Here is a 57,488-nt window from a genome sequence, read left to right as displayed (position 1 = left end):
TTTCCTTTTTGGGCCCGCCTGTCCTCCGCGGCCTCTTACCCCAGACGTCTCTGTCCGACAAAACCGCCATTTTCAGGGTGGGACTGATAAAGCCTTTTTCTATGTCCCAGTCGGTAACCACGACTCCTGGAACAGTATTGAGCCCAAGTTCCTCCCTGATCTTATTCTTCATCTTCCGGTCGCTCATGGCTACGGCCACCGAGTAACCTTGCCCAACCCACTCTTTTATCCGCCTGGCTGTTAATTCGGGGTGAGCAAAAAAGGGTTCCATTTCTTTTTGAGATATATGCTGGTAAAACTCTAAAGGTTGTATGTTTAGCTGCCCGGGGAAAAAAGCGTGGTATATCACCGGATGCCGGTTTATCAAGGCCTCGACTTCATCCCAGGTAAAAAGCGCGTCCATGTCATCTGTTTTAAAGCCCTTCTCCTTGGCCGCTGCCAGCAACTCCTCCTGCCGGCGAGCCTGTCGGTGAAAGCACCGTTCAAACTCTCGCCGTTCATCCAAAAAAACTAGGCTATCTTGGGAGACGTAATCGAGGAGATGAGCAGCCTGCCCCGAACCCGTTCCCCCCGCTGGCGAAATGGACACTGAGGTTAGCTTTTTGCCAGATCTTTGAGTCAGCGGATCGAAGCTCCGAATACTCTCGATTTCATCGGCCCACAGTTCCAAGCGAAAAGGTTCTGTTTGGTCTGGAGGGTAAACGTCCAGTACCCCCCCTCGCAAACCGAAACTACCCGGGTCGGTCACCACCTGGCATCTTTGATAACCTAGTTCCACCAGCCTCCGCATGGTTTTTTCTAAATTGATCTCCTGCTTTACCGCCAAGGTTAGGGTTTGCCTCCGAAACTCTTGTGGGGAAAGCACCTTGGTCACGAGAGAACCGGCTGTAGCGATAAGCACCTTGACCTGTTGATGCCCCGAAGCAAGACGGCTCAAGGTACTGAGCCGGGTCATGCGGCTGAACGAGTTCTCCCTCCCTTCGTGCCAGAACACGAGGTCTTGGGAGGGATAAAGGCAAACCGCATCCGGGCCGAGAAAACCACGCAGTTCCCGGTGAAGATCATAAGCCTGCTCCTCGAGAGGAACCAGGCACACCAGCGTGTCCTCAGTACGCGTAGCCAAAAGGTACAAAAAAAAGCTGCGGGCGCTGCCCGCCAGCCCCGAGATCATACCAGGCCTGCCCGGCCTTACCCGAGTGGTCAGGCTCCTGACGATGTCGACATCAACCTTTAGCTGCAAAGTTAACCCTCCATTGTTGCAATGCCGAAAAGTGGACGCCCTTTTCTAAGGGCCTCCACTACAAACCCCAGCCACAGATTAACACAGATACGACACTGATTAACACTGATTATTAGGACTATCAGACGCAGATTGACGCTGATTTAACTCTAATTGCTATTTAATAACATTACCGGAAGAGGGTGTCAATCGTTGCAGTACGGCACACGCATACAGACCCTTACGACACCAAAAAGTGTCCCTACCAGAGAATGAAAACAATAGAACAGTTCAGGAAAGACTAGCCAGCTTTGTCACCGCGCTTGCGGCTTGCAACTCATTGCTCGCATCCACTTACAATTTCGGCTAATTCAAGGTCAGTTTCCGCGTTAATCATTGAAAATCTGCGTCATTCTGCGTCTAAGAATATCTCCTAATCTGTGTCCATCTGTGGCTGTGCATCTGTGGCTCAGGCTCAGTTATAGAACCACTGACTACTGATAGAAAATAAATCGGACCCGCCGCCTATCTCCTCGAGGCATTCCGCGCATAACCCGCTTACCTGCGTATAACCTTCACCTTCGATCTCCAGCTCAGCGTAGACCTTATCACAACATTCACAAACATAGTACACCTTCACCTAACCCAACCCCTTAAGCTCGTTTGCTTATAGGTTGGCAGGCTGGGGGCAAAGGTTATTCACATCTTTCTGAAAAATTATACGTATTCATGGCCTTTTCTATGCCCTGCCCTATCCACGTCTCCACCGCGTCTGCAGCGCGAGCTATGGCCCGGGCCATTGTCTCTGTCTCGCTCGCCGTAAAGCCATCCAGCACATAGTCGATAACATCTTCTCCCGTGGGGGGTCTTCCGATACCCACTCGCAAGCGGGCGAACTCTTCGGTTCCCAAGCTGCTAATCACCGAGGCCAACCCCCGGTGGCCTCCCGAACCCCCACGGGGGCGAATACGAATTCGCCCGGTTTCCAGATCTAGGTCATCGCATATTACCAAGACATCTTCCAGATTCAGCTTTAATGCTGACACTAAAGGTTTTACCGCTTGTCCGGAACGGTTCATATATGTAAGAGGCTTGGCTACCACCACCTCTTCTCCATGGCACTCCAGCCAAGCCATAACCGAGCTGTGTTTGTATTCCTGTCTCTTAACCCCGTGGCGGCGGACCAGTTCTTCCACCACCATGAAACCCAGGTTATGGCGGGTCCCCTGATACTCCTTCCCCGGATTCCCCAACCCGACTACCAGTTTCACTGCTCCCCCTCCGAACCTCCTGAGAATACTAGAAAAACAGAAAACGGTAAGGCCCTGCCTCGATGAGCTTCAATCAAAAAGCTTGCTGACCGAAAGGTCTTCGTGAATACGTATTATGGCTTCGCCGATAAGGGGAGCCATGGAAAGAATCACCATATTGGGCAGCTTCTTCTCCGGAGGAACGGGTATGGTGTTGGTGATAACGATCTCTTTTATCGGGGCCTCCCTCATGCGTTCTATGGCTGGCCCCGAAAAGACCGGATGGGTGCAGCAAACATATACCTCTTTACTACCCATGTCAGTCATAACCTTGGCTGCACTGGCTATGGTTCCTCCGGTGTCTATGATATCGTCTATGATGATAACCTGCTTGCCGGCCACATCGCCGATAACGTTCATGATCTCCGATACGTTAGGCTCCGGTCGCCTTTTATCTATAATAGCGATGGTCGCCCCTAACCGTTCGGCCAGGTCCCGGGCTCTCCTGACCCCCCCTACATCAGGCGACAGCACCACCGCGTCCGTTCCCAACCCTTTATTCTTGAAATACTCCGCGATGGTGGGCACTCCCAGCAGGTGATCCACAGGGATATCAAAAAACCCCTGGATCTGCCCGGCGTGAAGGTCAACCGTTACTACGCGGTCAGCTCCGGCCGTGGTTATAAGATTCGACACCAACTTGGCAGTGATGGGATCCCGAGCTCTGGTTTTTCGATCTTGACGGGCATACCCGTAATAGGGAATAACGGCATTGATGCGCGCGGCCGATGCCCGGCGAAAGGCGTCGATCATTATCAAAAGCTCCATCAGATTCTCGTTAGCAGGGGGACAAGTGGGTTGGAGTACAAAAACGTCGACCCCGCGCACGCTTTCATCTATGGCTACGCTGATCTCACCGTCTATGAATCTTTTGACCTTGGCATCGCCGACGTGGATTCCTAAGTAATCGGCTACCTCTTGGGCCAGACAAACATGAGCGGTCCCCGTAAAGAGTTTCATCCTCCATCTGGAAGCATTCATGATTTTCCTCCCTCCCACCTTATCCTTCGTCGTGGGCCTGGTTTTTCCTCTTTGCCCACCCGCCAATATTTTTTTGTCTGGCCCTCTCCACCGCCAAAGTCTCAGGAGGTACTTCTTTGGTTATCGTCGAACCGGCACCGGTTGTCGCTCCCCGCCCGATCTTTACCGGCGCTACCAGATTAGTATTGCTACCGATAAAAGCGTCATCTTCGATAACCGTAACGTACTTGTTTTTTCCATCGTAGTTACAGGTGATGGTTCCGGCCCCTATGTTAACCCTTTTCCCCACCTGGGCATCTCCCACATAAGCCAGGTGTGGAACTTTGCTGCCTTCGTCGATGACCGACTTCTTTATCTCCACAAAATCTCCTACCTTGACCCCTCTCTTGAGCACCGTCCCCGGCCTTATATATCCGAACGGTCCTATATTGCAGCCTTCGCCTATTTCGCACTCCAACAGCTTGGACCTCTCTATCCTGACCCCATCCGCGATCACCGAATCGATTATGTGAGTACCCGGACCTATGACGCAGTTGCTGCCAATACGGGTGTTACCTTCGATAAACGTGAATGGGTAGATTAAGGTGTCAGGCCCCACTTCAACCTGCATGTCGATAAACGTGGAGTCCGGATCCATCATGCTTACCCCGTTTCTCATCAGTTCCTGGTTTTTTCTCCGCCTCAAAACCTTTTCGGCGTAAGCCAGCTGGATCCTGTCATTTATGCCGTGCACTTCTTCTGCATCAGAATGCAAGAAAACTTCTACCTGCAACCCGTTTTTAATCATCACCGGAAGCACATCGGTCAAGTAGTATTCTCCCTGCGCATTGTCCGGTTTTATCTCTTTCAAGGCTTCGAACACCGCTTGTGCCTGAAAACAGTAAAGTCCCGAATTGATTTCATCAATAGCCTTGATTTCGGGCGGAGCATCTTTCTCCTCGACTATCCGTTCCAGCCTCCCTTCACGGTCGCGGACAATCCTCCCGTACCCGGTGGGATCGGATAGCCTCGTGCTCAAAACCGTAGCCGTTGCCCCTTGGCCCCGATGGTGTTCGAGCAGGGCCTGGAGAGTTTCTGCCCGAAGAAGAGGAGTATCTCCGCACAGCACCATCACAGTATCGGAAGGGGCAATCAGTCTTTCCGCCTGCATCAGAGCATGTCCTGTTCCTAGCTGCTCGTCCTGGACCACGAACTCCAGACCCCTGTCGGCCAGCTCGTTCTCCAGTTGTTCACGCCCGTGTCCCACCACTAAGACCGCCCTGTTTAAACCCGCCCTGCGGGCCGCGGTTACCACATGCAGGACCATAGGCTGACCTGCAACCTTATGCATTACTTTAGGCAAGTTAGACTTCATCCTTACGCCTTTACCCGCGGCCAAAATAACCGCAATCTCTGCCAATCCCCTCACCCCGTTATCGACTTCTGTTATCCCACACCTAATATCCTTTCAGCCAGCCAGAGATCGCTGGGCTTGTCTACATCCACTCCCACTTCGGCAAACGGAGATATTACAGCCCGCCCTCGAATACCTACAACCCGATAGAATCTGGCTTCGGCATCGGGAATAGTAAGACGGCGAGTCAAATACTTCCAAGCCAGGCCTAAGCCCAAAAGGCGAGCCATCTGGAACGGGTTCTTGCGGCGGGCCACAAACTGCTTGGCCAAGGCCACACAGCTTGCGATCTTATCGCTCTTTATCACAAACAGGTTGCCCCCTGTGAAAACACCTTCTTTCAGCCTCACGTAGGTCCGCTTCACTCCTGGAAACCTTTTCTCATTCACCTCTCGGTTAACTATTGAATAAAAAAAATCAGCTTCTTCTCCCTCACACCTAGAAATGAAATCATCTATAGCTTCGGCCGTGATAAAGGGGATATCCGTAGGCAGTACCAGTACTCGGTCCGTAATCCCGGACCCCTCCAGCACTTCGATTCCATTGGCCAAGCTGTCTATAGAATCCTGCCCAGGTTCAGCAAAACGGAGGTTGTTTTCCTTCTTAAATATTTCCTGCAGAGACTGTTTCGGCCCAACTATTACTATGTTTCTTATCCGTTGCGACGCCCGGACCGCACGGTAAACGTAGTAAACCATGGGATACCTGCCGATGACGATCAACGCTTCACTGTCATAAGGGGCATACTTTCTTAATTCGGCCGAGTTAACCCCCCCTGCTAGGATTACTGCATCGTATTCCTGCATGCAATTCACCCCCAGTTTACTTGAGGTCGAAACCGTTCCTGCGCAATGCCTCCAGCATGCTGTTCTCCGCGTTCTCTATGTGTTCCTGAGCCAACTGTTGGGCCAAAGCTGTATTCCTGTCAGAAATAGCTTCCACTATCTTCTTGTGTTCTTCCAAGGCTTCTTTCATCCGTCCTGGAAAAGCCAAAGAAGTACTGCGAAAACGCTGTATCTGTTCCCGCAGGTTTTGAAGTATTTGTTCTAGTTTTAGGTTGCGGCTGGCCTTGTACAAAGCCTCATGGAAAAGGGTATCCATTTCCACCACTTCTTCCAAACGATTGGCCTCGATATGCTCACCGATTCGTACCAACAACCTTTCCATTTCCTCCAATTCTTCAGCGGTAATCCGCTCCGCCGCCAACCCGGCGGCCAGTGCTTCCATGGCTGCCCTAACCTCAAAAACATCGGCGATGTCCTTTAAAGAAATGCCCGCAACGTATGCCCCTTTGCGAGGGATCATGACCACGAACCCCTCAAGTTCCAGCTTCCTTATAGCCTCTCTCACCGGCGTGCGGGAAACACCGAGTTGTTCAGCCAATTGAATCTCCATCATTCTTTCTCCGGGCTTGAGAGTCCCGTTGATAATAGCTTCCCGGAGGGTTTCGAACACTACCTCGCGTAAAGGCTTATACGTGTCCAGTTTCACAGGAATCAGTCTGCTTTCCGGCATCCTTTCCCTCACCCTTTCTATAAGACTTCGTCAAGTATACCTCTCGGTATTCGAGCTTGAAACGGCCGAAAGCCTCCCTGGCTACTCCTTCTTCTTGAAACACCCCAAAGACGCTAGGACCGCTTCCTGACATCAGAGCCGCTATCGCCCCAAGTCCTTTCATCCGCTGTTTGATACGGGCCACCTCCGGAAACCATGCAGTCGTAACCGCTTCCAGGACGTTCCCCATTCCCCGACAAATCATTTCTACGTCTTTGCACAAGAGCCCGCGCATCACCTCGTCTGTATCGGGGCGCTCGAAAATCTGCACTTTGTCGAACCTTTCGTAAACCTCTTTGGTCGAGACCGCAAAATCCGGTTTTACCAGCACCAAAGCTAGCGTCATATCAGTGAACAGCGGTGTGACTATCTCTCCCCTCCCCCGGGCAAGAGCTGTGCCCCCCAAAATACAAAACGGAACGTCGGAGCCTATCTTCGCCCCCAGATCCAGCATCTCATCCGGTGTAAGCCTGTCCCCATACAACCGGTTAAGCCCCTTTATAACAGCAGCCGCATCGCTGCTGCCCCCGGCAAGGCCGGCTCCTACTGGGATCCTCTTGTGGATGAATACTTCGACCCCGCCGGTAGCACCAACTTGCCTAAAAAACTCTACAGCTGCCCGGAAAGCCAGGTTGTCTTCCGCGCAAGGGAGCTCAGGCGAATCGGCAGTAACCTTGATACCCTCAGAACTTACTCGCAGGGATACTCTGTCCACCAAGTCTATCTGGTGCATTACGGTTTCGATTTCATGGTACCCGTCGGGACGCCGCCCCTTAACATCAAGGGTGAGGTTTATCTTAGCCGGTGCTTCTATTGTCACTGTTTTGAGCATGGTCTTGCCTTCTTCATTCGCAGCTTTGTCTACAGCTTCAATTATATTGTACCCAAAAAAAAACGCCAGTCCACCGACCCCAGTAATGAGCCACAGACCCGGCACTCAGCATACCTCTAAATCAGCTACAAACTCGTCCTACAACCTAATAACATGTTGCAACTTAACCAAGCTGAGTGCCCGGCTGATTTACACAGATGTTCACAGATGTAGTTTAATAGGAAATCTTCGCAGTCTCCCATCGATGTCCCAAGGTGTTGCCACTAAAGCAAGGAAAATCTAATGGTCTCCCCTGGGCAACTATTAGACCAATCCTAACAATTATCTGTGTAAATCTGCAAAAATCTGTGTGCATCTGTGGCTTAATTAGTCGTGACCCGCACCTCTTTCTTCCAAATTTCCCGCAGCTTCAGTCTCACTTCATATCCAGAATATGCAGAGTCCGCATTCAGGGTTAAACCTTGATCCTGTGAAGAAACCAGGCACAAAGGCGGGAACAGCACGCACCACCAGTTATGTCCTCGTCCCTCCCCGATAATTACCCTTACAGCTTCATAACGCCCCTGGGGAAATACCATATCCCCGTAGAGCTTGGTGGGGAACTCATACTCTCCCATCAACACGCGAACGGGGTAATCGTATCCCTGGTTTTTTATCTCCGCTTGCGCCGTTTTCTGAATCAAAGGCAAGCATTGACGTGTCCGGTTTCTTGCTTCTTCAACATCCCGGACGTTGTCCAGCTCTTTTCGCATCAAAGTGACAATCCTGTCTTTGACTTTCAGCTTCAAGGCTTGGTCTTGTCGGGAATCGCTGTTGGCAATCACGTGCAGCCTGAGAACCTGGTTGTATACCTGGATTTGATTCATTTGCTCCATGTTCACCAATCCCAGAAGGGTGCCGAAAAGCAAGAGTACTATCAATGTGCGGTGCAAGTTCAAAACCCCTTTACCCTCTTTTCCTTTGAGTATTACCAGACTCCTTCGAATCTAAACCCGTTCTACAGGTTTGCGAATCAAGCCAAAAAAATTCCCCGGCCGTTTCCGGGGATACTTGGGCCTTTTTTTATACTTTAGCCTGACTTACGGTAAGAATATCCCTTCTGGGTCAACCTTAGTATACAGCAGTTCCAATTGATGGTAGGTTGGAGGTAAGGTTTCACCCTTCACCCTAGATACATTCAGGTCGAAAGAAACGTTGTTCTTAACGTCTTCCACGCTGAACCCGGGATGCACTGTATCCAAATACATTAGCCCTTCTTCATCGAAACGGAAAATAGCCATATCCGTAATGACCGCTACCGGCCCTCCGTGGAAGAATTTTCCGTAGATTTCTCTCTTATGAACAAATTCCCCACTCGGCCACCTGGGAATCCTCCAGCCGGGCGAGGTTATATAGTCGACGTGCTCGTTAAACCGGCGCTTTTCCTGAACCATGATGAATACGGTCCTTCTAGCAAAGGAGTTAATGTCCGCGTTGCCGCCGCTTCCGCTGAATCTCTTCTTAGGACGAGCGTAATCGCCAACAACCGTGGTATTGACATTGCCGTACTTATCTATCTCCGCCCCGCCTAAGAAACCGAGATCCACATAACCAGCGTGCAACTGCCCGTAGAAAGTCTCGAACAACCCAGCCGATTTCGAAGCCTGGTACGCACAACGAGCGTCTCCTACCGAAGTCGGTATGTCAATGGGTCTTCCTCCTATGCTCCCGGCTTCGTATATGCAAACCGCGTTTGGCGCATGCTCGTACTGAGCCAAGGTAATAGCCAACATCGGCAGCCCTGTACCGGCAAACACCACGTCCCCATCCTTTACTTCTCTAGCCGCCGCAGCAGCTAACAGATCTATCGGCTTGAATTCGCCTGGCTTTGCGTATTCGGTCTTAGCACTCATTTATCTCTTCCCCCTTTTCACCCGTCTAGAATAGCCCAATACTCCAGCCCTCAAGCTTTCCAAACGCTCAACGCCGAGTTTCTTCAGGTAGTCCATATGACTGTCACAGCTGAATATCCATTGCTCAGCCCACTTATCAAACTCTTCTTGAGTCCGTACCTTATTGAAATTCCTCAGAAACTCTGCATCGGTATCATAGAAATACTGGGAACCGGTGGGATGGGCTGCCCACGGACACTCGACTATATAGTCGATCTCATATCCGGAGGCAATGTTTCTTTCGGGTTCTCGGCGGAGGTATTCATCAGGCACTATTTCTTCGCAGATCACGATAACCTTGTCGGATGCTTTGATGACGTCCATGTCATTGTAACTCTGAGCCAGCACTCTTACAGTGCCTTCGGTGCCGACGTAGGGAGCATAAATCAAGGCCCAATTGGGGTTCACAGCCGGCATCAGTAAAAGCTCTCCCATGTCATAGAACGGGTCTTTCATGACATCGTACTTCTTGCGCGGTATCTTGGGATTGGAACCGTCTCTCAAACCTGCATTCCCCAGCATATCGTACTTAGGATTGAGGATGTCGGTCCCCATAGCCAAGGCAGTCGGAAAGAAGGGGAGCCCAAGAGACCCTGCCACTATGCGGGCAACGGCATGACCGTGGCTGAAGTCCTCGGTGAGGATCTCTCCCGCACACTGCTTGCGCGACAGGTTTTCTCCTACTTTTCCTAGGATTTCCTGCCCCATCCAGCTGCCTTCCCATATTTTGACACACCCGGCCCCAACTAGCATGTCGCTGTGGAAGCCACCTTGAACCTCGAACAAATGCAAATTCTTCCTGCCCTGCCTCACTAACTCGTAACACAGGGCTACCGGACGGCGCCAGATAGTAAACCCGCTAAAAGCTACCAGGTCGCCGTCTTTGATCAAACTGGCCGCCTCTTTGAGACTGATTTTTTCTGGTCTACCCATTTGATACCCTCCCTCTGCTCAATTTATCAAACAATGCAGCTCTTAAGCCGAATAATAACCCCAACTGCTCGCCATCTCTCTGTCTACCGGTCCCGGCACTGACTTTTTTGCCCTGCTGTTTCGCTTCCAGAAACCCAGTCCAGGCTCACTTGCATCTCTCTTGCAGTTACGTCTTTCCATCATTCCCAGACGCTGCAAGTCGAAACAAAAAGCCTCGCTGAGCAAAAACAAACCTTATGAAGTCTGATCGCGGGCCCTGCGCCTTCACCACAGGGGCGCTATCTTTCTTCCGCGCTGGGCAATTACGATACTACTCCGGTATCGAACAGCTTAAGGTTAAGCTCGAAGCTCATAAGATCTTCCCCCTTATTTCCCTCTTACCTGAAAGGTTTGAAGAGAAACACAGGAGCAGATCCTTCGTGAGCTGCACTTTTGACCCCAGGAAAACCCGGTCTCTCTCTTCTATAAACTGGTAACTTCTTGCGTCAAGACATGAGGCATATTCATGCATGCCTTGACAGGCCAAGGTTATATATTCGATCTCTTTCGTCAAAATCCTCCTAGTCTAGAACAAAACATAATGTATTTGGTGTCGTCACAAAACTGTAAAGAGTTTGGGATATAATGAAGCTAACCGGAAAGACCATGGTTTGTCGGAAATGATTGTTGATGATTCCCTGACAAACCAGAGTTGAAACGGAGTTGAGGAAAGGAGGCTTGTCCATGGCTTCCACCATTCTCGTCGTAGAAGATGAAGAGCTGGTTCAAGAACTACTGAGATTGTATTTAGAGAAAGAAGGGTATGCCGTCGAAGCGGCCTGGGACGGAGAAGAGGCTCTCAGCAAATTCCGGTCGAATAACCCGGACCTCGTAATTCTTGACATCATGCTGCCGAAAAAGGATGGCTGGACGGTGTGCCGGGAGATTCGCGCGATGAGCAATGCTCCCATTATCATGCTCACCGCCAAAGGAGAGGAGTCCGACCGGGTATTGGGGCTGGATTTGGGAGCCGACGACTACGTTTGCAAACCATTCAGCCCCATCGAGCTGGTCGCACGGGTCAAAGCCGTGCTGCGCCGTACCTCTTTGGCTAATCAAGATGGAAACAGGGTTTTGTTCTATCCAGGCCTGACTGTGAATTACGATAGTCACCTGGTTGAGGTTGACGGTCGCAGGGTTTCCCTTACCCCCAAAGAGTTCGAATTACTGTGGTTTCTCGCCAGCCATCCTGGGAAGGTGTATAGCAGAGAGCAACTGCTTTCCTACGTGTGGGATTACGATTACCTGGGGGACCCCCGCACAGTAGACACCCATATCAAACGGCTAAGAGAAAAGCTGGAATCAGGGGTCAAGCAGCGGTACATAAGAACAGTATGGGGACGAGGTTACAAGTTTGAGGTGGCAGAATAGATGCGTGCAAACCTCTTTACCAAGTTGATGGCTTCTTACCTCGCTATAACCCTGGTAACCTTGATAGCGGTCGGGCTCGCTACTTCTCAACTATTAGCCAACTATTTTTACACATCCAAACAGCATGAGCTCGAACGAAAAGGGCAGGAATTAGCGCTACTAGTATCCGCGTACCTCGAAGGTAACCCAGAACAACCGATAGATCCCATGCTGGTTACCCTCGGCCATTTTCTGAATGCCCGCGTGCTGTTAGTCGATAAAGAAAACCTGCAACTGGCAAGCGCCGGTGTTCCGCTTCACCCGCCCCTTTGGCTGACAGCCGGGGAGGCCGAGCGCATCCTCAACGGGGAGACCATCAGTTCTCGCGGGTACCACAAGCGTTTTCAGGAAGCCGTGCTTTCGGTTACAGTTCCGGTGTATGCGCAAGACCAAGTGGCAGGAGCCCTGGCCATAGCCGCACCGATCGCGGGTTTAACTGCTACCATCAACGCCATCCGGTCCCTCATCCTTTACGCGGCAGCAGCAGCCGTGGTGCTCTCAGCCCTGGTAGGAACGTGGCTCTCTCGCTCCATATCCCGTCCTCTTAGCCAAATGAGCCGGATAACCCGCGAAATGGCCAAAGGTAACTTTGACCAGCGAATCGAAGTTACCACCAGTGACGAAGTAGGCCAACTGGCCCAGGATTTCAATTACCTGGCAGAGTCTTTAGATGCCACCGTAACCGCTCTTTTCCGAGAAAAGAGCAAGATTGAAAGCATTCTCGCTCACATGGCAGAAGGGGTGTTGGCTGTGGACGGACAAGGTCAAGTTATCCTCGCCAATACCGCCATCTCCAGAACCTTAGCCGTGAAGCCGGAAGACATCATTAACCGCCCGCTCTCCGAACTGCCGTTTTCGGGAATACCTGAGGTTTTTGCGAGCGTGACTGATTCAGGAGAACCGCGCTCGGCTGAGTTGGATCTGAACGGCGGGAAAACTTGTGTCCTGATCCATGTTGCTCCTTTGACCAACGGCGCAGGCAAAATAAGCGGTGCCGTAGGCGTGCTCCAGGACATAACCGATATCAAAAACCTCGAGGTCTGGCGCCGTGACTTGGTAGCCAACGTCTCGCACGAACTGCGCACCCCCCTGACCTCGATCCGGGGATTTATAGAAGCCATATTAGACGGCACCATCAGCGACCCCGAGGCCCAAAGACACTACCTAAAGGTGATCCACCAAGAAACAGTTCGTTTAACCCGGTTAATCCGCGAGCTGTTAGACCTGGCCCAGATGGAAGCGGGTAAGATCGTATGGGAACTCCATCCAATCGAAGTTAGCGAGCTGGTGAGCCGCGTCCTTTTCAAGCTGGGGCCGCAACTCGAGCAACACCAGATCTCGGTAAAAGTCGATATTTCACAGAGCTTGCCGCTGATGCTGGCTAACGAAGACCGCATGGAGCAGGTGTTAACTAACCTGGTAGAGAATGCCATCCGTTACTCTCCTCCCGGCAAAACGGTGACCGTCAAGGCCGGTTCAGACAACGGATTGGTTCAAATCGAAGTTAGCGACGAAGGTCCAGGAATCCCCGAGGAAGACCTGCCATATATATGGGATAGGTTTCACCGGGTGGAGAAATCTCGTTCCCGCAGCCTGGGCGGGACCGGGCTGGGCCTGGCTATCGTCAAGCAAATAGTAGAGGCTCACGGCGGGAAAGTTGGGGTTCATAGCCAGCCCGGGCAAGGATCGACTTTCTTTTTTTCCATCCCGGCAGTACCTGCGGAGAACTGATTTCGCCCGAAGAGCCTTTTCCTTAAGTTACCGGGTGGAAAAGATAGTCTCCGCTTACTTAATAGAGCCGTTTTTTTAAGTGATGGGCAAACACCGGCTCTGGGAATTCGTGTGTAATCGGTGTTTTTAATTTTGTTAGAGTTTGTTCACAAAACAGTAACAGATATTGGTTATGGTAGAAACAGAATACCAAGTCTTTTGACAGGAGGAGTGGATGATTTTGAAGACTATTCGCAAACTACACCTCTGGACGGGGGTCATCGTAGCCGTATTCCTTTTGCTGCAGTCGATAACCGGCCTCATCCTGGCCAACTCTCACTGGTCTGGTCAAGGGCCGCCCAGAGCGGGGTTCGATGCAAGCCTCGGGTTGAATGAAAGCACCCAAGTAGGCACGCCAGGATGGGAAGGCCCAGGGTTGCAAAGAGGAAGAGCCGGCTCCGGCGGGCCGTACGCGGGCGGCCGAGATCTGGGTACTCTGGCAGTGATTAGGGCCCTGCACGAAGGACGGGCCGGCAATTATGATTTCTCGCTGCTCTTAGATGTGGTTGCCATCGGTTTCATACTGGTGACCATAACCGGGCTTATTCTCGCTTATAAGGTGCTTAAACGGCCAAAAGAAAAAGCACGATTGAAAAACGGCGATGCGCGGCACGAAATCCCCGAAGCTCCAGCCGGGGATGCCACGACACCTGACAATGGCGCGTATGCACCCGGCTCGAACGTAAATGAGGACTCCCCTGATCGTGCAAAAGGGGAATAAAGAGGTGAATGGCATGCGAAAATCCCTGGTAATCGCCTTAACCGTACTGTTCGGCATGCTGTCTATTTGTCCCCCGGCCAGGGCAGCGGACCAAACTCAATCCCTGACCCTCGAGCAGGCGGTTGAAATGGCCTTGTCCTACAGTCCTTCGCTCAAGACCAAAGAGCTTTCTTTGGAACAGGCGGAGTACGAACGGGAAGCAGCGGCCACGGCTGTCAGCTACACCCCGACCGGGCAGGCGGACGCCGAGACCGAAAAAGCCTTCAACAACCTGGTTCAGAAAGACCTCAACTGGCAGGTAGCGAAAAAGGAGTTCGCGTCCCAAAAAGATTCGGTAACCATCCAAGTATATCAGGCATATTTCAACGTGCTTCAAGCCCAGGCAGCTCTAACGGCAGCCGAAAAGAGTTACGCTTATGCCGACTACCAGAAGAGAGCTGCCGTTCTCAAGCACCAGTTCGGCAAAGCCAGCCTCTTGGAAGTGAAACAGCAAGAAAATTCGTGTCAAGCCGCGCAGGCCCAACTGGAGACCGCTAAGCAAAATTTGGAAGACGCGTATCTGAAGCTCGACCAACTGATAGGCCTGTCGTCTTCGGCCCGTCCCGTGCTCACAGACGAACCCGCATACGACCCAGTCGAAATCACCAGCATCGAGGCCGAAGTATCCCGAGCCCTGGATGAAAGCCCGACCGTAAAACGGGCCCAGCTCTCCGTCAACCAGGCCCAGATAGCCCTGGACATATACAGCTTCAGTAATGCTGAATACAATTCATACAAAGCCCAACAACTGTCGATCCCTATGGCCGAGCAGAACCTGGTCTCAGCCAAGAACCAGCTCGAGCAGCAGGTACGCTCACTCTACAGCAGCATAACCCAGCTTGAGAAGAACTACCAAAACCTGCTCAGCCAGTCCCAAACCGCCCAGCAGAACCTGGAGTGGACCCAGCTCAAACTCAAGTACGGAGCCGCCAGCCGCATGGAAGTAGCCCAGGCAGAAGCCGAAGCGGCTAAAGCCTACCAATCCCTGCTCGAGGCCAAATGCCAGCACGCGGTCCTAGCCAAAGCCTTCGCCACCCCCTGGGCGTACAGTGGGAGTTAATTGAGAATGCAGAGGCAAGAGTTAAGAATTAAGAATTAAGAATTGAGAATTAAGAGTTAAGAGTTGAAAGGGACTCGCTTCTTGGACTCAATCTACCCCTAAAATAAACCACAGATGCACACAGATTTAGACAGATTTTGCTAGATGATTATAAATTTGGCGTAATTGTTCCCGTGTTTTTTGGGAAGGTCGGTCAAATTTTCATTCTCTAGTGGTGACACCGTTAGGTGTCGTGAGGGTCTATGTTCTTTGACGAAACGTAACCCGTTACAGGTTGGAGAGAGGAGAGAAACGCATGTTGAAAAAATTAACCGGCGTTTGGTCGCGGCTATCAAAGAAAACTAAGCTGGCCGCGGTAGCGATAGCCGTATTGCTGGTCGGAATCGCGGGTTGGAAACTTATTGGGGCCGGGTCTAAAGACACCGGGTACATAACCTACCAGGCAAGTTATGCCGACATCGTTCAAACTGCAACCGCCTCAGGTCAGGTTGAACCGGTCCAGAGCGTGACCCTGACCTTCAAATCCCAGGGTTATGTTCAAGAATGTAAGGTCAAAGTCGGGGACACCGTCAAGGCCGGGCAGGTCCTGGCTGTAGAAAGGAGCGAGGACCTCGAAACCGCCCTTGAACAAGCCCAGGCCAGTCTCGACAATGCCCGGGCCAGCTACAACCGACTTGTTTCCGCCTACCCTCATAAGGTAGCCCAGGCTCAGGCCCAGGTAGACCAAAGCAAGAGCAGTCTCGATATGGCCAAGGCAGAATTCGAACGAGCCCAACCTTTGTTCGAGGCAGGGGTAATTTCTCAGTCGGATTTAGATTCGGCCCGCGCCAGCTACCAATCGGCTCTCTCCCAGTACCAGAACGCCCTCAGCAACCTGGAACTCACCAAAGACAAAGGAGACATCGAAGTAGCTGCTGCCCAGTTAAAATCAGCCGAAGCCCAGGTAGCCCAAGCCCAAAACAACCTGAAAAACTGCGTCATGACCGCCCCGTTTGACGGTTTCGTCGCCGCCATCACCGGCAATACCGGGCAGTGGACCGCGGCCGGTACCGCTTCTGAAGCCAGCTCTTCCCAGTTCAGCATCACCGTCTCCTCCACCGAACTCCAACTGGCGGCCCAGGTAAACGAAGCCGACATCAGCAAAGTCAAAGTAGGGCAGAAAGTAACGTTCACAGTCAACGCCTATCCCGATCGGGAATTTTCGGGCAAGCTGTTGTCCCTTTCCCCGCTGGCCACTACTTCCAACAACGTCCAGGTCTATGACGCGGTCATCAGCATCGACGATTACCAGGATTTGAGAGCCGGGATGCCGGCGTCCATCACCATAATCGTTGGCGAGGCCAAAAACGTCCTGGCTGTGCCCCAGTCCGCCCTCGACTATGGAGAGACCTACCTGGCATCCAACCGGTCGCTTTCAAAGACTGGGACTGACGTCAGGTCCAGCTCGTCCCAAGCCCGGTCCCAAACCAAAGAAACCTCGAACTTTTCCGGCCGGGCCACGAACCAGGCCTCGAATCGAAAACCCATAGTTGTACTGGTCGACGGCAAAGAGGCCCTCAAATGGGTGGAAACGGGCCTGTCAGATGACGTGAGTATCGAGATCAAGTCCGGGTTGAAAGAAGGCGAGGTAGTTATAACCAGCAAGGTCAACTCGACGGCTACCTCCACCAGTTCGACCAGCACCAGATCGTCCACCCGGAACAACGCTGGGCCAGCCTTCCCCGGCGGCCCGTTCATGCACTAGGGCAGAAGGGGGAGATGACGCGGTGACACAATCCGCTCCTTTGATACAGTGTCGGGGGCTGACCAAGGTCTACCCCTTGTCCGGTGTAGAAGTGATGGCTCTTCGGGGCATTGACCTGGACATAGATAGGGGCGAAATGGTAGCCATCATGGGGCCTTCCGGCTCCGGCAAGAGCACCCTGCTCAACATACTGGGGGGCATGGACCGCCAAACCAGCGGCACCTACATCTTGGAAGGGGTCGAGGTCAACCAACTGGATGACCGGGAACTCTCTATCCTGCGTAATAAACGGCTGGGCGTCGTCTTCCAGCGCTACAACCTGTTGGCCCGATCCACGGCGCTCGAAAACGTAAAGCTGCCCTTATATTATGCCGGCCACGACTCCGCCACCGCCGAGAAAATCGCCATGGAAATGCTGGACACCCTGGGCATATCCGAGTTGGCCTCCCACCGTCCCAACCAGATGTCAGGCGGGCAGCAGCAGAGGGTAGCCATAGCCAGGGCCCTGGTCAACCAACCGGCAGTTCTTTTGGCCGACGAACCCACAGGAGCCCTGGATTCGGTCACCAGCGAAGAGATAATGCGGCTTTTCCAAGAGGTAAACCGCATGCACGGAGTAACTGTCGTCGTCATAACCCACGAAGCCAACATCGCCCAGTTCTGCGATCGCCAGGTATCGATGCGGGACGGCTTGATCGTCTGCGACAGCAAATATATGTAATTCTTGTGAGGACGCAGATTTACGCTGATTAGTTTTAAAGCGGTTCTGCAGACGGCATATAAGTCTGCATTAATCGGCGTCAAAATCCCAAAATGGGGGGTCCGTACAATGAATCGGTTGTCGGTAAAGCCAGAAATATTGGCCCAGTTCTGTTTTCAGGCATTGAAAGCCAATAAACTCAGGTCGTTTCTCACCATGCTCGGGATTATAATCGGAGTGGCGGCGGTCATCGTAATGACAGCTATCGGCCACGGAACCCAGGAACAGGTCCTTTCCCGGATTAATCAACTGGGAGCTGACCGCCTGACGGTGATGCCGGGAGGAGGCGGGCAGTTCGGCCGGGGCAACCCGCAAGCGACGAAGCTCACCATGAGCGATGCCGAAGACATCGCCAAGCTGTCCTCGGTAAAGGCCGTGGCACCGGTCGTTCGCCTCGGAATCCTGGTCACCCGAGCCAACTACAGCTCGGAAACCAGCATAACCGGTACCACTCCCGACATAGCCCAGATTTCGAGCCTTGTAATCCAGGAAGGTAGGTTTATAAGCGAGCAAGACGTAAAATCCATGAGGCCGGTAGCGGTACTGGGGCAGACAGCCTACGAGAACCTATTCCCGGCCGGAGCCAATCCTATCGGAGCCGAGATCAGAATGCAGGGTGTAGCTTTTAAGGTGGTGGGGCTTCTGGCATCGGTAGGAGCCCAAGAAATGACGGATCAGGACGATGTCATCTACGTTCCTATCACCACGGCCCAGATACGCCTGCTGGGAACTCAAGACCGCATCAATAGCCTTATCATACAGGCCCAAAGCCCGCAGGCAACCGAACAGGCCCAGACCGAGATAACTGCCCTGCTACGCAAGGCCCACGGCCTTACCGACAGTGACACTGATGACTTCCGGGTCATAAACAACGCCCAGATCCAAGAACAAGCAGAGTCCGTGACCGGTATCTTGACCCTCTTCCTGGCGGCTGTAGCCGGCATTTCCCTGGTGGTAGGCGGCATCGGCATCATGAATATCATGCTGGTGTCGGTCACGGAACGGACACGCGAGATCGGGATACGCAAAGCGATAGGTGCTAGTCGGGAAGATATCCTGGCCCAGTTTCTCCTGGAAGCGGTATTGATGTGCTTCACCGGGTCTTTGGTCGGTATCATCTTGGGTGCTGGGACCACCAAGGTCTTCACCTGGATCGTGGGATGGCCGACCAGTATATCTTTATCTTCCGTTATCCTGGCAATCGTGACCGCCTGCGCTATAGGCATCTTTTTCGGCTACTATCCCGCGCGCCAGGCTTCATCCCTGGACCCGGCCCAGGCCTTGAGCTATGAGTAGATCTGTGACCGCCAAACTCAACTTGAGCCCGTAAACGATTCAGGACTTCCTAGGGCAGCAGTAACAATCAGGGGCTTAGCACACTTGCAATCAATTAAAAAGGAATCAAGCCGCTAGACACGACTTGATTCCTTTTTGCCATGCCATACTTTAAAACTCGATTACACGGGGATCAGCTGTGAATGAGTAAATTGTGGCCGTAGCATCTTTCAGATATAACACCTCTGTATTATCATCATCTGCTTTATACATTTTTTGCAGTTCTGGATATGCATTTAACATATGCTGTTTTGCTTCTATTCTGTCGTCCCTTACTACGGTCGCCGTTACACGAATCCACTCTTTGCCGTTAAAAGCGCAAATCTCGATTTTGGGATTTGCTTGCATTTGTTTGGAGACATTTTTGGACTTGCCGGTTTGGATATAGAGCTTATCTTCAAAGATCTCTATCGTGCCAAAGGGCCGTACTCTCGGCTGATCACCATCCATAGTCGCGATAAAATAAACACCGCACTTTTTCAAGAACTCGTAAACCTCTCTCATGAATTATTCCTCCGTTTCAGTTGGGGTTGATTTCCAATTCTTTTTATAACATAACCCTCGATAATGTACAACCACAAGCCTCGGAGCCAAGCTCGGTCCTCTGCTTCCACCGGTCCTGCCCCGTTCATTTCCGTCTTCCACTTGTGACAGGCGGGCACAGAGTGTGTCTCTAGGTTCCTATTTCCGGCGGGTTCTGGGGCCTCTTTCTCCTCCTCACGGCAGTCCTGGGGCGGAGCGTCCTGGTTCCCATCATTTCGATGAGCCCCGCTGCCTTCATTACGCAGTCCACGCTTATCGTTTGAGAAACGCTTCCAGGGCCTGCTGCCATTCTCCTTTATCCATCGCTTCCCTGCCCTTGAGGTACCAGGCCCTGGCCTCCGCTGCGGGCGCATTGAGAGATCTCACTGCCCACACCGCAAAAACCGCAAGACCAGCGAGCCCGGCAGGCCACCACACAAAAAGGAGCACCACGGACGCCACCACCCAAAGACACCCGAGGGCGGTCGAAGCGGATCCGGAGGCAAGCTCTGGAGGCAGGGCACCCGCGTACGTTTCAGCTTCAGTTACGGCCGACTCCGCCCGATTCCCTCCTTTCCTGGTCCCCTTCCTACTCCCTCCGAAGTATTCTATGTTGTAGAGCCCGGTCCCGAGGATGCTGGTCGAGGTGTAGGCCCCGCGCGGTCCCACTCCGACCCGGAAGCCTTTCCCTCCCACGCTCACCCCAGTCCCGCCTTTGGAGAGGTTCAGGCGAACCCCCTTGGCTATCTTGATGCTCTTGCGAAACCTCCAGGCCATTCTTCGACACCTTCGTTTTGAAGAAAGAAACGGCGGACTATCATCCTTTCGGCCAGGGTATGCGCGGCAAAACTGGTTTTTTATCCATATTTCCGGACCGGCCGCTTTGCCTGCTTCGAGCGCTCCTTCTACAAGCTCCGCCATCGAGCCGTTTACGAGAGATGTGTCGTCCAGACTCGCTTCGCGAGTCGCTAAACGACGGTCAAAAGCCAATGTGCCTGCTGTTTGCAGGCCAATCGCCGTGAGCTCGTGGCTCAATTGCTAGTGTTGATTCCCTGCTCACAGCGCCTCAAAGTAGGCCCTAATCTTCTGAGCCATTAGCCGGCGACGTTCTGTCAGAAAATCCGGGTAGTCTTTCACCGTCATGTGCTCGACGCCGTCCGGGATGCAATGCATGCGGAGGTTTTCTCGCAGGGTATCAAGGTCGGTTATGTTGCCGTAAAGTCTGGGCCCGCCCTGACACTGTTTCAGCAGCTGTTCGAAGTACACTCTCGGCTCCTTCTTGCCGATTGCTATGTTGATTTCACTTTGGGTAACGACGTAGTTGGCGATCTGGTTGTACTGCCCGCGAGTAAACCCTTGCTGCTTCAAGTATTCGCGAGGAAAAACATGATGCACATCCGACTTCACTTTGATCAGGTCCTGCACAGTTATGTCTCGCGAAAGAAAGCCAAGGTCGTTCATTTTTACCTGAGCAGCTAGGAACAAACGGAAATAAGGGCTAGATGCTGAAGAAGTATCCATGGCTTGGGGAAGTGAGACATCCCAAAAAGCGTCTGAAAGTTCTCCTCGAATCAGGTTGTCGGCGTATGACGCGATGCCTTGGGCATGGATCTGGCGAATATCGTGGTCAAACGTAGTCTCAGGGGATCCCGAATAGCGCCCAGTAAGGATAGACATAACAAACCAGCGCCGGACGTAGCGCTCGATGTCTGCTTTAGGCATTCCCATATCAAGCAGCGTCAGGTATAAGATGTAGGCAAAATTAAGGGCGTTCTGTGAGCCAATCATAGAGGCATCCACAAACCCGGCAGAGCGTATTATCATGACGAAGTTCTTAAAATTCGTCTCTTTCATAAAGCTTTTTACGCCTTTTTTTAAACGTTCGAAGGAATCCTCCACAATGCGCTCCTCATACTGCTTGGTTTCGAAATTCCGACCAGATAACAGCGCTACCAGGTCTTCCAGTCGGCCGCGCTTAAACTCGGTCGTAAAAGCCACTCGCAGCATATCGGCATACGAAGGATCATAAATATCATCGTTCTCATGGCGCAACCAAACCATCTGGGTAAAATACTCGCTGGCAGCAAATTCTTTGTCTTTCTCGACCATCCCGTAAAACTCGGGGGCGCGAGCGAGATGACAGAAATAGTCGATGGCCTTGCGGAGCAGGGACCCACCGTAAGTTTCGTTCACAGCGATCTTCGACATCGCAAAGTCAGCTTGGCCCAGAGGCACCCCCTCAGAGTTAACCCGTATAAATATCTCGGTAACGGTTTCGATGTCCAGATCGGAGTCTAGCTCAATCAGGCCTATTTGGTTGCTCGTAATACCGCGCAGTCTCTCGATGCTGCGGAATATCTCATCCTTATCAGTACCTGGGTTTTTGTCGCAATAGGTATTGACAAGACCGAATATACTTGTGTGGGGATCAAAGACGGCTGCTATGTCAGGAATCCACGCCGCATCTTTGGCGATCGCAGAATTCAGGACCTCGAATCTTTCCTCTGCCGGGTGAAAGGCAATTCGTATCCGTACCTTCCGGTAATCCTTGTTGACTACCTCTTGTCCCAGTAGAGCTGCCATTAGTGCCGTGACCCTCTGCTGTCCATCGATAAGAATACGTTTGCCAGACGATAAGGTACCGTCCTTCAGTTTAACGTCCGGGTTTCGCCACGCTATGAGGTAACCGACGGGATAACCGTTGTACAGAGAATCCAACAAGTTTCGTACTTTCACAGGAACCCATACGAACGGCCGCTGTATTTCTGGAATGGCTATCTCGCCAGACTTAATCCACGCAAACAGGGTTTCGATGTGCGGTTGAGTAACAGAATAACGCTGGGTAGGCACGTGTAACCTCCTCTCGACACGATGTTGCTTGTTTTTAAACCTACTCCCCGGCCTCCGTCAGCATGGCCACCATCTGGTTACCCGTCTGTGGTATCAAACTGTAGGACCACCGAACGCTATCGATTCGCCAAAGTTCATCATCAGCGAGCTTGTAGAAGTGCTATTGTTACTGGCACCACGCAGCGTCATCTTCGCGTAGGCACCAATTAACTTTCTGGCCTCATAGTTACGGCTGCAAGAACTGCCGCCACGAGCCTAAAATGCGCCTAGACAAAAGCTGTGGTCTTTTCATCTTTAATGCATTTCGATGCAAGCTTTCGTATATTCTTTGTTTTTGTCATTTTTCCTGTTTATCCTTCAGTACTGCTCACCGTTTTGTTAATACGGTTAGGCAACTTTTCTTAGAGTACCTAGTTGGTAATACTCGGCCCGGGTGAGATAATCCAATGCTAAGTGAATCCGTTCATGCCTGTAAAACTCTATGTAATTCTTTATAGCATCGACTGCCTAGGTCTTAGTCATGTTCATCTCCCAGACCTGGTTGGGATCCGTCGTGCTGTTAGCTCTTTCTTTAGCATTTTTCCTATACTTAGCTCCTTTCCATATGTAAGCATTCCCGATTAAATAATATGCCCGCGGGGTGGGTCAAGTCCTGAATCATGTGTGAACACATCCGGCAAAATGGTATGTAGCCAATACTCATGATACTTGGCGTATAGCGGTAACATTACGGACCTGTTGTTTGCGCCATTCAAGGTAATCATTCATGTCCAGGTAGCGGCGACCCTGCACCCATTTGTTGTCAGTCTCGAGGAGCACTGCTCCGATAAGCCTTAGAGAGGATTCTCGGTTGGGAAATATGCGGATTACTCTTTCCCGGCGCCGTATTTCTTCGTTAAGTCTTTCTAAGCCATTCGTGGTTCTCAAACGCTTGCGGTACTTTTCTGGTAAAGCCAGGACAGCCAACGCATCTTCGAATCCGGTTTCTAGTATTTTCATGGCCCGGGGAGCCTTTTTTTCGAAGGTGTCTATGGTCTTTGCGAGCAACGAACGAGCAGTCTCCATATCAGGCGAATCCAGAATGGCTCTTACCCTGGCCTTGACTTCATCCCGGCAAGAACTGGGGGTGACATCGAGGATATTACGCATAAAGTGGGTCTGACACCTCTGCCACGATGCACCTTGAAAATGCTTTCTAATGGCCTTAACTAAGCCGCCGTGCTGGTCAGATACCACTAAGTCTACGCCGGATAGGCCGCGCTCTTTAAGCCAGGCAAAGAAATCGCTCCAACTGTCTTCAGATTCGCTGTCACCAATTCTTATACCTAGAACTTCTCTTTGCCCGGTTTCCCCGATTCCTACGGCGATTAGGACACTGCGGTGACGTACCCGGTTATCTTCCCGGATACGTATCACTATGGCATCCACGATAACAAAAGGATACTCTTGTTCGTCTAAGGGACGGTTGTTCCAAGCCGTCAGCATAGGGTCTAATCGTTTACATAACTCGGATACCAGTGATTTTGAGATCCTGGTACCGCACAGTTCTTCGGTAATCTCGGTTACTTTGCGGGTAGATACACCGTTGACCACCATCTCCATCAGGGCAAGTATAAAAGCCTGTTCACTGCGCTGGTACCGGGAAAACAACTCGGTCGAAAATTTGCCGTTTCTGAGCCTTGGAACCCTTAAGGTAATCGTTCCTACCCTGGTGGTAAGGTTGTGAGGGTAGGTCCCGTTTACGGTAACCCAAACGTTCCTCTGTGCGCTCGTACGGCTCTGCTCGCAGTTGCTCGGTGGCTTGAGCTTCTAACACCTGATTCAAAACTGATTGAAGCAGTCTCGCCATGCCGGCATCTTTAGCATCTGACAAAAAGAGCTGCTGCAATAATTCAGAATCAATGGTAACATGGTATTGAGCCATTGCAAGGCACCTCTTCGGTTTTGGTTTTTTGCTCAATACCATTTTACCGGGAGCCTTGCCTTGGCTCACTATTTTTACACAATTATACAGACCTAACTCATCAGCTTTTGGTCATCTAGTTCCTTCCGTAAATATAATAAGAAGTTGGTTTATGTATAATTTGTTAATAAAAGAGAGAGCAATTATGCTCCCTTTGTTTTGGCCGGAGGCAAAAGTTTGGCAGCGAAAGTTTGTGAAATTAAACTTCCTTCAGTATTTAGGAATCGCTTTAATTTAGATTGGTTGCCTTTCATAATTGTTATCGAATTTGGGTAAACCTCCTGCTGACAGTTGTATATCGTTAACACAGTAAGGACGGCTGGATGAAGCCGTTTTTTCGTGTTATTCGGTAAAGTAAACCGAAGGTGGCTTCATGCAAATAATTATTAACCGTTACGGGTCATAGTAATCATTTTTCTTACCTCTTCAATGGTGAAAGGTTCTCTCTTGCTGTGAATTATAAGATGACAATTGGGACATACTGGACGTAAATCTCGTATAGGGTCAACTTCATATTCTTTTTGTATCTCAGATAAGGGTATGAGATGGTGTATGTGAATTTTATCCTTACCTATTGGTCCATATATCTTCTCGAAATCAAAACCACAGACAACACACCTGCTACCATAATGAGCGATACATATCCTTCTTGCATGTCTACTTCTTTCATAACGGTTAACAAAAACTTGTCTTACTGTACCCTCGGACAGAGACGAGGTATCTTCAATAGTAATCTCTCCAGAACAAACGAACTCAGTATCACTTTGACCAAAAACTTCTTCAAAGGCAATTACCAGTTCAGGACGCATAATCCAAGGGAATCTTCCTGCTTTTTCGTATCCTAAAAAAGGAACGTGCCACCATCGAGGTTTTCCGTTTCTTCTTAAGGGTGGCTGGGCTCCTGTTTTACGAATTACACGTTTGCTAAATCTGCTTATCTGCAAGTTAATTGGCCCATGATGTAGTATGTTTAACCTTGATGCTATCTCAGATGCTCTTATCTCATGGTTTTTACTCTCATACATAATCTTTAGAATAATTAAGTCAGGTTCTGTAGTAACTTCTCTATCTGTAAGTAATTCAATCCATACATCAGCACTTATTTCTAATGGGTCATTATAAAACATTGCTTCCCTCCTCAACAAGTTATCTGACTAATTTCATAACCTGCTAATACAATCATAAAGGTAAATTATACATCTAAAGGAAATAAAACTGCCTCACTGAATATATGAATTAACTACTCTCCAACCCCAAAAACTGCTGGATGTCCTTCATCTCCATTAGTTCCTCAACTGTCCAGTAGCGGTGGAATCTGTTTTTGTAGCGAAGTTCCCACCATCTGCGGAAAAGCGGCTCAAGTTCATCGAACATCGGCCAGCGGCTCCACTTCATTTTGTCCCTCAGTTCTTCCAGCGTCCAGACGCTGCCGTCTTCCTTTTTGGGTATATTAACGCGCCCGTCAGATTGGACAACCACCTGCGGCTGTGCAACCTCTTTTTGGAGAACAGTCAACTGCGCCAACCTCCTTTGGTTATTTATCGGAAAGAGTTATCAAACAATCAAGCTCAAAGCTCAAAGTTTGGTAATAATTCTTGTTTGGGGCTTACTGCCTCAAACCGCCGGGTAAGGTTTGCTGAAGCCCTGCGAGCGTGGAACCGTCGTCTACAACGCGGTCCCGCTTCAGCGGCTTCAGACGAACCCGTATTTGACCAAGGTCAAAGCTCAAAAATATATATAGCGGTTTTGACATTTTGACCTTCGGCAGTATCTGTTTTATTCATCGCTGTCTTCGTCGTCAGCTTTCCACCCGTCGGGTGTCTTTGTAAGTGTGTACGTTTTTGGAGACCCTTGATGTCCCCCTTCTTCCTCAATGGTGAAGCCGCCTGCCCTCAGTTTGCTGATGTCGTTTCTCACAGTCTGGTCGCTGACTTTCAGCAAGTCGGTTAGCTCTTTCTGCGTGTAGCTCCTCTGTGTCAACAGCTTCGCCAGCTTCTGCAGGCGCACTTCGCTGTCTTTCAGCTTGATGTTGATGCGGAAACCGTCGTCGTATACCAAATTCCCATTCTCAAATTTTAAGCTTAAGTTCTCTACAGTCTCAGCGTCGCGGAACTCTCCGGTGACGACGACACCTATATCTTCGTCTTTCTGGAACTTGCGGATGTCTATTACGCCGTCCATTTCCGCACCTTTGACTGAAGACCCCCTGCTGGCATACACCAGAACGTCCGACGGCTTTTTTGCGGTATGGTCAACGACAACGACCGCCATGTGGGGGTACTTGCGGAGGAGCATATTCAGCGGCGCAAATACCTGCTGCATGACGGAAGAGTCGTTTTCGTCTCCGTCGAAGAAGCTCCTCAGTGGGTCAAGTACCAGCAGGTCAGGCCGGAACTCGTCAATAAATTTGAGCAGGTCTTCAAATTCCGGGTTTTTTGGGAGAAGTTTTACACCTGTCCTGTGCGGGATGACGATGTTGCATGTACCAGCGAGGCTCTGCTGTACTCTCTGTATTAAAGCGTTGGTCGAATGCTCTTCCTCCACCATAACGGCTTTGACTCCAGAGACGGTAGTTTTCCAGAACGATACCCCGCAGACGTTTTCTCCGCGGCTGAGCGCTTTCAATAAACTTAGGACAAACCACGTCTTCATCTGCTTCGGCGGCCCTTGGACAAGGATTTTTTGCCCTCTCGCTATCATCCCTCTTACCAGCCAGTCAGGCTCCGCAGGCTCTCTCTTCAGCAGTTCTTCCACCCTGTAGTAGCGGGAAAACCGGTCTTGGTGCTCCTCAAGCGGGATTAGCTCTACCAGTTCCTGGTCGGTATGGTCGTTGCGGGTCAACCACTCGCAGATGTCTTTGCCGACATCACCCCGCTTCCACGGCAGTTCAACGACTTTACAGCGTTCTTCTCCGAGCACCGCCAGGGCAGACCTGACGAAGTTGGCGCTGGCGTCGTCGTCCTGCGGGATGAGGTAGATGGTGCGTATGCCTTCAAATTCCCGTTTCCACTCCTTGCGGAAATTGTTGCCCGGCACGCTAACTACAGGGATGTCTACACCGCAGGCTTCAAGCGCCTGAATAGTTCTTAAAGCGTCGCTTTCTCCCTCGACTATGACTGCTTGGCTTTTCCCCTCAAGGCTGTCGAGGTTCCACAATGAAAAACGGGAGTTTTTAACCGCTCCTTTCCTGCCGTCGTAAGCCCTCCCTCTGATAGCCCTGATTTTGCCCCTCACGCGAAAAGGGACTACCAAGCATTCAACCTGTCCTGCATCTTCGTCATGGGGGACATAACCCCATTCGAAACGCTCCAGCATTTCATACTTGATTCCTCTGGCGGTAATGTACTCTTGGACAATCGGCAGTTCCGGGCGCAGGCGCGCTTTTGCTTCTTTGATAAACTCTTCAAATTCCTCTTCCTGTCCGGGTGTGGGGATATAGGTGTGGCTGGGGTCGTAGTGGGGGAACGCGTGTATGTATCTTCCTGTCCGTTCGTCTTTTACGTAAAGCTCGCGGAGGTAGTCGTTTATGAAATAGCTCGCGTCTTCCGGCGCAATGCCTGCAATTTCAACTAAAAAGCGGTACGGCGAAAAGCTCCCGCATACATGGCAGACGTAAAAGCCCGACTTGACGTTGACCGTCGCGGAAGGCTTCCTGTCGTCGTGGTTTAAGCACTTTAGGGACTGGACGGTGAAGCCGTCCTCTTTTATGTCCATCCTGTCCAGTTCAGGAAAATAGCGGGCGTAAAAATCCCGCCAAGGTTCGGGATGAAGAGACTCGTTAAAATCAACCCTCCACTTCTTCATTCTAAAAACCTCCTCTGCCTATGGTAATATTATACATTTGACCTCAGCAACTTTCAATAAGAAGCTCAAAATTTTTGACCTTGGCGCAGGGAATGTACAATGAAAGAAAAATACAAATTTTGACAAAATTTTTGGTTCCCTCTTTAAATTTTCATGGATGTACATTATAATATAATTAAGCGGATGGAAATATTTAACAGATAAGGAGTTGATGCCGTTGAACAAGAGAGAAGTTAAAAAGAAGGTGCGGGAAATCATCCGCTGTTTGGAACAAAGCGGAGACATCCCGGAACAAGAAAACTGTGTTAAGGTCGCGGAACGGAAGCTGGAGATGCTCGTAAAAGAGGCTCCAGCTTCTCTGGTTTATGAGTTGGGCTGCGTCTACAGCCGCTTTAAGAATTCCGGCGGGGATGTGGACACTGCTCTATCTCGGCTGAAGAAAATTTTGGAACGAGAGGTAAAAAAGGATGATGAGTAAAATGGCGGGTAATAATCAAACAGTCCAAAAATCTAAGAAAGAGGAGACGGAAAAAATGAAAGTTGAATTCACGGTTACCAAAGAGGGTAAGGAACAAGACCCCAAGTTGCAGGAACTTCAAAAAAGGAGAGCGACCTACCGCGCTAACCTTTCCTATGCGGTGCAGATGCAGGATAAATATGCCACAGAGTACACAGAAGCTATGCAGACAGAAGCCGACCAGTTAACGATTGACAAGTTGGAGTTGAAATTATCGGAACAGAAACTGCGGATAGAATTCTACGGGAAGAAAATCGCAGAGGTGGAAGAAGAAATCGCTCGTTACAAGGTAGAACGGAAGAAGGAGGAACAAAAGGAAGAGACTTCGGGAAAGGAAGAAAATGAGAGTGCCGCCTAGTAAAATTGGTGGCACTTTCTTTTTTCTCAAATTACAACCAATTATACGACTCTATGCCCTACGGAACTTTCTTTCTCAATATATTTATACTCCGAAGGGTATAAGTAACTTTCTTATGGAGGTGGTGAAAAGCTTGTCGAGGTAGCAGGATTTTTAACTCCAATGGAGAATATTACTAAAAGATATGCGTGCTTTGAGGGGGTGAGTTTTTGAGAGTTGCTTCTATGATATTAGGTATTATCGGCGGAATAGCCGGTTTTGGTGGAGCTCTTTTTGCGCTATTCGTTGGTGGAGTAGATGCTTCATTTTCAGCATCAGGTACGAGTTCTATAATTGGTCTAGGTGTTACGGCTATATTTTTTAGTTTACTTGGATTAGTAGGAGGTGCATTAGCACTAAAGAAACCAAAGGTCGCTGGAATAATGATGCTCATTAGCGCTATCGGAGGGGTTATTTCGATTTCGTGGGGCTATGTTGTAGCATTTCCAGTATTGCTGGTTGCAGGGATTCTTGCATTGATAGGTCAAAAAGAGAAAAATAAAACAACGTTAGATAAGGAGGTAGTATAATGTTTCTACATACTAGAAAACTACTTGTTGGTTTGTTAATTGGGCTTTTAATTGTGACGCTAACTGGCTGTGGTGAACCTTCAGGCGTAAAGACAGGGGCTGAGTCAGATTCCGCTAAATCTGAAGCTCAGTCAAAACCCGAGGAAAACACAAAGAAAGTAGCTGTTAATAAGGAATTTTCTGTTAATGGATTAAAGATTACCATTGGAGAGGTGCAGGTAGAAAAAGAACGTATTCTTGTTGGTATGACAATTAAGAACGAAACCAGTGATAAATTAACTTTCTATCCAGACCAGGGTAGTGCTGTTGTTGGTAGTATGCAACTGGATGCGAATATGTTTATGACTGAAGGTGACGTCTCTGGTGATATTCAGCCCGGGGTTGAAAAATCCGGTGTAGTAGTTTTCACTACGCCAGAAGGTAAGACTTTAACTCCTGAAGAAGTCACGTCAATTGCGCTTCACTTAGGAGACGTTTTCAATGAGAAATCTTTCGAGGCTAAGCCTTTCGATACCACACTATCTTTAGAGTAAGTATAAGTTTTTGTGCAAGAGTGCGCTTCGGCGCCTTTTCTTTTATATATATATATGTGTGTGTGTGTGATGTAATGGGAACGCAGATGAGGTGATATTATGAAAGGACTACCAAAACGCGCTGCGATACTCTGTCGGGTATCCACAGAAGACCAAGCAGACGGAACCTCTCTTGATACTCAAGCGGAAATCTGTATGGAGGAAGCAAAAAGACGAGGTTACCACGTTACAGAAGAAGACATTTTCAAAGAAGACGGTTACAGCGGAGCACTGGGTATTGATGAGAGACCAGTGCTCCATCAGCTTTGGGAGAAATACCAAGCGGGAGAATACGACGCTATCTTCGTCTACCGTCAAGACAGGCTTTCCCGCTCTCTTGCCCTTTTTGCCGCCCTGCGGGACGAAGCACGAAAAGTAAGACGATGCGGTTTTAAAGGAGACGGCTTTATTTTCGTGCAGGGGTCCAACGATGACACTCCCGAAGGTAAACTGCATTCAAACATCCTCGCCACCTTTGCGGAGTATGAAAGGGAAGTTATCAAATTAAGGACGGTGACCGGTAAGAAAAAGCTGGCAAAAGCAGGCAAGTATTCCGGCGGCTCTCAACCGTTCGGCTACAGGTGGGACGACGAAAAAGAAAAATGGGTAATTCGAGAAGATGAAGCCAAGATAGTTAAGCTTATTTTCCAGTGGTACGTCTATGGAGACGAGTCAGGACAGCCTTTGGGCATGGTGCGGATTGCCGAAAAGCTGACTGAACTCGGTATACCTACGCCTAACCAATTTCGCAAAACTCGAAAAGGGCGCGCTGGGAAAATGCAGGCTTATTGGAGCGACGCTACTGTCCAGCGTATTCTTACTCACACCGTTTACGCCGGGACAAATTATCTCTGGAGGGGTGATAAAATGCAGGTCAGTCCAGAACAGGTCGAAAAAATAAAGAAGGAAAAAACTGATGGGTGGTTTGAGGTAGACTTCCCGCCGATAATTGACAAGATGCTCTGGGAGAAAGCGCAGGAGAAGAGAGTGCAGTCCAGAGGAGGGTTTAACCGCAAGAGACCCAAGCCTATACTTGCCGGTCGTATCTTCTGCGGTGTCTGCCAGCGCCCGTTTCACGATGCTATGTATAACAAAGGCACAAAGCTGGTTTTCAAGTGCAACGGGAAATTGAAGCAGTACCACCTTGACGGCAGCCCGAAATGCGACAGCCCTGTGCTTGACGGCGAAGCAGTTACTGCAGAAGTCAAAAAACGGCTTATTGATATGCTTCAAGACAAAGACCAGATGCGGAAAGCCATCGAGGAGTACGTCGGTTCGCTGGAACGCCGGAAGGAAGAACTTGAAACCCTGCTTTCTCCAATATCAGAGCAGATTTCGCAACTGCAGGAGAAGCAGAAAAGGCTCGCTACTGTCTATGTTGACGGGGCTTTGTCTCACGAAGATTATAAGCGGCAAATCAACGAATTGAAGGAGCAGGAGCTTGCCGTCCGCAGGCGTTATGAGCATTACTGGCCGGAGATGGAAAACCTCACAAAACTGGAGCAAAATATTGCTGTTGTAAAAGAAGCAATTGAAGAGGAACTGTTTGATGTTCGCTACCAGCCGGATGATAACACCGTTACGGAGAATATTGCTTTTGTGAAGGTTCACGATGAAAAACATTTAACGGTCGGATTCCCACAGAGAGTAGTAACCTGGGAAGAACTGCTTGACAGGTTACAGGTGAAGCTGTGGGTGTATCCAGACCGTTTAGAGGTTAGGGGAATTGTCCCGATTGAAGATATAGCGAATCCTAAATGCTGTTGGTAATTTCATAATTATCAATATTATCTCGAATCTCATAAGCTTTATCTATATATTTATTCATGTCTTCAATAAACTCGTCCCACTTAACACAAGTCATGTAACTGTGATCCCCGAAATATACGATAGAGCGGTTATCGCATATTTGAGTATTAGGATTTTTCTGATTAAACATATTTTTCTTCATTATGTCAAATAATTGATCTGTTAAAAATATTCTACATCCCGAGGAACAACAAGTCTTATTATATGTAAAATATGAATAAGAATCATTCCTGTCTGGTATAATGACTGCCAACAACGCATTGGTTTTACTTGTTACAGCAACGCCACTACTACTAATACGAGATGTTTCTTTTAAAGAATATGATACTTCTCTTGGTATCCACTGATTCTTATCCGATTTCCATGATTCCCTCATGTTTTTGGAAATCATCACTATTGTTAAAGAGCTGTTATAAATTCTATTTTTTAGTTTTGACCATATAGTTTCTTCACTTAACTGTGAAAGATCTTCTGCATCGGATTCTCCCTTGTAAATATGATCAGAACTATCAATTTCAGATTCTATCTTATCTACATAGTCACGTACCGTGTTTATTTCATACCATTCACCCTTTATATGTCGAACATCACTATCTGCGTATTTGTATGATATAAATATTTTTCGTCCCATTTTCTCACTTCCCAGAATAGGTCTCTATGTTAATAAACATCTAGCTACTAGTACCATTAATAATAAAACAAAATAAAATGGCCATGTCGCAAAAGACAATAGAGATGCAAACATTGTTCTTGCAAAATTTCCCATAGGATTAACCACAAAAAAGTCACATATTGATAATGTAGACCTGTGAAGCTTTTCAACAAAATCGTTATAGGAATTCCTAAACAACTTTTCCAGGGCTAAATAGTAAGCATCTAAAGCAAAAAATAGTAAGATGGGGATTAAGGCAATAAAGGTATAGTTGGGCTTACCTTTGTCCGCTACAACCACTAAAACGGCAGATACTATCGTAATACACCAAGTTTTACATGATGAACTATTTAAAGCCATGCGCTGTATAATTGATTGAATAATTGAGAGGTGAATCTGAACAGCTTGTGAGTTTTCTTTAAATTCATCACTCATTTAGTACCTCCTTTTTTAGCCGTAGCTATCACCGGTAATGTTGAAAATCTCACTATGGTGAGCAATGCGATCGAAGATTGCAGTAGCAATGACCATGTCTCCCATAAGCTCTCTGGCTCGTCTTTCCGGCAGAGGTATACACGAAACCCCGTGTTCTGCCTGAATCTCTCGAATTCGGCGGTGCTAATGACGTCCACTTACAATCCTGTGTCTGTGTTGATAAAGTCCCTTTTTTCTTCGTCCGGTCGTTTATGTCAGCCTAGCGAATTCTTCTAGTATCGCTCCCAATACTTGTCCACCGTCCGTCGGTCGATTCTGGGCTTGCGGCTGCTTCTTGCGCCTTGTTCAACCCCAACTCTCTCAACTGCTGAATCTCCTGGTTCATCGCCTACTCCTTCACAATTTCTACTCCTTGGCGCTGATCTGTTAACGACCATTCTGCCACATTTTTCTTCTGGAAATTGTCTGGTATTTTCTGTGCATTTTTATTGGCCATTTCTTTTGTATTTTATTTTACCGCTTACACCAAGTTGTCTCCTTAATTATTGCTTTTGCTAAATACCGTCGGTTTGCTTGAAGCTATCTTCCCACTGGCAATCCGGACGGTCAAACCGGTTTTGTTCCTGATGTACATCCTGCCGCATGGACCTAGCAACAAGACCCTGATATCGATCCGGTGCAACTAGCTGCACGCCCGAAGACGGCAGCGTGATCCCTGAACCTGTCCGTGAAGAACATTCCTTTGTCTCCCTTGAACAAACCTTTTGGACCCTTTCCCATTTCGGACCCCAAATTCCTGCCGGATTCCAAAAGCCACCACCAGGTGAATGGCTTCGCAGCTTATACATCTTTTCCAAATTTTTTGGTTGTTCGCATCCTCATTTAAAGGGCCTACCCGCTACATCTTGAATCAACCGGCAGAACCCATCCCATTCTTTCGGATAGCCATTACTTCCGCCTTTGACAATACAAACCTCGTCGAATTCTACCTCAATGCTCCACTGAGTCCCGTCAAGCACACCTAGATTGTCATACCTTGGTCCCCAATCCAGCACCCTTAACTGTCGGAGTCTCTGGATAAACTTCTTTGCGGATGCAGCGTCTATCGGCTTCTCAAATCTAACCTGCTTGTAAAGCCCCTGGTTCCAGGTAACTCTGAAGGCTATGAGGTCGACTTCCACACAAACATTGCTACTTAGATCGCAATGGCGTCCAATGTTTGCCTTGATACGTCTTATTTCCTCGTATTTTTTGCCCGACAATTTTTCTCCACCCCATGCGCAATTACAGTCGTTGCAAGCAAACCCGGGACTCTCTTCAGAAATGCAACATCCTCCGGGCCCAATTCTGCCTTTTTCTGCTTTTTGTCCGAGTTCCCAAGTGGACACACCATAAACAATCCGAACTACGTTCTTTGACCCGCATTCGGGGCACATAATTTCATCCGCCATCGAAGAGCGCTCCTTATAAGTTTTGCAACCTGTCAGCGTTGTCTCCAAAGGAACTACTTTCTGTCAATAGCAATCAGACAGACTGCGGTTGAGTTGGATCTGTAATTCTCCGACTCCATTATCCCTATCTGAGCTCAGAATTTGTGTCCTGGGCCTGGTCTTTTCTTTGTCCTATCTAATCTGCACGACATGCAGCGTGTTATTGTGCAAATCCTCTGGACAAATACTCTGCAATGTTTGCACAATACACGGGTTTTTCAAACCCATTTATCCTGTAAATCCCAGGGACAAGAAATGTGCAAATCTACATGAGCATTTACGCCGTCATTGATTCAGTTTTAGTTCAGCGATCACAATAGACGCTAGAACTGGGTTTGGCAATGGGTCCGCTATCAGAGATGTAGAAAAAAAGATAGGTATGCAACTATACCGATAAGAAATCGCATCATTTATAGAATTAGAGTTAAGGGATTACCAAAAAGTCAGTTTCCCATGAATGTGATATACCCTGAAGGTACTGCAAGATTGATATTTTGGCCATTGACAATAGTCCCAAACGCCACCCCGATAACCTCGCCCTCTTCATTAAACACTGGGCTACCACTTGATCCAGGCGATATAGGAGCTGTTATTTGGAAGACTTTCATTCCAGACAGGTCGCGAATAGCACTGACTATTCCTGTCGACACTGTTTGAGATAAACCTAGAGGTGAACCAATTACAATTACCTTGTCACCTACCTCAACCTTAGAGGAAGAAACTTCTGTTACTGTCGGAACCCTGCTACGGGACTGTATAATTAACCGTGTAAACCCCATTGGGAAAAAGTTAAACTTTTACCAAGGGGGTTATGGGTATGGAAGAAAAACTATTCAGAAAACACCTTCGAGAGTTTATCAAAGAGAACAACTTGGTTACGGCTAAAAGGACGCTCAAGATGCTGTCAAGTCTCTAATGGGTCAGCTCATTGAAGAAATGTTGGAAGCTGAGCTTGAGAACGAACTCGGTTACAGTCGTTACGATTATCGTAGCAAGAAAACAAACAACACCAGGAACGGCCGCAGTGGAAGACGGTAAAAACCGAACTCGGGTCTCTTGAGATAAGCGTTCCTCGCGACCGCAACGGAGAATTCGAGCCGATAGTAGTCAAAAAACGCCAGAGAGACATCTCAAGCATAGAAGACCAGATACTATCCATGTACGCTAAGGGCATGAGCACGCGTGACATTCAGGATCACTTGCAAATGATATACGGCTTTGAAGCCTCCCCGGCTCTGATTTCAAGCATCACCGATAAAATCCTCCCTGTTATCAGGGAATGGCAGAACAGACCGTTACAGCAGGTATATCCATTCGTTTTCATCGATGCGGTGCACTACAGCGTACGTCAAGACGGTCAGGTTGTTAAGAAAGCAGCTTACGTAGTAATAGGCATCGACCTTGATGGTAAGAAGGATGTTCTGGGCATATGGATTGGCGAAAGCGAAAGTGCCAGGTTTTGGCTGTCGGTATTAAGCGATATAAAGAACCGCGGAGTAGAAGACATACTGATTGTCTCCGCCGATAACCTGGCCGGTATAAGCCAAGCAATCAAAGCCACTTTTCCCCAAGCCGAAGTGCAAAAGTGCGTAGTGCATCAGATAAGAAACTCACTGCGTTACGTCAGCTACAAAGACCGGTCTACCTTTGTCAAAGATCTTAAAGCCGTTTACAAGGCAGTAAACCATGAAGAAGCCCTAGCTGCCTTAGAAGCTTTAGAAGCCAAGTGGCAAGCCAAATATCCCTTGGCAGTAAGATCCTGGGTCAAGAACTGGGACGAGTTATCTACCTGTTTCAATTATCCCCCGGAGATACGAGGGTTGATATATACCACCAATATCATTGAGGCTTTTCACCGCCAACTGCGGAAAGTAACTAAAAGCAAGGCTGTACTACCCAACGATGATGCTCTTATCAAGATCCTTTACCTGGTTACTATGGACGTGACCGAAAAGTGGACTGTCTCAGTCAAAAACTGGGGACTGATTCTAACCCAATTGATAATCCTGTTCAAAGAAAGGATCGAGCGCTACCTTTGATTTCCGTACCGAAAGGGGTTTACACAAAAAAGTTGACAGACCCCATCACGCCGTACTAGGATCTTGAAAATGCGAGACATTACGCTGATTCAGTTTACAACTCTCTCCTTAAAATTGTTTGTACCCGACAGACTACGACCTGATCTGACCCCGCAATGCTTCAAAAACACGTTAGCATCGGCTCTGACTTGCAGCATCAGATATTTTGTCGAATGCTAAATTGCCAGATACAAGCTAACAGACAATGCAGCTGAACCGTGCTTCCCGAAACAAATTTGAAGTGTGTATGGAATAATACATTTATGTACGTGAAGAGACTTGTCTCGAGTACTGGTTCCGCCAGCCAGGAAAACACGTCCAAATATCAACTATCTCTAGCTCAATTGGTCACTACCATCATAAAATGTGTTTTCACACACATTTCCGAACTTGGTCCGTTTCCCATTCAGAGCTAATCAGAGTTGCCTTAGAGATAATCTCATCCACCAACTCGCTACGGTTATTGCTTGAACTTGCTTCGCACACCTGACCCTCTGGTTCTGTGCCATACGAACGGAGCTGTTTGAAAACCCGTTCCATAGTCCCATCTTTATCGCGATAAAACTCACTTCCGCGGATGCGGATGAATTTCCACCCTAACCGCTCCAAAACAGCTTGACGAGCTAGATCTTCCTCTAGTTTTTCAACTGGATGCCAACGGTCCCCGTCGCATTCAATGGCTATTCTGCCGCCAGTACTTTCTACGACGAGGTCAATAAAATAGTAACCAACCGGCCACTGGGCTCGCACGCGGTAGCCGGAGCGCACCAACCGCTGCAGTACCTCGCGTTCAAACGGGGATTGGGTCCGGCTGATTTCAGATGCGAGGGCTCGATTTTGAGCGTTTGGGTCTAGGGCGTACTCTATCAGCCGACGTCGGAGGTCTCCCGGCTTCAAATCAACATGCAGGTCAAGCGAATAAACAACCCACATTTGATCCCGTGCCCTGCTGGCAGCAACGTTAAACCGCTGCCGAAACCTATCGTCCTCTCGCATAGGCAGTGGACCTCCAGCAGGCGCATCTACAAGAGATAGGAACATCACGTCCCGTTCGTCGCCCTGAAACTGAGCTGCGGTGCCGCAAAGGATGCGGCGCTCCTTGTACTCCCTTTCAGATAGATACGTGCGCAAAAAAGAGTCTATTAAGCGAGCTTGGTCCTCACCCACCAACGAAACAACGCCAAACGTTTTCCCTTTATATGCTGGGTGCTGTACTGCCGCTAAGAGCAATGAAGCCAATTCTAGGGCTTCCTTTTTGTTTATCTTTTTTTCCGCATATGCTTCCCTAACACGGTATGGTACAACATGAGGTTTAAGTGCAACATTGCTGGACTCTCTCAATGGTCTTATCCGTCCATTGTAGCACAGGCTGTTACTGAACTGGATGATTTCTGGCACACACCGGAAATGCTCCACTAACATGATGACCCCACCAAAAGCCTCGCGCGCTATGTCATAGACAGAACGTCTACCATCATAAAGTGCAGCATTAGGTATATCACTGAGATACTCAGAAATAAGTGAAGTTATCCGTTCCAATTCCTGCCCAACCCCTTCGGGGCTCACCTGTTCGTGGTCTCCGACCACTATGGTACTTTTGCCTAGATACAACACTGCCAGACCAAGAATGTCACACTGGCTAGCCTCGTCAACTATTACAACATCGAATCTGGTACTACTGGGATCAAACTGTTCGACAGCCCTTGCAATCGGCATAATCCAAACCGGTACCGCTTCGCGAGCATCCCTGAGCCGACGGGAAGCCTCGACTCGCAGTTGGGGAGCTCTTTTACCTGTTCCCTTACCCAGTCGTTTCATTACATTGAGCCACCCAACCAAGGCCAGTCGCTGATGCAGGTTTGTGCGCCTGCATTGCTCAGCCCAAGCCCGCTGTTCTATGAGTTCGGTCGTCACCTGGCGGAGAACCGTTGTTTTCTTCTCCAGTTCTTCCTGTAACTCTGGAATTGATGTTGAAGCTCTTCTCGTCAGCTCATCGTTAAGCTGTCGCCACTGCCAAGCTACATAGGGATCTCCCGGTATATCCTCCTTGCCATGTACTCCTTTCCGGCTCCGGATTGCTTCCGCCCAACCGGGCGCAACACACTCAAGGCACGCTAAGAGCTGTTGGCGATCCCGGAAGTCACCCTGTTTCTTTTTTAGATCGGCAATCCTCTTGATTAGTTCTCGATAGGCCTCCACATCAAGTTTTCTCACCGCCACTGACAACTTCTCAATAATTCCACTCTCTTTTGCGCCCTTGGAAACTTCGAGCAGTTTCTTCTCAAGTTCCGTAATCTCGTCGATGGCTTTGGACTGCCGAAGGGTCAAAACCCTGCTTTTCAATATCTCAGGCAGTTGTTCTAACAAAGCATCCCCTAAAACCCTCAATTCGCCACCCTCGGAGAAGTCGGGATTCTGTAGCTGGCGAAAGATGTCCCATTTAAACCCCTCGTCCTCTATTTTTTCTTTTAAGGGTAAAAAGAGATCTTTCCAAAATCCCAACCAGTACTTGATGCGATGGCCGTAACGTGAAGCAACTCGTTCTGGCTCTCCTTCCAAGACTCCGAGAGACGGACCTCCCCGCTCCTCTATCAAATAGTTCCATCGCTGCCATAATTCTTTACGCAACTGCGCCAATCGCGCAGCAGCGGCCAAAGCTTTGAAGTGTTCGGGTAGCTGGGGTTGACCTGATGCCACTCTGGCGTTCTGCGTAAATCTCCGTAAAGTTGGATTCAGTATCAGAGAAAGCTTATTTACCTTTCCTCCTCGACGTTCCAGTTCGCTGGCCACTCTTTGACACAAGGTTTCCTGCTCTTCATAAAGTATATCTTCCTCTCTAGCCAACTGCGGGCGGTGTAACATCAACAGATCCTGACAATCGGCAAGGTAATCGTCGATCTGGTCAGTTAGCTCCAGCAATTTCTGCCATGGTTCTTTGTGCTTCTCCCCCTTCATTCCCGCTTCCGCGATGGCCAGTTCCCATAGTTCGGCCTCTAGTAACTTTTTCCCGAGCACCTCTGCTTCTTGAGTAAGACGCTCCAGTTCTTCGATTGAGCGCTCGATTTTCGAATTGGAGTCCCAAAGTTCTGCTGAGTTTTTCTCTACGGGGCAGCCGAGAAGAGATACCATTCTTTCAAAATCTTCAGGTTCTGGAAGGTCTTCGGGGATTCGGAGTACCGTGTCCATTTCAGATTCTTCCTCGGTCGTGAGGTAACCGTTGCTTCGATACAGTTTGGTTAATTCCTCTTCTGATAACGGCAAGGGTGCCCCCAGTTCAACTGGACCTGGAATCCAATCGTGGCACGAAACTCCTTCTGCAACAAATTGCGCTGCTTTGGAAGGGTCAAATGACTTTCCGGCAACGACTATTTCCCGGTATTCGCTGCCAACAGCCTCCATTAGTTTCTGTTTTAATTCCCTTATCTCTTGTATTAGCCGCTTTCTCTGAAAAGCCAATCCCTCTGCCCTTTTTTCAAGAGAGTCCGCATCACTTTGGGTAACTCTTATCGCAATGTGATGCACGGCTTCTTCAAGCTGCTTCCTGCTCTCTAAATCGTCATCGAGCACACTCACGCATAGTGGACGCAACTGATCCGCTATCTGGTCCCGCAATACACGTAATGCTTTTGAAGTATGTGCAGTAACAAGCACCGTCTTGCCTTGGGCAAGAAGATGCCCAATCAGGTTGGCAATGGTATGAGTTTTTCCTGTACCTGGCGGCCCCTGGACAATTACTCCGCCATGCCGTTGCAATCGATCCACAATCTGCATCTGTTCGTTGTTCCATTGCTTGCTGAAAAGAATTTCCTCGGGCTCGATGCCAGGCAATGTTTCGACTGCAGTGTCATTGGATGCATTGTCACTATCTGGTGGCTCGACACCCACTATCCTTGACAGAAACGGCGGTATATCCTCGCGTTCAGGCAAGTTCTTAAGGATAACATCTATTGCATTTGCAAAACCTTGATTGCGCTGACGCAGAAAGAGCACTGGATATCGTCCGATAACTGGCTGCTCCGTTTTTTTCGGTGGTAATCCACTTTCAACAAACTGTCCGTGCGGAGATAGCGCTTGTACGAGCCGTCGAAGGAAGCCAGAAGCATCTCCGCTTCCCAACGGATGAAACCCGCCACTCTCTAGTTCCTGCCGGATACGACCCAGTTGTTGTGGATCAACGTTGGTATCGCGAAGTGCAGCAGTATACAGCTCTGGAGTTGCGCCTATGTCTATAATGCGAAATTCTGGCACATCAGCATCGAATTCCAATTGAACAGGAATTAGTATCAGAGGATGATAAATGCTACCATGTTCATATGTCCAGCTGAGGATGCCGTCACCAACTACTAGCTCAAATCGTCCACCTTCCCGACTCAACTGTCCGTATAGTTCATATAGATCTTCAAAAACTCTCATAGCTTCCCTTGCAGGACGCTCATTTTCTGCCCATTTCGCGCGCAAGCTTAGCCATTTTTGCAAGTCCTTCTCGCGCTGCTTATCATCCTCAAAACGAACAACTTGTGTGTTTTGGTATGCGTCCTGCGCGTTCCTACTGGAGTATGGTTTTGCCTCCTGGAAAGGGTCGTCCCACCCGGGTTGTAACCATCCTTCGAGAGATTTCGGCAATTTTGGAGGCTCAGTGAGTTGAGGTCGGCGCACTGCGATAACAGTGTCGTATGACCCAATTTCCGATACACAATTTTCTCTGTACTCGTCATCGTCATCGCTATAAATGACTAATCTTCGCTGAATTGCATGGTGCTCAGGAAAGTCTTTTAGCCAACGATACCAAGGATGGTTGTTAATTTCTCTTGGAAAATTGTAACGCAGTTGGACATACTCCCTAAGGAATTTGTAAAGGCTGGTTAATCTTTCCTTTGATAAGCGGACATTTGTATCGTCACCCACGCCAGATCTCACCCCACTTCAGCATTTAGAAACAGTAGTTCATAAACTTCATAAATATTAAGCGGTTGGCAAAAACTTCAACATCGCCATCTCGCTCGCGCCAAGGTTTGAGTAACAATAGCCACGCAGTAACATTAGAAAGGAGCTTACTAACTTATCGCGACTCTGTAGATAAACCCACGTCCTTGCTTTTCCACTGTAGCAAGTCCGAGAGAACATAAGACTATGAGGATGTTTTGAACCTCAAATCGCCTTTTATATCCGTAACAGTAAAGCTTCAAGCCGGGTATGGCCCCTCGGTCTATCTCGTCCAACACGCCATTGACTGTAACCATCTTTCCCTTTAAATATTGGTGAAGAACTCGAACATTCTCTTTCAAAACGCGGTCCTCGAACACCTGCGACTTGCTCCGCTGCCGTACTATGTACTGGCTGGGATTTGTTGCGGATGCGAAAACTTCATATTCGTTACGCAGCGTCAATCTCCCCAGGAATTCGTTAGCTGCGACCACTTCTTACCCTCCCGTTCCCCGAGATTCCCTGTTCCTTTTCCGAACGCGGTTTTCTACCGCCTGCGTCTGCAGGCGGTGCCTCCACCGTTTACCATTCCTCGCTGTCGCTCGATTCCTCCGGCCACATTTCCCGCTCACTCTGCTCAGTCCCTACCCACGGATATATACTCCTGTCGTACAGCCTGAACCTGCCAGCCACTCCGTTTTCCCTGGCGGACTTGATAGCCCTGTCGATTCCGTTTGCCTTGGAAGATATCATGTCTGCAAGGTGCAGAATCACGGCTTCCGTTGTCGCCGGCTCCACGATTGCCCTCCACTCGAGCTGCCCGTGATGGCTCAAAATGAGATGGGCTATGGCGTCAATCCTACTTTCGGATACCTTCCACTTCAACGGCCAGTCGTTTTCCCAGAACCTGTACAGCATGTCCCTGCCCAGCAGGCAGTGGTCGCCCTTCAGCTTGACCGACTCGTTTATGGTAATGACGCCATACCTGTCTATCTCGTACTCCTTTGTCTTGCCTATGTCGTGCAGAACGGCCCCGGCCAGAAGCACGTCCGTATCCACGACAACGCCGTTTTCGTTCATCGCCTCCGCACTCGCCAGGGCGATTCTCACCACTTCCAGGGTGTGCTCCACCAGCCCGCCTACGTATGCGTGATGGTACTGCTTCGCTGCCGGTGTCCTGCAGAAGGCTTCCCGGTTTTCGTCGAGCAGGGCTCTTACCATGTTTTTGAGGTCCCCGTCGTTTATTCTCTGCACCAGGGAAAGCAGGTCTTCCCACAGTTCGTCTGCCGGTCTTTTGCTGGTTTCTACGTAGCGTTCGGGATCTTCGGGCGGATCTGTCACTTCGTATTCCCATATCGACAAGGACGTTTCGTACCTTTCATTCTCAGTTACTGTGTATCTGTTGACGTTTATCCAACGGCCGGGAACCAGGTTCGAAATATCATCTTCACCCGCAGTCCATCTGTTGGCCTTTATATGCCTCGCCTGTCCCATTTCCGGCACAGCTCCCGGTTTGACGGCCAACTGCATGCTGATGTACGGGTTGCCTTTTGCGGATATCCCCTGGGTTCTCGATTTTATCAACGCTCTGAAAGGCATTTGTGGTTTCTCCTTTGCTTTTTGCTTCAGTTCCCGGGTCAGGTTTTCCACTCTTCAGCTTGAGTGTACACGCGGGCGATTTTTTCTGCCACTTGCCTCACTTCGTCCCTCAGACTATTCGGGGACAATACCTCGGCCATGTCGCCCCACTGCAGGAGCCAGGCTACCATTTCCGAAAGCCCGCATCCTTCAAACGATACGACAACCGAACCGTCGGGAAGTTCCTTTTCTATTTCCTGAGACGGGTGGTAGAGCAGTTTTCCAGGTCTCGCCTGATCTGTCGCTCGCTTACCTCGAATCTCTCTGCCAGTTCCGCTATGGTTACGCCTCCGTACGGCGTCTTGCGGTTCAGCACCTCGACGATCATGTTCGACCTCAAAAGCTTGCTGGCGTCTTTTCTGCCCTTGCCTGCCACTGCCAACACTCCCGGCGACACGGTTTATTACCGCTTTTCTTCTTTACTTCACCGGAGCCGTTATTTTCCTTCTGAGGAAATCGTTTTGTGTCGATTTTGGAAAAGGGTTTTCGCTTTCATAGTACCAGGCGGGCGTTGACATAGTTGTGTCAATTGTGACCGTTGCATGCTGAAAAATTATTTGGGTAACGGCACCCCTACTCGCAGATTCTCTTGTTTGGCGACACTAATCCGTCCCCCCGGTCAGTAGCATATATCACCCCTGAAAACAGAGGAACCCTACACTTTTCAAAGGCAGGGTTCTTTCGCAGGGCTTGTGGCTACATGGACCTTCGGTCACTTCGGTTTACTACTTCTCCCTCTCCTCCCGCCTGATGGCTTCGGCTACCCAGGAGCGTATCAGGGTCTGGTAGGGCCGGTTATCTTTCGCAACACAAACACCTGCCTCTTACAACGTACTGCTTTTGTCTTGCTCTTGTCAACAGGCCTACTTCCTAAATCCTGCCAATACTTGGCCTGGAATTCAAGACCTTAAATGCACAGGGAAGAATTATGAAAATCAAGATTCATCGGGGAACACAAGAGGTAGGCGGCTCCTGCGTTGAACTGCAGAGCGGGGACACCCGTATTGTCGTGGATCTAGGCCTGCCTTTGGTAGAAAGATGAGTACTACAGGTTAGGGATTAAGGTTAAATACTTGAACGATGGCGATGTTTACCGGTTGAAGTGCTAGGAGCACAAAAGTGTTTATCTGGATCGTGGGATGGCCGACCAGTATATCTTTATCTTCCGTTATCCTGGCAATCGTGACCGCCTGCGCTATAGGCACCTTTTTCGGCTACTATCCCGCACGCCAGGCTTCATCCCTGGACCCGGTCCAAGCCTTGATCAGCCCTTGAGTTATAAGTAGAGCCCTGCCCAGTACTATTTTCGGTTCTCCCTCTGCTTGGCCAGGTAGTCTCTGATTATCATCCTTACCAGGGCACTGCGTGAGATCTGGTTTTCTTTCGCCAGACGCTTGATCTCTTCGACTTGTCTGGAAGTCAAGTAAAAAGTGGCGTGTTCGAACTTGTCGGTAGCCATTTCTTTTCACCCCTCCGGCTGGACCGAAACAACGTCCTGCTCTACTGGCTAGTATATGTAACCATTTCTCTCGCGGTTACCTTGTCGAGAGCTCGTTTTTCAGTTTCCCAACCCTTTCCCTCATAGCCCTACGCCCGGCTCGGATGATATCTGGAATCGCGTGGACCTCGCTCAGCCCGGCTTTTTCAACGTCAGGCTGTATCTCCATGTCCGCGAACAGTTGCCTTTCTAAAAACGATGTCTCCTCCACCGTGATATCTATGGACCTTGTCACAATACCGGGAATGTCACGCACGGGACGCTCTAACCGTCTCGATTGCAGATTGACCGCCAGAACATAGTCCGCGCCCATGATCTTAAGGACCCGGACCGGGACCGCGTCTTTCAGGGCACCGTCTACCAGACTCAACCCATTCAACTCTTTGGGAACAAAGGTAACCGGTATGCTGACGCTAGCGCGAACGGCCTCGCTTAAAGAAGCTTCCCTGATAATTATGGTATCCGAGTCCTCCACTTCAAATTGTTGGTTGGTGAAAATCACTCTTTTGCCGGAGTTTAAGTCCGTAGCTACAATAGCTAGCGGTAAACCCGCTTCCGACAAGCGCTTACCCTTCGTCCACCTAGCCACAAGTCCCTCCAGCCTGCTGCCTTTCAAAAACCCCGCTGGGAAGTGAGCCGGCCTACCTGTAAGAATGTGTCCAAGGAGTTTGCCCAGCCCTTGCCAGTCGTAGTCAAGATAGTCCTTGGCCCTGAGCCGTAGGACCGCCTCTTCCATCTCTCTGGGCGCCATTCCCGCGGCATAGCAGGCTGCCACTACCGCACCGGCACTGGTTCCGGACACATAGCTAGGGATGATCCCGTACCCGTGCAAAACCTGAAGAACCCCGACATGGGCTGCTCCCCGCAAACCTCCCCCTCCGAGAGCTAACCCCAGCGTCCTCACCTTCTAACCCCCCATTTCCCGCAGGCAAGAATAACCAGCCACTCATTTGTGTGGCACCTATTCCCTGGGCTTCCTTGTATTGTTATCACGGTGAAGCCGCTCCGTTTTTTAATGTTTATTTCTTGTACGAGTGCTGGTAATATTTCGTGCAGCCAGTGAACGAGCCGCTCGTTTGCGCCTCGTCTTCATGGACGGTTAAAATAAGACAACCCCTTGGTCAAACATTTGATAGAGCCCAAACTTGAAAGGAGCGATAACATGAAAAGAGCGATTCGTTTGTTTTCTTTCTTCGTCTTATTGTCCCTTGTTCTTGGCCCGGTCAGCTTAGTGAACCCGCCGGGGGCACTGGCTTTAACCGGATCTAGTTCGCAGTCGTCACCTACTTCCTATAGCTGGACTGATTGGATCGCCAGCTACGCTCTCCAGACCAAAGCTTCTTCCCCCACTTCCGCCACTTCTACCACAACGTCTACCTCCGCTACTTCGAACAATCAAACTCAAACCACACCGAGCAACTCGACTTCCCAACCACTGGCCTCGGAAGAGCAGTGGATGTTGACCCAGATTAACCGCGAACGCACCAGCAGAGGTATTAAGCCTCTAACCCTGGATCCAGCCCTGGTCAACCTCGCGCGCAAGAAGAGCCAGGATATGGTCGTCAACAACTATTTTGCTCATGAATCGCCTACTTACGGCAGCCCCGGGAAGATGGTAAAAGATGCTGGAATTAAGTACTGGCTGTGCGGGGAAAACCTGGCCCGGGCGGCAACTGTTGCCACTGCCCACCAGTTGCTGATGGAAAGTTCCATACACCGGGCGAACATATTGAATCAGCGCTATACTCACATTGGCATCGGCATAGTGCCCCAGAAATCAGGTCGGGGGGTAATGGTTACTCAGCTCTTCATTGCCAAGTAAATAGGAACTAGAGAACTAAATAGGTAAAACCAGTATCCGTCCGGATACTGGTTTTACTGCCAGCTTATTCCCCGCAGCCGCAGCTGCCGCCCGTTTTGACCCCAAAGATGTCATCTTGTGGAGGGTAAGGAGGCCAAGGGGGATCAAACTCCGGACACTCGCCTAGACCGTTTTGACATTCGGGTGGTTCGGCGCAATAACCGTAAGTCGGGATCATTAGTTGCACTTCGGAAATGAGCTTGAAGAGCAGGAGCTTGCCTACGCAGCACGTAATCTCAGTTACACCGCCAATTTCGTTGACCTTAGAGATAAAGCACTCGAGGCAGGCCACCAGCGGCACATCGACTTCGCACTTCAAACCGGTTTCTCCAGCCCGGGACAAGCGCACTGACTTAAAGACATGCACCGTTTTTTGTAAGGTGACAGTTGTGGTGTCGATGAGAACAATTTTGCAGATAACCTCGAGGTCAAAGTCTACGCTGACCCGACCGGCTTGAGGAATGTCGCAGATTATGTCACTTACGATCTTGGCGGATACGCAATCGATTCGATCGATGGTGTTCCTGGGAATCGGCACTTCTAGCTCAAAAATGATTTTCTCGACATCTGCTTCTTTACACTCCTGCAACACCTTGTTTACCTTTATGCAATCGATTTCCGTGGGCGGCGGGCACTGGGGAATGCCGTCTACTACCGGGCACTTGCCAGGCCTTACTTCAGCCATACTGTTCCCTCCTTTCTTTGAACTCCTGTCAGCTCTGCGGCTCGGGCCGGGAGCCTCCAGACTTTCTAGGATATACTATGCGGGGGCAAAACTTGGTGTTACTGGAAGTCTCGATTTGCTGTTACAGCCAATACTGAGTTAGCAGACGTAGAGGTATTACCAACAGAGAATGAAAATTGGGATATTACACGGTACAAGGAAATAAATCACAATAATTTATAATCTGCCTTAATCTGCGCCTGTCTTGTGACTTACTTGCGACCCGGGGCTTTTCCAGTTAAGCGGACCCACTCGGAGAGAGGCCAGGGATACTCGCTCCAAGATTTGCTCATTCTCTGTTCGCTCTCCAAATTTGTTGAATCGCAGCCTTCGTTCCCGTTTTTTTTCTCTCCCGTAAGCGGCAGTTCTTTTCCTTCCGAGGGTTTGTCGTTACAAGATTCGGCCTCCTCACCCCGGCTTCTTTCTCCTTGCTGTGGATGCCATCGACGAGCTAGCGTCCTTTGGGGCCGCCTTGATCTCCGGGTCCGCTCGTTTTCCGCCTTGACCAATTGCAGGAGGCGCCTGGCGCCGGCCGGTCCCAAGAGGACCCCTTCATCCACCCTGACCAGGCTATTGGGGATCAAGTGAGCGTTTATGAGCTCAATAACCTCGGCCTCGCTCCTGTCGAGCTGTTTTGCCACCTCTTTTATGGTGTAATAACCCTGCACCGCGCATCCACCCCCAGAGCTCTGTTCTGTCTGCCCGAAACTAAGACTCTGTCCGCTTTCTTCTCTGTTCCTCACAATATAGTATGAAAGCCGTGCCCGAATGGACACGGCTCTGACAAGCGCCAACGCGTTTCTCTTCAAAGAAAAAAGGATGGTCAAAACGCCCCCCATAAGAAATTTAGCTGCCGTTGATGGCAGCTAGTCGTTAACATTCGCTATCTTTATCTCTTCTTCACCGTTGTTGCATACGAAGAGCTCAACGGTTTCCGTCAGGATGTCGGCGTAACTATAAGAAATTCTTCTTTCCACTTTACGTTCGTTAATCTTTATTACAAATATATTCGGGTAAGTAGATTCTAACACGCCTTCGCTCTCGATGATGCGGTTTCGGCCCCGGTTCGCTTTTAGTCTAATCCGACTCCCAACGAACGAATCGAGGTCCTTCTTTATCTCGGAAATCGGCCTGGGCAAACCCAATTACATCACCTTCTTTGTAGTTGTAATCAAAAATATTTTATCCCATCCCCCGTTTATTGTCAAGATGGGGTTATAAGTATACTCAAAAACCTGATCGCTGTCAACAAAAGTTATGTCGAAAAATAAAACGGCAAACTTGGATTTGCCGTTCCATAGTCTATTTCGTATATTTATCCGCAACTTTGCTAGCTCCACAAGCCTCCGGCTTTATCTTGGCATCGAATCCGCTACCAACAATCATCCCGATAATATCTTTAATCAGATCTCGAGTATCCCCCCGCAACCCAACATCTAAGTGTATCTCCACTTCAAGGTCGTCTCGCCCGTGTTGGTGAAGCAGATGTACCAAACGATCTGCCGTAGACAGGCTCAAGGACGCCTCGTAAAAAATACGCTGACGCACGCTGCCCATTTTCTGCATATGCTTCTTCGTGTAGTAATAACGAGCCCCTTTACCTATTCTGTGTATAATGATTGCGGTCACAAAGCAGGTTGCTTCCCGTAACTGGGAATCGGAGCCTACTATTAACTTGTAAGGTAAACTGGTATCTTCCGACACATAGTCGAGGATATCTTCCCCCACCTGCTCCAGGGTCATGCGCCCACGGCTGGGACTAAAGAATATCATGGTCATTGCGCCTCCTGTTCGGAAAAAGCATCAGCTATTTTACCGAATTCATCGATCTCTAGGGTTTCTGGTCGTCTCTTCGGCTCGACTCCCAACACTCCCAGTTTCTGGGCTGCTTCCGCCTTATCCACACCGAAAAACTCAGCTACTATGTTATGTATAGTCTTTCGACGCCTTTGAAAAGCTTCCTTGACCAGCCCTTTGAAAACGTCTTCATTCCTGATTGCCCAGGGCCGTGCCCGCCGAGGCGTAACGCGTATTACTGCCGAGTCCACCTCGGGGCGAGGACGAAAACAATTGGGCGAAACCCTGCGCACCATTTCCACTTCTGCCTGGTATCTTACCATTACCGTTAGCATACCGTAGTCCTTAGTACCCGGAGGCGCTAGCATCCGCTCTGCCACTTCTCTCTGAACCATTAAGACGGCCCAGCACATGGAAGGCGCAGTCGCTAGTAGATGGAAAATTATAGGTGTTGTTATATAATAAGGGAGATTGCCACAAACTTTGTAGCTTGCCTCGGGAGCAAGCGAAAAAGCCTGTTTTGTTTCCCTTTCAATGTTTAATTTCAGTATGTCGCCGAACAACGTCTTTACATTGTCCCGTCCTGCCAGTACTTCCTTTAACGGTTCGGACAGGTCCGGGTCCACTTCAATAGCCAGGACTCCCTTTGCTTCTTGGGCCAGGTATCCGGTTAAAGCGCCGATTCCTGCTCCTATCTCTACTACGTAATCGTTCTGGTTAAGCTCGCAGGCTTTGGCGATACTGGTTAATACGTTGTGGTCCAACAAAAAATGTTGTCCCAACCTCTTCTTCGGGTGCAGGTTGTACTTTGCCAAAACGGCTCTTACCCGAGCTAAGTGAAAGCTACCTTCATCCATCACCGAACCCTCTAGTCATACTACTAGCATTATACTATAAAGCTTCAAAATTAAAAGAACCTGGGATGATTTCCCAGGCCAACCTTTACCGCGGCGGTATACGACGAGATACCTCGTTGATGTCTCCTTGCAATTGGCTAACCGGTTTCCCGTCAGCCACCTTTTTGGCTATCGCTCGGATCTTGGCGACCAGGTCTGGATCTGCTGTAACCTGAACCCTCTTTATCCTAGGATCAGCTTGGGTTAACCTGTTAGCTACCTCGTCCATAACCTTTTTCTCTTCCTTGTTCCCCTGACCTTTCTTGACCATGAGTCCGACGATAGCGTTAATCCGCTTGCCCTGCCCCTGTAGAATGACCGTGGCGTTTTCGACCCCCTCTACCTTGACCGCCTGATTGGAAAGCTTGTCTGCCAGTTGCCGAAACTCGGACATTTCCAAGGTCGCAGGTGGGGTCACAGTTCTCGGCTTTCGCGCCGGCTGTTGGCAACCGGTAAGAGCAACCATTACAATCAGACCAATCGCGACCAACCTAACCCGTGCATTTGATAACATAGGCTTCCCCCTTTCGGTGCTTATTAGATATTGTTTGGGGAAAAGCCAGTTTTTAAACGCGAAGCAAATGTTCCCACAAACAGAACTCCCAAAGACTGTGCCATGTGTACTTGCCTAAACAAATTAAGGGGTCTTAGCCCCTTCTGCTTTTACCGATGCAAAGTACATGCTTTTTCAACCACGTGCCTTATTCCAACACGTATACCTTTACAGTCCTGCGTCCCCAAGATCGGCACTGGCTCTCGGTCTCCATAAAAACGTCAATGCGGTTTCCCTTAATGTCACTTCCACAATCTGCAGCCCTGGCAAATCCATACCCCTCAACGTACAGCCTAGTCCCCATGGGTATCACGCTCGGGTCCACCGCCACTAATCCTACCTCAGGATATGCACCGGACGATGTCCGGCTCCCCGTATAAGTGTAGGCAGTTGCTTCGGCTATCATGGCCCTATCAAAGTCAAGCCTGAGATTACCACGGGATACTGAAGTGATGGTTCCCATGGCTATCACTTGAGGTACAGGATCTTTTACGATGGTTCTCCCTATGACTTCTCGTCCCGTCTCTTTTCCGTCGTGATAAGTTATCTTGATTTCATCCACAGCTAAACCGTTTTGCCCGCGGCGAACGGTCTTGGTCAAACCCTTTTCAAGGGTGTTGTCCGCCGTCCTCTGGACCGGGTACGGAATAACCGCATTGGCGGTTATCACCTGATGGCTTACTCTGACTACCCGAATGTCTTGCCCTTTTTTGATGACAACGTCCGGCTTTGGTGTTACGATGTCCTCGTCTCCCAGGCCAATACCGGCGACCTTGAGGGCTTGGGCTACCGTAACCGGGGTAGTAAGTATCTGGCGCACTCTGCCGTCAGCCAGTACTTTAACATTGAAAGCCCTGATCACCTGAATACGGGATCCCTTTTCTAACCTGGTATCTAATCCTGGTTTCACTACATCCTTGGGTCCCAGCTTGATGCCTTCTTGCTCCAAGACATCCTGTACCGTTTGTTTGAATGTTAACGTTCTAACCAGCTTTCCGTCGACCGCAATAGTGACGTCTTTCTCCAGCCAGAATAAGAGCCCTCCTAAAAAAGCTACCATGAAAACTAGCGCCAGCCAAAAAGCTAGCTGCTTGCTTCTCAAAAATAGCACGGGCATCCCCTCCCAACTGTGCCTTAATTTTACCTGCTAACAAACGTTCTGTCAATGACAATTATGGTATCATCTAGCTTGTCTGGTGATTTCTGGCATTAGCCTTGGTGCGTCTCAATCACTATTTATTATTATCAGTTTGTGCAGGATTTATTCCTCACAGGTTTTGGATCGGGGCCCGTCTCTAAAATCAACACTACATAAACCGCTCTGCCGTCACCTTATCCGAAAGACTTCCTTGGTGTTCCGCGATGTCAGGTAAGCCACTTCTTCCCACGATTTGCGTCGGATCTCAGCTAGCTTTTTAGCAACTTCGCGAACGTGTACTGGTTCATTACGCCGACCGCGGTAAGGTTCTGGCGTAAGGTAAGGACAATCAGTTTCCACCAAAACCCGCTCAAGCGGCACCTTTCCTGCTACTTCGATGGCTTTCCGAGCATTCTTAAAAGTCAGAGGCCCGGCAAAAGAAATATAGAATCCCAGTTTCAACAGCTCGATGGCCATCGGCCAGCTCCCCGAGTAGCAGTGCATAACCCCTCCGTTCTCACCCGCTTTTTCTTCTTTAATTATTTGGAGAACTTCTTGATGCGCATCCCGGTCATGGATGACTATCGGTTTGCCCAGTTCCTTGGCTACCCTTATCTGCACGCGGAAAGCCTCGCGCTGCACGTCTCGCGGTGAAAGGTCCCGGTAAAAGTCCAGCCCGATCTCTCCCACCGCCACTACTCTCGGGTCCCGGGCCATTCTAAACAATTCGCTTTGCGCTTCTTCGCTAAGGGTTTTCGCATCGTGAGGGTGTACCCCAACTACGGCAAAGATGTTGGGGTACCTGTGGGCCAGCTCTAAGGTTTCGGCAGATGATTCGATATCGTATCCCACGCAAACGATACCCGCTAGCCCCCCGCTGAATGCGCGCTCTATGACTTCCTCCCTATCCTTGCGATAAGCCTTGTCCTGTAAGTGGGCATGGCTATCGATGAGCAACGCTTCCTCCAATTCTTCATGCCCCCTGTTCTGCTCACTTTATCTTGCAACCAGAGGGAAGATCCCGGTCCAAGGTGAGGATAGCCAGCCCCTCTTCATTAGAGGCGGCCAGCAACATCCCTTGCGATTCGACTCCCCTTAATTTGGTCGGTTTCAGATTCGCTACCACTACGATCTTCTTGCCGACGAGCTCCTCGGGGGTGTAGTGCTGAGCAATGCCGGCTACTATGGTTCGCTCTTCTTCCCCCAGCCTCACCTTAAGAACCAGCAGCTTGTCTGCCTTCTTCATCTTCTCCGCCGCTATTACTTCTGCTACCCGGAGATGGACGCGCGCGAACTCATCTATGGTTATGAATTCCTGCAAGTCATTCACCTCGGGCCCCGGTTCGGCTGCAATAGGTTCGGCCGAGGTTTCCTTGTCATCCTTTTCCAAAGTCTTTAAGTCAATCCGCGGGAACAGGGACTCGCCTTTTGCCACCTTTCTGCCGGACACTAGCAGTCCCCACTTCCCGGCTTCGCCCCACCTCAGTTGCTCGGGATCGTCAAATACCGGAATCTGCCGGTTTATTCTCCCTGGCAGGGTGGGCATAAATGGCGCCAACATTATACCAGTAATGCGGATGACCTCGGCTAGGTTATAAAGAACCGTATTCAGGCGTTCTCGCTTAGCTTCATCCCGGGCCAGCAACCACGGTGCCGACTCGTCGATGTACTTGTTAGCCCGGGAAATCAGCCGCCACACAGCACCCAAAGCAGAAGAAAAATCCAAACGGTCCAGCTGCCGGCCCACTTCGCCGTAGACAGCGGCTGCAGTATCCACCAGTTCTTGATCCAGCCCTTCTTGTGGGCCTGGTACCGGGATCACGCCCTGGCAGTACCGTTCTATCATCCCGATGGTCCGGCTGACCAGGTTACCCAAATCATTGGCCAAATCCGAGTTGATGCGGGCTATCAGCATTTCTTCTGAATAGTAGCCATCCATCCCGTAATTGAGTTCCTTCAACAGGTAGTAGCGGATAGAGTCTACACCGTACTTTTCCACCAGAATCAGAGGGTCAACCACATTGCCCTTGGATTTCGACATCTTGCCGCCTTCCAGCATCAGCCACCCGTGGCCGAAAACCTGTTTGGGCAAAGGAAGGTCAGCCGCCATGAGAATGGTAGGCCAGATTACAGTATGGAAACGGACTATATCCTTACCCACCAGGTGTACATCCGCCGGCCAGTACTTGCCGAACTTTTCCTGGTCGTCGGGGTATCCCACGGCAGTCAAATAATTTACCAGAGCATCAAACCAAACATAAATGACGTGCCCAGGGGCAAACGGGATCGGTATTCCCCATTCGAAAGTAGTCCGGGAAACACAGAGATCTTCAAGCCCCGATTTGATGAAGTTTATCATCTCGTTTCGCCTGGATTCGGGTTGTATGAAGTCCGGGTTTTCTTCGATGTGTTTGAGCAACCGCTCGGCATACTTGGACATAGCAAAGAAATAGCTTTCCTCCTGGGTCAGCTCCACCGGGCGGTCGCAGTCCGGACATTTACCGTCAACTAGCTGGCGTTCCGTCCAAAAGGCTTCACAAGGAGTGCAGTACCACCCCTCGTATTTTGCCTTGTAAATATCGCCTTTTTCATAAACTTTCTGGAAAATAGTCTGAACGGCTTTTTCGTGCCGCTCTTCGGTGGTACGGATGAAGTCATTGTGGCTGATTAACAGGGTATCCCACAACACCTTGAATCCGTCTACGATTCTGTCTACGTATGCCTTAGGTTCCATTCCCTTGTCCCGGGCCGTGCGTTCAATCTTTTGGCCGTGTTCGTCCGAACCGGTGAGAAAGAACACGTCATACCCCTGCATCCGCTTGTAGCGCGCTATGCAATCCGCAGCTACCGTGGTATAAGCATGACCTATATGCAGGTTGTCGCTGGGATAGTAAATGGGAGTCGTTATGTAAAAACTCTTGCCATCACCCATAACCCAAACCTCCTCGCTTTTTAGCAAGATGACCGATTTCACAACAAAGCCCCTCGTCTGCTTCGAGAGGCCCTCTTCCTCCGTCTAATGTGTCCTGATCATAGAAAAAAAACGGCTGCATGTCAAGAAAACCCAGCCACAGACCCGGCACTCAGCTTAAGTCGTTTATCAGTGACGAGCACTTTACAGCCTCCTAGATATATTACAACTTTTGTCAGCTGAGTGCTGGCTCTGTGGCTTCCAACTTTTTGTCGAAAAATGTCTTGACTGTTTCTCCCAGCTTTGGTATCGTTTATACGAGCGCTGACTGCTGAATTTTGTACAGGGGGGAGGGACAGGCATGATGAGATCTACAGGTGTTGTTCGCAAGGTGGACGAGCTCGGAAGGATCGTCATCCCCATAGAACTGAGACGCACCATGGGCATTGAGGAAAAGGATGCCTTGGAAATCTATGTGGATAACGAAAAGATCATCCTTAAAAAGTATGAGCCCGCCTGTATTTTCTGCGGTAATGCCGAGGAAGTTCAGAACTATAAGGGCAAGAACATTTGCCGCAGTTGCTTGATCGATATCGCTAAGCAAGCGGGTTAAGTGGTATCATGGGCCGGAAGTCTTTTGGGTTTGAGACTCCAGATACAGATCATAAATGTCTCTTTTCTTCAAACCGTATTCCCGAGCCTTCATTTTGAAGGCTTCTTTTTTTTCTATTCCTTTTTCCATCAGCTCTTCGATTTCTCTGAGCAGTGTTTCTTTGGCAACCGTTTCCTGTTCCTCGTGATAACCTTCTACGACCAGGGTCAATTCGCCTTTGCAAGGATTTAACATAAAATGCTCTTTGAGTTCGGCTGGGGTGCCCCGTACGACTTCTTCGTGTACCTTGGTCAGTTCCCTGGCCACCGCCAGTCTCCTTGCCCCCCATATCTCCTCCATGTCCTCCAGGGTCCGGGATAAACGGTGAGGCGCCTCATAGAGTATAATAGTTCTGTCTTCTGAGGCCAGCCGCTTGAGAAAAGCTTGGCGCTCACTGGCTCGAGCCGGTATAAACCCTTCAAAAACAAAACGAGATGTATCCATGCCCGATATGGCCAGGGCCGCCACCAGGGCTGAGGGCCCAGGCACTACTTCAACCTTAATCCCCTCGGCCAGCGCTCTCTTCACTAAAAGCTCGCCCGGGTCCGAAATGCCTGGCATGCCCGCATCCGAGACTAGGGCTATACTTCGTCCTGATAGCAGCATGTTTATCAACCAAGTTTCCTTTTCGCGCAGGTTATGCTGGTGATAACTGGTCATACGGGTTGTTATCCGGTAGCGTTGCAATAGTTTGGCTGTGCGCCGCGTATCTTCGCAAGCGATAATGTCGACCTTTCGCAGCACTTTAATCAGACGAATACTGGCATCTTCGAGGTTACCGATGGGTGTTGCACATACGTAGAGAGTTCCCATCAGCGCTCCTCCCCGTAATAAAGGCTTATCACCTCGGAAGTATAGATCCCCGTATCTTCGTAGATTACTAACGGCGAAAGAACCGTTACCCCCGGCTTGGCTCCTTTTGTGCCTTCAGTCAATACCAGGTTGGCCGGACGTCCCTGGTGTGGGTGCACCATGCGAATCCTCTTGACCGGAACCCGGTATTGATGGGACAGGCGGATAACTTCATCGAGACGTGCCGCTCGTTGGATCAAGGCCAGTTTTCCTCCAAGCCGCAAAAGGTATGCGGCTGCCCCTATAACTTCTTCCAGAGTTACAACCACCTCGTGGCAGGCTGCGGCAACCTCTGGATCTTCTGGCAACAGCCCTTCTCCGATCCTCCAAAAGGGCGGGTTTGCCACAACCAAGTCAAAACCCCCTGCCGGGAAGATCTCGCGCACCCGGCGAATGTCACCCTTAATAACTTCTATGTTATCCTCAAGACCGTTAAGTTTGACTGTACGAACAGCCCGATCCCACAGGCTGTCCTGCACTTCCAAGGCTTTAATACTACAGCTCTTGTCTCTTTGTACCAGCAAAACCGAAATGACCCCACTGCCTGCCCCAAGCTCACATACCTGACTCCCACGGCCGAGCGTCGCAAAAGCGGCGAGCAACACCGCATCTACGGAAAAACGGTACCCTTTCTTTCCTTGAACAACCCGCAGGTTATCCCGAAGAAGATCATCTAAAGTCTCATCTTCCCGACAATTCATTTTGACCACCACTCTTTGCTAAGAACACCACGCAAAACAAGCACTCTTCTTCTCGCACCCGTCCGTAAGCCATAGGACAGACGTGATATCCCTCCAAATACAAGTCTACCAGGTTTTGTCCATCTCCCACCGTAGCTCTTGTATCGGTTTCGCCGGAAGCAGGTACGTTCAGTCTTTGCTCTAAAAGACTGACCCTCTCCCTGAGTTCTGAGAGTTCCCCTAATAACTCCCATAAAAGAAGTTTAAGTTCATTCATCCTTTTCTCCATCAATTGTGTTCGTACCTCCCCCCCCTCCAGCTTCATAGGTCTCTGATTCGAACTTGAGACAGCACATTAAGCGGCCGCAGATCCCAGATATCTTGGTGGGATTGAGCGATAAGTTTTGGTCTTTAGCCATTCGTATTGACACCGGTTCAAAATCCCCCAAAAAAGTTGCACAGCACAGCACCCGGCCGCAGGTTCCAATCCCCCCCAGCATTTTTGCTTCGTCGCGGACTCCAATCTGTCTAAGCTCAATCCTGGTACGAAAAACGCTGGCCAGATCCCGTACCAGTTCCCGGAAGTCAACTCGGCCTTCCGCCGTAAAATAAAAGATTATTTTTCCCCGGTCAAAGGTGTATTCTACGTCGATCAGGTTCATGGGTAAGCCGTGTTCCTTGATTTTTGCTTCGCAGATAGCGTAGGCCTCGACCT

At 49.6% G+C, this 57,488-nt stretch carries 58 protein-coding genes and 3 pseudogenes (2 of these 61 cut by a window edge); 16 read left to right on the top strand and 45 right to left on the bottom strand.

What is annotated here, in order from left to right; translation table 11 throughout:
• The 12 genes from mfd to SLIP_RS00505 all read right to left on the bottom strand — a co-directional run.
• Positions 1-1,240: the start of a transcription-repair coupling factor gene (gene mfd, locus SLIP_RS00560; protein ID WP_013174312.1), read on the bottom strand. The gene continues 2,006 nt to the left of window position 1, outside the view; the window shows 1,240 of its 3,246 coding nt (coding positions 1-1,240); it begins with the start codon at positions 1,238-1,240; its stop codon lies off the left edge, out of view.
• Positions 1,241-1,694: 454 nt separating this feature from the next.
• On the bottom strand, positions 1,695-1,859 hold the full coding sequence (locus SLIP_RS12650) for a hypothetical protein (RefSeq protein WP_013174311.1): 165 nt from the start codon (positions 1,857-1,859) through the stop codon (positions 1,695-1,697).
• Positions 1,860-1,914: 55 nt separating this feature from the next.
• The gene (pth, locus tag SLIP_RS00555) at positions 1,915-2,490 is read right to left on the bottom strand and encodes an aminoacyl-tRNA hydrolase (protein WP_013174310.1); all 576 of its coding nucleotides are present in this window, start codon (positions 2,488-2,490) and stop codon (positions 1,915-1,917) included.
• Between the two features lie 69 nt (positions 2,491-2,559).
• The gene (locus SLIP_RS00550) at positions 2,560-3,510 is read right to left on the bottom strand and encodes a ribose-phosphate diphosphokinase (protein WP_013174309.1); all 951 of its coding nucleotides are present in this window, start codon (positions 3,508-3,510) and stop codon (positions 2,560-2,562) included.
• A gap of 19 nt (positions 3,511-3,529) precedes the next feature.
• Complete coding sequence (gene glmU / locus SLIP_RS00545) at positions 3,530-4,918, bottom strand: bifunctional UDP-N-acetylglucosamine diphosphorylase/glucosamine-1-phosphate N-acetyltransferase GlmU (protein WP_013174308.1); 1,389 nt, start codon at positions 4,916-4,918, stop codon at positions 3,530-3,532.
• 17 nt (positions 4,919-4,935) lie between these two features.
• Positions 4,936-5,709, bottom strand: a complete 774-nt coding sequence (locus SLIP_RS00540) for a nucleotidyltransferase family protein (protein WP_013174307.1) — start codon at positions 5,707-5,709, stop codon at positions 4,936-4,938.
• Between the two features lie 16 nt (positions 5,710-5,725).
• Positions 5,726-6,418: a GntR family transcriptional regulator gene (locus SLIP_RS00535; RefSeq protein ID WP_013174306.1), complete on the bottom strand. Its 693-nt coding sequence runs from the start codon at positions 6,416-6,418 to the stop codon at positions 5,726-5,728.
• A complete protein-coding gene (ispE, locus tag SLIP_RS00530) occupies positions 6,375-7,394 on the bottom strand; it encodes a 4-(cytidine 5'-diphospho)-2-C-methyl-D-erythritol kinase (protein WP_013174305.1) in 1,020 nt (339 codons plus the stop codon). The genes SLIP_RS00535 and ispE overlap by 44 nt, the downstream gene beginning before the upstream one ends.
• Before the next feature lie 257 nt (positions 7,395-7,651).
• Entirely contained in the window at positions 7,652-8,221 is a 570-nt protein-coding gene (gene spoIIR, locus SLIP_RS00525; protein ID WP_148216477.1) for a stage II sporulation protein R, read from the bottom strand.
• A gap of 147 nt (positions 8,222-8,368) precedes the next feature.
• The gene (locus tag SLIP_RS00520) at positions 8,369-9,181 is read right to left on the bottom strand and encodes a CoA-transferase subunit beta (RefSeq protein WP_013174303.1); all 813 of its coding nucleotides are present in this window, start codon (positions 9,179-9,181) and stop codon (positions 8,369-8,371) included.
• A complete protein-coding gene (locus SLIP_RS00515; RefSeq protein ID WP_013174302.1) occupies positions 9,182-10,153 on the bottom strand; it encodes a CoA transferase subunit A in 972 nt (323 codons plus the stop codon).
• Positions 10,154-10,502: 349 nt separating this feature from the next.
• Positions 10,503-10,706 (bottom strand): hypothetical protein, encoded by a 204-nt coding sequence (locus tag SLIP_RS00505; protein WP_041432474.1) that lies wholly within the window; start codon positions 10,704-10,706, stop codon positions 10,503-10,505.
• A 170-nt stretch (positions 10,707-10,876) separates the two neighbouring features.
• Here SLIP_RS00505 and SLIP_RS00500 point away from each other — a divergent pair, with 170 nt between their 5' ends.
• The 7 genes from SLIP_RS00500 to SLIP_RS00470 all read left to right on the top strand — a co-directional run bounded on the left by SLIP_RS00500 (position 10,877) and on the right by SLIP_RS00470 (position 18,992).
• Positions 10,877-11,563, top strand: a complete 687-nt coding sequence (locus SLIP_RS00500) for a response regulator transcription factor (RefSeq protein ID WP_013174301.1) — start codon at positions 10,877-10,879, stop codon at positions 11,561-11,563.
• Positions 11,564-13,333, top strand: a complete 1,770-nt coding sequence (locus tag SLIP_RS00495; RefSeq protein ID WP_013174300.1) for an ATP-binding protein — start codon at positions 11,564-11,566, stop codon at positions 13,331-13,333. It abuts the gene before it with no gap.
• Positions 13,334-13,547: 214 nt separating this feature from the next.
• Complete coding sequence (locus SLIP_RS00490) at positions 13,548-14,093, top strand: PepSY-associated TM helix domain-containing protein (RefSeq protein WP_013174299.1); 546 nt, start codon at positions 13,548-13,550, stop codon at positions 14,091-14,093.
• Positions 14,094-14,106: 13 nt separating this feature from the next.
• Positions 14,107-15,192, top strand: coding sequence for a TolC family protein (locus tag SLIP_RS00485; protein ID WP_013174298.1), 1,086 nt, complete (start codon positions 14,107-14,109; stop codon positions 15,190-15,192).
• Between the two features lie 295 nt (positions 15,193-15,487).
• A complete protein-coding gene (locus tag SLIP_RS00480; protein WP_013174297.1) occupies positions 15,488-16,936 on the top strand; it encodes an HlyD family secretion protein in 1,449 nt (482 codons plus the stop codon).
• A gap of 22 nt (positions 16,937-16,958) precedes the next feature.
• On the top strand, positions 16,959-17,657 hold the full coding sequence (locus tag SLIP_RS00475) for an ABC transporter ATP-binding protein (protein ID WP_013174296.1): 699 nt from the start codon (positions 16,959-16,961) through the stop codon (positions 17,655-17,657).
• A 108-nt stretch (positions 17,658-17,765) separates the two neighbouring features.
• Complete coding sequence (locus SLIP_RS00470; RefSeq protein ID WP_013174295.1) at positions 17,766-18,992, top strand: ABC transporter permease; 1,227 nt, start codon at positions 17,766-17,768, stop codon at positions 18,990-18,992.
• Positions 18,993-19,142: 150 nt separating this feature from the next.
• Here SLIP_RS00470 and SLIP_RS00465 read toward each other — a convergent pair whose 3' ends face one another.
• The 7 genes and pseudogenes from SLIP_RS00465 to SLIP_RS00435 all read right to left on the bottom strand — a co-directional run bounded on the left by SLIP_RS00465 (position 19,143) and on the right by SLIP_RS00435 (position 28,170).
• A complete protein-coding gene (locus SLIP_RS00465; RefSeq protein WP_013174294.1) occupies positions 19,143-19,535 on the bottom strand; it encodes a pyridoxamine 5'-phosphate oxidase family protein in 393 nt (130 codons plus the stop codon).
• A 291-nt stretch (positions 19,536-19,826) separates the two neighbouring features.
• Complete coding sequence (locus SLIP_RS00460; RefSeq protein WP_242649112.1) at positions 19,827-20,588, bottom strand: DUF4236 domain-containing protein; 762 nt, start codon at positions 20,586-20,588, stop codon at positions 19,827-19,829.
• A gap of 21 nt (positions 20,589-20,609) precedes the next feature.
• Positions 20,610-22,403, bottom strand: a complete 1,794-nt coding sequence (locus tag SLIP_RS00455) for a GmrSD restriction endonuclease domain-containing protein (protein ID WP_013174292.1) — start codon at positions 22,401-22,403, stop codon at positions 20,610-20,612.
• Between the two features lie 699 nt (positions 22,404-23,102).
• Positions 23,103-24,327, bottom strand: a pseudogene (locus SLIP_RS00450) (IS256 family transposase).
• A 425-nt stretch (positions 24,328-24,752) separates the two neighbouring features.
• Positions 24,753-25,493 carry an HNH endonuclease gene (locus SLIP_RS12860; RefSeq protein ID WP_013174291.1) on the bottom strand — a complete coding sequence of 247 codons (741 nt, stop codon included), beginning with the start codon at positions 25,491-25,493 and terminating at the stop codon, positions 24,753-24,755.
• A 109-nt stretch (positions 25,494-25,602) separates the two neighbouring features.
• The gene (locus SLIP_RS00440) at positions 25,603-25,881 is read right to left on the bottom strand and encodes a hypothetical protein (protein ID WP_013174290.1); all 279 of its coding nucleotides are present in this window, start codon (positions 25,879-25,881) and stop codon (positions 25,603-25,605) included.
• Between the two features lie 261 nt (positions 25,882-26,142).
• A complete protein-coding gene (locus tag SLIP_RS00435) occupies positions 26,143-28,170 on the bottom strand; it encodes an AAA family ATPase (RefSeq protein WP_013174289.1) in 2,028 nt (675 codons plus the stop codon).
• 217 nt (positions 28,171-28,387) lie between these two features.
• Here SLIP_RS00435 and SLIP_RS00430 point away from each other — a divergent pair, with 217 nt between their 5' ends.
• The 5 genes from SLIP_RS00430 (at position 28,388) to SLIP_RS00410 (ending at position 31,956) form a co-directional block, all read left to right on the top strand.
• A complete protein-coding gene (locus SLIP_RS00430; protein ID WP_013174288.1) occupies positions 28,388-28,648 on the top strand; it encodes a hypothetical protein in 261 nt (86 codons plus the stop codon).
• A gap of 55 nt (positions 28,649-28,703) precedes the next feature.
• On the top strand, positions 28,704-29,045 hold the full coding sequence (locus tag SLIP_RS00425) for a hypothetical protein (RefSeq protein ID WP_242649111.1): 342 nt from the start codon (positions 28,704-28,706) through the stop codon (positions 29,043-29,045).
• Positions 29,046-29,254: 209 nt separating this feature from the next.
• Positions 29,255-29,614, top strand: coding sequence for a DUF4064 domain-containing protein (locus SLIP_RS00420; protein ID WP_013174286.1), 360 nt, complete (start codon positions 29,255-29,257; stop codon positions 29,612-29,614).
• On the top strand, positions 29,614-30,147 hold the full coding sequence (locus SLIP_RS00415) for a DUF4352 domain-containing protein (protein WP_013174285.1): 534 nt from the start codon (positions 29,614-29,616) through the stop codon (positions 30,145-30,147). Before SLIP_RS00420 ends, SLIP_RS00415 begins: the two co-directional genes overlap by 1 nt.
• A 99-nt stretch (positions 30,148-30,246) precedes the next feature.
• Positions 30,247-31,956, top strand: coding sequence for a recombinase family protein (locus tag SLIP_RS00410; protein WP_013174284.1), 1,710 nt, complete (start codon positions 30,247-30,249; stop codon positions 31,954-31,956).
• Here SLIP_RS00410 and SLIP_RS00405 read toward each other — a convergent pair.
• From SLIP_RS00405 to SLIP_RS13065, 6 genes are all read right to left on the bottom strand, one after another.
• On the bottom strand, positions 31,940-32,626 hold the full coding sequence (locus tag SLIP_RS00405; protein ID WP_013174283.1) for a TIR domain-containing protein: 687 nt from the start codon (positions 32,624-32,626) through the stop codon (positions 31,940-31,942). The two genes, SLIP_RS00410 and SLIP_RS00405, sit on opposite strands and share 17 nt — an antisense overlap.
• A 24-nt stretch (positions 32,627-32,650) precedes the next feature.
• The gene (locus tag SLIP_RS00400; protein ID WP_013174282.1) at positions 32,651-33,082 is read right to left on the bottom strand and encodes a hypothetical protein; all 432 of its coding nucleotides are present in this window, start codon (positions 33,080-33,082) and stop codon (positions 32,651-32,653) included.
• A gap of 15 nt (positions 33,083-33,097) precedes the next feature.
• A complete protein-coding gene (locus SLIP_RS12855) occupies positions 33,098-33,187 on the bottom strand; it encodes an ATP-binding protein (RefSeq protein WP_278078295.1) in 90 nt (29 codons plus the stop codon).
• A gap of 154 nt (positions 33,188-33,341) precedes the next feature.
• Positions 33,342-33,467, bottom strand: a complete 126-nt coding sequence (locus SLIP_RS12985) for a hypothetical protein (protein ID WP_013174281.1) — start codon at positions 33,465-33,467, stop codon at positions 33,342-33,344.
• A gap of 493 nt (positions 33,468-33,960) precedes the next feature.
• Positions 33,961-34,533 (bottom strand): hypothetical protein, encoded by a 573-nt coding sequence (locus tag SLIP_RS00395; RefSeq protein ID WP_013174280.1) that lies wholly within the window; start codon positions 34,531-34,533, stop codon positions 33,961-33,963.
• Between the two features lie 482 nt (positions 34,534-35,015).
• Positions 35,016-35,351 carry a S1C family serine protease gene (locus tag SLIP_RS13065; protein ID WP_083761918.1) on the bottom strand — a complete coding sequence of 112 codons (336 nt, stop codon included), beginning with the start codon at positions 35,349-35,351 and terminating at the stop codon, positions 35,016-35,018.
• A gap of 38 nt (positions 35,352-35,389) precedes the next feature.
• On the opposite strand from SLIP_RS13065, the pseudogene SLIP_RS00390 reads away from it, so the two are divergent.
• Positions 35,390-36,611 (top strand): annotated as a pseudogene (locus SLIP_RS00390) (IS256 family transposase).
• A gap of 411 nt (positions 36,612-37,022) precedes the next feature.
• Here the strand turns inward: SLIP_RS00390 and SLIP_RS00385 are convergent.
• The 5 genes from SLIP_RS00385 to SLIP_RS13170 form a co-directional block, all read right to left on the bottom strand.
• Positions 37,023-41,063: an AAA domain-containing protein gene (locus SLIP_RS00385; RefSeq protein WP_207635742.1), complete on the bottom strand. Its 4,041-nt coding sequence runs from the start codon at positions 41,061-41,063 to the stop codon at positions 37,023-37,025.
• A gap of 641 nt (positions 41,064-41,704) precedes the next feature.
• On the bottom strand, positions 41,705-42,067 hold the full coding sequence (locus SLIP_RS00380) for a hypothetical protein (protein WP_013174278.1): 363 nt from the start codon (positions 42,065-42,067) through the stop codon (positions 41,705-41,707).
• Between the two features lie 88 nt (positions 42,068-42,155).
• Positions 42,156-43,172, bottom strand: coding sequence for a 3'-5' exoribonuclease YhaM family protein (locus SLIP_RS00375; RefSeq protein WP_013174277.1), 1,017 nt, complete (start codon positions 43,170-43,172; stop codon positions 42,156-42,158).
• Between the two features lie 38 nt (positions 43,173-43,210).
• On the bottom strand, positions 43,211-43,405 hold the full coding sequence (locus SLIP_RS12245; RefSeq protein ID WP_479725382.1) for a WCX domain-containing protein: 195 nt from the start codon (positions 43,403-43,405) through the stop codon (positions 43,211-43,213).
• A complete protein-coding gene (locus SLIP_RS13170; RefSeq protein ID WP_041432468.1) occupies positions 43,402-43,587 on the bottom strand; it encodes a DeoR family transcriptional regulator in 186 nt (61 codons plus the stop codon). Before SLIP_RS13170 ends, SLIP_RS12245 begins: the two co-directional genes overlap by 4 nt.
• A 743-nt stretch (positions 43,588-44,330) precedes the next feature.
• Between SLIP_RS13170 and SLIP_RS12500 the strand changes: the two genes are divergently transcribed.
• Positions 44,331-44,486, top strand: coding sequence for an ABC transporter permease (locus SLIP_RS12500; protein WP_207635741.1), 156 nt, complete (start codon positions 44,331-44,333; stop codon positions 44,484-44,486).
• A 25-nt stretch (positions 44,487-44,511) separates the two neighbouring features.
• On the opposite strand, the gene SLIP_RS12240 is transcribed toward SLIP_RS12500, so the two are convergent.
• Positions 44,512-44,670 (bottom strand): ribbon-helix-helix protein, CopG family, encoded by a 159-nt coding sequence (locus SLIP_RS12240; RefSeq protein WP_083761916.1) that lies wholly within the window; start codon positions 44,668-44,670, stop codon positions 44,512-44,514.
• Positions 44,671-44,746: 76 nt separating this feature from the next.
• Positions 44,747-45,613: a patatin-like phospholipase family protein gene (locus tag SLIP_RS00365; RefSeq protein ID WP_013174276.1), complete on the bottom strand. Its 867-nt coding sequence runs from the start codon at positions 45,611-45,613 to the stop codon at positions 44,747-44,749.
• 258 nt (positions 45,614-45,871) lie between these two features.
• Here SLIP_RS00365 and SLIP_RS12850 point away from each other — a divergent pair, with 258 nt between their 5' ends.
• Positions 45,872-46,531: a CAP domain-containing protein gene (locus tag SLIP_RS12850; RefSeq protein WP_013174275.1), complete on the top strand. Its 660-nt coding sequence runs from the start codon at positions 45,872-45,874 to the stop codon at positions 46,529-46,531.
• A gap of 64 nt (positions 46,532-46,595) precedes the next feature.
• Here the strand turns inward: SLIP_RS12850 and SLIP_RS00355 are convergent, their stop codons facing one another.
• The 9 genes from SLIP_RS00355 to metG all read right to left on the bottom strand — a co-directional run bounded on the left by SLIP_RS00355 (position 46,596) and on the right by metG (position 54,610).
• Positions 46,596-47,255 (bottom strand): hypothetical protein, encoded by a 660-nt coding sequence (locus SLIP_RS00355; protein ID WP_013174274.1) that lies wholly within the window; start codon positions 47,253-47,255, stop codon positions 46,596-46,598.
• 251 nt (positions 47,256-47,506) lie between these two features.
• Positions 47,507-47,962 (bottom strand): hypothetical protein, encoded by a 456-nt coding sequence (locus SLIP_RS00350; RefSeq protein ID WP_148216476.1) that lies wholly within the window; start codon positions 47,960-47,962, stop codon positions 47,507-47,509.
• A gap of 198 nt (positions 47,963-48,160) precedes the next feature.
• Positions 48,161-48,439: a Veg family protein gene (locus SLIP_RS00345; protein ID WP_013174272.1), complete on the bottom strand. Its 279-nt coding sequence runs from the start codon at positions 48,437-48,439 to the stop codon at positions 48,161-48,163.
• Between the two features lie 157 nt (positions 48,440-48,596).
• Positions 48,597-49,067, bottom strand: coding sequence for a ribonuclease H-like YkuK family protein (locus tag SLIP_RS00340; protein WP_013174270.1), 471 nt, complete (start codon positions 49,065-49,067; stop codon positions 48,597-48,599).
• A gap of 2 nt (positions 49,068-49,069) precedes the next feature.
• A complete protein-coding gene (rsmA, locus tag SLIP_RS00335; RefSeq protein ID WP_013174269.1) occupies positions 49,070-49,948 on the bottom strand; it encodes a 16S rRNA (adenine(1518)-N(6)/adenine(1519)-N(6))-dimethyltransferase RsmA in 879 nt (292 codons plus the stop codon).
• An 85-nt stretch (positions 49,949-50,033) separates the two neighbouring features.
• Positions 50,034-50,501, bottom strand: coding sequence for a YhcN/YlaJ family sporulation lipoprotein (locus SLIP_RS00330; RefSeq protein ID WP_013174268.1), 468 nt, complete (start codon positions 50,499-50,501; stop codon positions 50,034-50,036).
• A 187-nt stretch (positions 50,502-50,688) separates the two neighbouring features.
• The gene (locus tag SLIP_RS00325) at positions 50,689-51,657 is read right to left on the bottom strand and encodes a ubiquitin-like domain-containing protein (RefSeq protein ID WP_148216475.1); all 969 of its coding nucleotides are present in this window, start codon (positions 51,655-51,657) and stop codon (positions 50,689-50,691) included.
• Between the two features lie 210 nt (positions 51,658-51,867).
• Complete coding sequence (locus SLIP_RS00320) at positions 51,868-52,635, bottom strand: TatD family hydrolase (protein WP_013174266.1); 768 nt, start codon at positions 52,633-52,635, stop codon at positions 51,868-51,870.
• Positions 52,636-52,669: 34 nt separating this feature from the next.
• The gene (gene metG / locus SLIP_RS00315) at positions 52,670-54,610 is read right to left on the bottom strand and encodes a methionine--tRNA ligase (protein WP_013174265.1); all 1,941 of its coding nucleotides are present in this window, start codon (positions 54,608-54,610) and stop codon (positions 52,670-52,672) included.
• A 343-nt stretch (positions 54,611-54,953) separates the two neighbouring features.
• Here metG and SLIP_RS00310 point away from each other — a divergent pair, with 343 nt between their 5' ends.
• The gene (locus SLIP_RS00310) at positions 54,954-55,202 is read left to right on the top strand and encodes an AbrB/MazE/SpoVT family DNA-binding domain-containing protein (RefSeq protein ID WP_041433131.1); all 249 of its coding nucleotides are present in this window, start codon (positions 54,954-54,956) and stop codon (positions 55,200-55,202) included.
• 6 nt (positions 55,203-55,208) lie between these two features.
• Here SLIP_RS00310 and rsmI read toward each other — a convergent pair whose 3' ends face one another.
• From rsmI to SLIP_RS00290, 4 genes and pseudogenes are all read right to left on the bottom strand, one after another.
• Positions 55,209-56,054, bottom strand: a complete 846-nt coding sequence (gene rsmI / locus SLIP_RS00305) for a 16S rRNA (cytidine(1402)-2'-O)-methyltransferase (protein WP_013174263.1) — start codon at positions 56,052-56,054, stop codon at positions 55,209-55,211.
• The gene (locus SLIP_RS00300; protein WP_013174262.1) at positions 56,054-56,794 is read right to left on the bottom strand and encodes a tRNA1(Val) (adenine(37)-N6)-methyltransferase; all 741 of its coding nucleotides are present in this window, start codon (positions 56,792-56,794) and stop codon (positions 56,054-56,056) included. The genes rsmI and SLIP_RS00300 overlap by 1 nt, the downstream gene beginning before the upstream one ends.
• A complete protein-coding gene (locus tag SLIP_RS12230; RefSeq protein ID WP_242649126.1) occupies positions 56,775-57,062 on the bottom strand; it encodes an initiation control protein YabA in 288 nt (95 codons plus the stop codon). The genes SLIP_RS00300 and SLIP_RS12230 overlap by 20 nt, the downstream gene beginning before the upstream one ends.
• 31 nt (positions 57,063-57,093) lie before the next feature.
• A pseudogene (locus SLIP_RS00290) lies at positions 57,094-57,488 on the bottom strand (PSP1 domain-containing protein); its annotated part runs 244 nt beyond the window's last position; the annotation flags it as partial.

This window comes from Syntrophothermus lipocalidus DSM 12680, assembly GCF_000092405.1.
GTDB lineage: Bacteria > Bacillota > Syntrophomonadia > Syntrophomonadales > Syntrophothermaceae > Syntrophothermus > Syntrophothermus lipocalidus.
Note: the sequence above shows the minus strand (reverse complement) of the source record. Positions and strands in the feature narration are given on the sequence as shown.

What these genes read in the sequence shown, in the direction of transcription:
- SLIP_RS00550 (WP_013174309.1), bottom strand. Translation starts at nt 3,510, where the DNA reads ATGAATGCTTCCAGATGGAGGATGAAACTCTTTACGGGGACCGCTCAT.
- SLIP_RS00540 (WP_013174307.1), bottom strand. Translation starts at nt 5,709, where the DNA reads ATGCAGGAATACGATGCAGTAATCCTAGCAGGGGGGGTTAACTCGGCC.
- SLIP_RS00535 (WP_013174306.1), bottom strand. Translation starts at nt 6,418, where the DNA reads ATGCCGGAAAGCAGACTGATTCCTGTGAAACTGGACACGTATAAGCCT.
- SLIP_RS00520 (WP_013174303.1), bottom strand. Translation starts at nt 9,181, where the DNA reads ATGAGTGCTAAGACCGAATACGCAAAGCCAGGCGAATTCAAGCCGATA.
- SLIP_RS00515 (WP_013174302.1), bottom strand. Translation starts at nt 10,153, where the DNA reads ATGGGTAGACCAGAAAAAATCAGTCTCAAAGAGGCGGCCAGTTTGATC.
- SLIP_RS00500 (WP_013174301.1), top strand. Translation starts at nt 10,877, where the DNA reads ATGGCTTCCACCATTCTCGTCGTAGAAGATGAAGAGCTGGTTCAAGAA.
- SLIP_RS00495 (WP_013174300.1), top strand. Translation starts at nt 11,564, where the DNA reads ATGCGTGCAAACCTCTTTACCAAGTTGATGGCTTCTTACCTCGCTATA.
- SLIP_RS00490 (WP_013174299.1), top strand. Translation starts at nt 13,548, where the DNA reads ATGATTTTGAAGACTATTCGCAAACTACACCTCTGGACGGGGGTCATC.
- SLIP_RS00485 (WP_013174298.1), top strand. Translation starts at nt 14,107, where the DNA reads ATGCGAAAATCCCTGGTAATCGCCTTAACCGTACTGTTCGGCATGCTG.
- SLIP_RS00480 (WP_013174297.1), top strand. Translation starts at nt 15,488, where the DNA reads ATGTTGAAAAAATTAACCGGCGTTTGGTCGCGGCTATCAAAGAAAACT.
- SLIP_RS00470 (WP_013174295.1), top strand. Translation starts at nt 17,766, where the DNA reads ATGAATCGGTTGTCGGTAAAGCCAGAAATATTGGCCCAGTTCTGTTTT.
- SLIP_RS00465 (WP_013174294.1), bottom strand. Translation starts at nt 19,535, where the DNA reads ATGAGAGAGGTTTACGAGTTCTTGAAAAAGTGCGGTGTTTATTTTATC.
- SLIP_RS12860 (WP_013174291.1), bottom strand. Translation starts at nt 25,493, where the DNA reads ATGTTTTATAATGACCCATTAGAAATAAGTGCTGATGTATGGATTGAA.
- SLIP_RS00435 (WP_013174289.1), bottom strand. Translation starts at nt 28,170, where the DNA reads ATGAAGAAGTGGAGGGTTGATTTTAACGAGTCTCTTCATCCCGAACCT.
- SLIP_RS00425 (WP_242649111.1), top strand. Translation starts at nt 28,704, where the DNA reads ATGAAAGTTGAATTCACGGTTACCAAAGAGGGTAAGGAACAAGACCCC.
- SLIP_RS00415 (WP_013174285.1), top strand. Translation starts at nt 29,614, where the DNA reads ATGTTTCTACATACTAGAAAACTACTTGTTGGTTTGTTAATTGGGCTT.
- SLIP_RS00410 (WP_013174284.1), top strand. Translation starts at nt 30,247, where the DNA reads ATGAAAGGACTACCAAAACGCGCTGCGATACTCTGTCGGGTATCCACA.
- SLIP_RS00405 (WP_013174283.1), bottom strand. Translation starts at nt 32,626, where the DNA reads ATGGGACGAAAAATATTTATATCATACAAATACGCAGATAGTGATGTT.
- SLIP_RS00400 (WP_013174282.1), bottom strand. Translation starts at nt 33,082, where the DNA reads ATGAGTGATGAATTTAAAGAAAACTCACAAGCTGTTCAGATTCACCTC.
- SLIP_RS12855 (WP_278078295.1), bottom strand. Translation starts at nt 33,187, where the DNA reads ATGGGAGACATGGTCATTGCTACTGCAATCTTCGATCGCATTGCTCAC.
- SLIP_RS12985 (WP_013174281.1), bottom strand. Translation starts at nt 33,467, where the DNA reads ATGAACCAGGAGATTCAGCAGTTGAGAGAGTTGGGGTTGAACAAGGCG.
- SLIP_RS00395 (WP_013174280.1), bottom strand. Translation starts at nt 34,533, where the DNA reads ATGGCGGATGAAATTATGTGCCCCGAATGCGGGTCAAAGAACGTAGTT.
- SLIP_RS13065 (WP_083761918.1), bottom strand. Translation starts at nt 35,351, where the DNA reads ATGGGGTTTACACGGTTAATTATACAGTCCCGTAGCAGGGTTCCGACA.
- SLIP_RS00385 (WP_207635742.1), bottom strand. Translation starts at nt 41,063, where the DNA reads ATGAGAGTTTTTGAAGATCTATATGAACTATACGGACAGTTGAGTCGG.
- SLIP_RS00375 (WP_013174277.1), bottom strand. Translation starts at nt 43,172, where the DNA reads ATGCCTTTCAGAGCGTTGATAAAATCGAGAACCCAGGGGATATCCGCA.
- SLIP_RS12240 (WP_083761916.1), bottom strand. Translation starts at nt 44,670, where the DNA reads ATGGCTACCGACAAGTTCGAACACGCCACTTTTTACTTGACTTCCAGA.
- SLIP_RS12850 (WP_013174275.1), top strand. Translation starts at nt 45,872, where the DNA reads ATGAAAAGAGCGATTCGTTTGTTTTCTTTCTTCGTCTTATTGTCCCTT.
- SLIP_RS00355 (WP_013174274.1), bottom strand. Translation starts at nt 47,255, where the DNA reads ATGGCTGAAGTAAGGCCTGGCAAGTGCCCGGTAGTAGACGGCATTCCC.
- SLIP_RS00340 (WP_013174270.1), bottom strand. Translation starts at nt 49,067, where the DNA reads ATGATATTCTTTAGTCCCAGCCGTGGGCGCATGACCCTGGAGCAGGTG.
- rsmA (WP_013174269.1), bottom strand. Translation starts at nt 49,948, where the DNA reads ATGGATGAAGGTAGCTTTCACTTAGCTCGGGTAAGAGCCGTTTTGGCA.
- SLIP_RS00330 (WP_013174268.1), bottom strand. Translation starts at nt 50,501, where the DNA reads ATGTTATCAAATGCACGGGTTAGGTTGGTCGCGATTGGTCTGATTGTA.
- SLIP_RS00325 (WP_148216475.1), bottom strand. Translation starts at nt 51,657, where the DNA reads ATGCCCGTGCTATTTTTGAGAAGCAAGCAGCTAGCTTTTTGGCTGGCG.
- metG (WP_013174265.1), bottom strand. Translation starts at nt 54,610, where the DNA reads ATGGGTGATGGCAAGAGTTTTTACATAACGACTCCCATTTACTATCCC.
- SLIP_RS00310 (WP_041433131.1), top strand. Translation starts at nt 54,954, where the DNA reads ATGAGATCTACAGGTGTTGTTCGCAAGGTGGACGAGCTCGGAAGGATC.
- rsmI (WP_013174263.1), bottom strand. Translation starts at nt 56,054, where the DNA reads ATGGGAACTCTCTACGTATGTGCAACACCCATCGGTAACCTCGAAGAT.
- SLIP_RS00300 (WP_013174262.1), bottom strand. Translation starts at nt 56,794, where the DNA reads ATGAATTGTCGGGAAGATGAGACTTTAGATGATCTTCTTCGGGATAAC.
- SLIP_RS12230 (WP_242649126.1), bottom strand. Translation starts at nt 57,062, where the DNA reads ATGGAGAAAAGGATGAATGAACTTAAACTTCTTTTATGGGAGTTATTA.